We start from the raw sequence: 55,780 nt of genomic DNA on the forward strand, positions 1-55,780 counted from the left end.
GTACCGGTTGCGGTAGCGGACCTCGATCTGCGTCTTGTGGCCGTACAGCAGGGCCTTCTTCGCGCGGGCGGGCAGCCCGGCCCAGGGGATGTCGGTGCGGAAGCCTAGCTCCCCGGCGAGGGCGCCGATCAGCCGCTGGAAGTAGTCCTTGGTGTGGCCGAGCGCCCACGGGGAGACCGCGCCCTCGTCCAGGGACTTGTCCTCGTCCGGGACGATCAGCTCCGGGTCGACCTCCATGCGGGTGCCGATGCCGGTGCACTCGGGGCAGGCACCGAAGGGCGAGTTGAAGGAGAAGGAGCGCGGCTCCAGCTCCTCGAAGGAGAGGTCGTCGTAGGGGCAGTAGAGGTGCTCGGAATACATCCGCTCACGCTCCGGGTCGTCCTCGGCGAGGTCGACGAAGTCCAGGATCACCATGCCGCCGGAGAGGCCGAGGGCCGTCTCGACGGAGTCGGTCAGCCGGCGCTTGGCGCTGTCCTTGACCGTGAGGCGGTCGATGACCACCTCGATGGTGTGCTTCTCCTGCTTCTTCAGCGTGGGCGGCTCGGAGAGCTGGATGGTCTCCCCGTCCACCCGCGCCCGGCTGTAGCCCTTGGTCTGCAGGTCGGAGAAGAGGTCGACGAACTCGCCCTTGCGCTCGCGCACGAGCGGCGAGAGCACCTGGAAGCGGCTGCCCTCGGGCAGCGCCAGCACCTTGTCGACGATGGCCTGCGGCGACTGGCGGGAGATGGGCCGGCGGCATTCGGGGCAGTGCGGCTTGCCGATGCGGGCGAAGAGCAGGCGGAGGTAGTCGTAGACCTCGGTAATGGTGCCGACGGTCGAGCGCGGGTTGCGCGAGGTGGACTTCTGGTCGATGGAGACGGCCGGCGAGAGGCCCTCGATGAAGTCGACGTCGGGCTTGTCCATCTGCCCGAGGAACTGGCGGGCGTACGACGAGAGCGACTCGACGTAGCGGCGCTGGCCCTCGGCGAAGATCGTGTCGAAGGCCAGGGAGGACTTGCCCGACCCGGAGAGTCCGGTGAAGACGATGAGCGAGTCGCGGGGCAGGTCGAGCGAGACGTTCTTGAGGTTGTGCTCGCGAGCGCCACGAACGATGAGACGGTCGGTCACGCCGGTCCGCACCTTTCTTGAGAGAGCGGGGCACTGCCCCGGCTGTCCAGGGTATGGGGGGCGCCGCAGCGGTGGAGTGGGGTCTTGACTTCGAGCGTATAGCACGCACATTCGATTTACGGCACTCCGGAGACCTCTTCACCCGATCGTGTGCCTGAGGGAGCCGGGCCACTAGGCTCGACACCATGACTGATCATGTGCACGACCTGCGATCTGTACGTGAAGCCACGGACCGGCTGCTGACCGCGGCCGCGAAACTGGACAACGCCGCCCTGTCCGAGGAGTCACACCTCCCGGGCTGGACCCGTGGCCACATCCTGGCCCACCTCGCACGCAACGCCGACGCCCTCGTCAACGTCTTCGAGGCGCGCCCCATGTACGAGAGCGCCGACGCGCGCGACGCCGACATCGCGCGCGACGCCGGCCGGCCCCTCGAAGAACACCTCGCGGACCTCCGTGATTCCGGGGACCGCTTCCTCGCGACCACGGAGCCCGAGCAGGACTGGTCCCGCACCGTCGAGCTGCGCAACGGCGTCACGGACCTCGCCGCGAACGTGCCGTTCCGCCGCTGGGTCGAGGTGGACCTGCACCACGTCGACCTGAACATCGGCTACGAGCTCTCCGACCTCCCCGCGGACTTCACCGACCGGGAGATCACCTTCCTCGCCGACCGCTGGTCCGGGCGCCCCGACGTACCGCCGACCGCACTGGCCGCGCCGGACGGGCGGACCTGGCGCACCGGCTCCGCGGGGGACCCCGTCGTGACCGTGACCGGCACCCCCGCCGGCCTGCTCGCCTGGCTCGCCGGCCGCGGCGACAAGGGCGCCTCCCTGACGACCGCGGGCGGCGACCTGCCCGAGCTCCCGCCCCTGTAGGAAGACACCACTAGGATCACACCATGACGTACACCGGAGAGGTCAAGGTCGGCGGTCCGGCCGACGTGCACGAACTCGCGGACCTGATGATTTCCAAGGTCGCGGTGGGCGGGATGAACAACAACGCCTACCTGCTGCGCTGCCGGGCGACCGACGAGCAGCTGCTCATCGACGCGGCCGCCGAACCGCAGACCCTGCTCAACCTGATCGGGGACGACGGCATCACCGCGGTCGTCACCACCCACCGGCACGGAGACCACTGGGGCGCCCTGCGCGAGGTCGTGGACGCCACCGGCGCGACCACCTACGCCGGCGCCCTGGACGCCGAGGGCATCCCGGTGCCCACGGACGTCCCGGTCGCGGACGGCGACACCGTGCGCGTCGGGCGCGTCGAGCTGACCGCGCGCCACCTGGTCGGCCACACCCCCGGCTCCATCGCCCTCGTCTACGACGACCCGCACGGCCACGCGCACGTCTTCACCGGGGACTGCCTCTTCCCGGGCGGCGTCGGCAACACCCACGACGACCCGGAGGCCTTCAAGAGCCTGTTGGACGGCGTCGAGGAGAAGCTCTTCGCGCAGCTGCCGGACGAGACGTGGGTCTACCCCGGGCACGGCAACGACACCTCGCTGGGGGCGGAGCGCCCGCACCTCGCCGAGTGGCGCGAGCGCGGCTGGTAGGGACGGCAACGCGTCAACTTCGGCGCGACGACCACTCCTTCCGGTCGTTGAGCGTCCGAACCGATGCCCCGCGGGCGGGGAGGCGGTATGTGGTGCCGCATGCATCAGGACCCCTCCCCTCCCGCCGCCCCCTCCCCCACGGCGGCCCCCGGACGCCCCGGACACGCCGAGTCCGCCGACCGCCCCGGTCCCGCCGGGCCGGCCCGTCCCGGCATGCTCCGCCTGGCGTCGGCGGCCCTGGCCGGGACCGCCATCGAGTTCTACGACTTCTTCGTCTACGGAACCGCCGCCGCCCTCGTGCTGGGCCCCCTCTTCTTCCCCTCCTTCTCCCCGCTCGCGGGGACCCTCGCCGCCTTCGGCACCTTCGGTGTCGGCTTCCTGGCCCGCCCGCTGGGCTCGGTCCTGTTCGGGCACGTCGGCGACCGCTACGGGCGGCGCCCGGTGCTGCTGGCCTCCCTGCTGCTGACCGGGGTCGCCACCGTCGCGGTGGGCTGCGTACCGACGTACGGCACCATCGGCGCGGCGGCGCCGGTCCTGCTGCTCCTCCTGCGCTTCCTCCAGGGCCTCGGGCTGGGCGGCGAGTGGGGCGGGGCCGTGCTGCTGACCGCCGAGCACGCCCCCGAGGGACGGCGCGGGCTGTGGGCGAGCTTCCCCCAGATCGGCCCGGCCGTGGGATTCCTGCTGGCCAACGGCATGATGCTGGGCCTGTCCGCCTCGCTGAGCGACTCCGCGTTCACCTCGTGGGGATGGCGGGTGCCCTTCTGGGCGGCGGGGCTGCTGGCCCTGGCCGGGCTGTGGCTGCGCCGGTCGGTGGAGGAGACCCCGCAGTTCCGCGCGCTCGCCGAGAGCGGGAGCCGGGCCGACGCCCCGCTGGCCGAGGTCCTGCGGGGCCACTGGCGGCTGCTCCTGCTGACCGGCGGGGCACTGGCCGTGGGGTACGCGGTCTTCTACGCGGTGACCACCTGGTCCCTCGCGTACGCCACCGAGCGGCTGTCGGTGAGCCGTACGGTGATGCTGGCCTGCATCATGGCCGCGGTCGCCTTCAAGGGCGTGGTGACCCCGTTGATCGCGATGCTGGGCGACCGCTACGGGCGCAGACCCCTGTGCCTGGCGGGGTGCACGCTCTGCGTGGTGTGGATGTTCCCGCTGGTGGCGCTGCTGCGCACGGCCGACCCGCTGCTGATGACCCTGGGCTTCGCCGGGGCGCTGCTGGGCATGGTCACGATGTTCTCGGTGGTGGGCGCGTACCTGCCGGAGCTGTACGCGCCGCGGATCCGCTGCACGGGCGCGGCCGTCGGATACAACCTGGGCGGCGTCCTGGGCGGGGCGCTGACCCCGGTGGTGGCGACGGCGCTGGCGGACGGTTCCGGTCCGCCGTGGGGCGTCGCGGCGTACCTCACCGGGGTGGCCCTGGTCAGCCTGGCCTGCTTCGCCCTGCTGCCGGAGACCGGTCCGCGGGCCCTGCGCGAGCGGGCGGAGGCCGCCGGCGGGGCGGACCGCGAAAAGGAGACGGGGGCGGCCGAAGCGGCCGCCCCCGTCTAGACCGTCAGGACGGTCAGGCGTCGACGCTCTCGGTGCCGGCGGCGGCCTCGGCCGCCGCCTTCTTCTTCGAGGCGATGAGGCTGGTGATCGTGGTGATGATCAGGACACCGCAGATGACGCTGAGGGAGAACGGGATGGAGATCTCCGGGACGTGCACCCCGGACTCGTGCAGGGCGTGCAGCACCAGCTTGACGCCGATGAAGCCGAGGATGATCGACAGGCCGTAGCTGAGGTGGACCAGCTTCTCCAGCAGACCGCCGATGAGGAAGTACAGCTGGCGCAGACCCATCAGGGCGAAGGCGTTGGCCGTGAAGACGATGTACGGGTCCTGGGTCAGGCCGAAGATCGCGGGGATCGAGTCCAGGGCGAACAGCACGTCGGTGGTGCCGATGGCGAGCATGACGATCATCAGCGGCGTCAGCACGCGCTTGCCGTTGCTCATGATGAAGAGCTTGGTGCCGTGGTACTTGTCGGCGACGCCGAACTTCTTCTCGACGGACTTGAGGAGGCGGTTCTCCTCGAACTCCTCGTCGTCCTCGTCCTTGCGGGCCTCCTGGATGAGCTTCCAGGCGGTGTAGATCAGGAACGCGCCGAAGATGTAGAAGACCCAGGAGAAGCTGGCGATGATCGCGGCTCCGGCGGCGATGAAGATCGCGCGCAGGACCAGGGCGATCAGCACGCCGATGAGGAGCACGCGCTGCTGCAGGTGCGACGGGACCGCGAACTTCGCCATGATCAGGACGAAGACGAAGAGGTTGTCGACACTGAGCGACTTCTCGGTGATGAAGCCCGCGAAGAACTCCTGCGAGGCCTGCGGGGTCCCGAAGAGCCACAGGCCGATGCCGAAGAGCACGGCGAGGACGATCCAGACGACCGTCCAGGTGCCTGCTTCCTTGATCGACACGTCGTGCGGCTTGCGGCCGATGAAGAAATCGGCGCCGATGAGGAGGGAGAGACCGAGGATGGTCGCGACCCACAGGGCCCAGGAAACTTCCATGGTGAAACATGCCTCCGGCGGATGGCTCAGCACTTCGTCAGCGTCATCGCTGCCGGAGGTCTCTTCCACCCGGGCGGCCTGGAGGCCGTGGGCCGACGCCCCGGGACACCGGGTTGATGCAACCGCAGTGGTCCGTATTGACGGGTACGCCGTAGCAGGAAAGCAGGAATACTCCCCTCCGCGCTGACGAGCATACCCGCGACCGACCGAAAAGGTAAAGGGATCACCAAGGAATGGTCACGGACGGGTAGTACGGCGGGCCTCCGCCACCCGGCCGAGCACCCGCTCCAGCACCTCGCTGCCCCGCGGCGGGAGGTTCGGCTCGAAGGTCCAGGCGTGCTGCACCCACGGGTCGACGAGATGGTTGTCCGGCACCGGCGACAGCCGCATCAGGGAGCGCCACAGCGGATCCAGCAGCGGCCCGTACGCCGAGGCCTCGTCGCGGTCCGCGACCATCAGCAGGTGCACGCCGACCGCCGCGCCCTCGTCCGCGAGGTAGCGCAGCCGCGTGACGGCCCGGTCGTCGAAGCCGTGCGGGAAGTCGTGCACGATCAGCAGCTGGCCGGCCCGGTCCACGTCCGGCGGCAGGTCCTCGGGCGCTCCGGCCCGCAGCGCCATCTGTACGAGGTCCACCCGCCGGGTCAGCGCCTCCAGCGTGCGGGTCACCCCGGCGGCCCCCGCCGCGGGCGGCGCGGCCAGCACGCCCGCCCGTACGAGCGGCTCCAGCGCGGCGGCACCGGCCCCGGCCGCGTCGATCACGTGCACGGAGAGCCGGTCGGCCGGGTGCACGGCGAGCAGCCGCACCGCGTACGCGACGGCCATGTCCAGGGCCGCCCGGCGCAGCCGGTCGGTGTCCATGGCCATCGCCGCCTCGGAACCGGTGCGCCCGTTGTCGATCCACAGCCCGCGCTCCAGCGGGACCCGCACCAGCATCGGGATGCGCAGGTCGGGCCGCTCGGGCAGGTGCAGGTCGCCCAGCCGCAGGGCCAGCGGCGCCTCCTCGGGCGTCCCGTGGCCGTGCCAGACGGGGTTGTCCCAGCCGGCGTACGCGGCCGGCAGCGCGGGCTCTACCACCTCAGCCTCGGCGACGAGCTGCGCGAGATCGCGGTCGAGGGCGGCACGGGCCTGGGAGACCAGCTCCTCGCGGCGGGCCCGGGCGGTGTCCTGGGCGGCGTTGCCGGAGCCGCCGAGGCGGTGGCGCGGATCCGCCAGGGCCCCGTCGAGCTCGCGGTCCATCCGCTGGTCGGCGAAGTCCACGGCGCCGCGGTACGCGGCGACGGTACGGGCGAGGTCCTCGAACATCCCCCAGACCTGGTTGTAGAGACGCTCCTCCATGGACCAGCCGCTGGCGTCCCCCGCCACGGGCCGGGGCGGCTGCCCGGGCTGCGCGGCCGCGGGCCGCGGGGCGGGCTCGGGCGGCTCGCTGCTCGTACGGCGCCGCCGCGGGTGGGCGTAGCTGATGGTGGGCGGGGACCCCGGGCCGTCGGCGGCGGGCGCCGGGCCGGTGCTCCCCGCGAGGGGGACACCGGGGACGGGCACCGGGCCGGGCTCCGCGGGCGGGACGGGGGGCTGCGCGGACGGCTGCGCGGCGCGCAGCTCGCCGACGACCCCGGTCGCGGCGGCGAGCGTGACGTCGGCATCGACGGCGGGCGGGCCCGTGCGCAGCGCGGCGGCGGCCAGCGCCGCGGCGTCCGGCGCGGGCAGTCCGCCGTCGGCGAGGAGGGCGCCGAGCCCGTCGGCGTAGCCCTGGCCCACGGCACGGACCTTCCAGGCACCCTGGCGGCGGTAGAGCTCCAGGGCGACGACGGCGGTCTCGGCCTCCAGGCCGGTCAGGGTGTACCCGGCGAGCTCGGTGCCGGCCGGGTCGGCCACGGCCACGTACGAGGCGGGCACCGCTCCGAAGCGCACCGGGCCGCCCTGCGGCAGCACGAGCAGCACGCCGACCCGGTGGACCTCCGGCGCGACGGCGTCGAGATCGACGGCGAAGGTGTGCCGGTCGGCGACCTCCCCAGGCGCCTCCACCCCGGGGAGGGACCTGGCGCCGGGGTGGGCCAGCGCGTCACGGCCGGTGAGACGGCCCCCCTCGTCGCAGAGCGAGGCCAGGGCGAGTACGGGCGTGCCCGCCGAGACCCTGATCTCCACCCGGCTCTGGGACACGGGGTGGTTCTGCCCCCGGACCAGTTCGGCCGTCATCGTGCAGCCCCTCCCCGTGCCTTCTTCTCTTGTCCGGTACTGCTACAGGTGCGGCAGGATCGCCGGCATCAGGTCCTGGAAGGTGCGGCCGTTGGCCGGGTTCCCCAGGGCCGTCATCTGCCAGCCGGAGCCGACGCGGGACACCTTCGCCATGATCTGCGCGGTGTACTGGCCGCCGCCGTCGAGGGTGTAGCGGGCCAGTTCCTGGCCGTTGGTCTCGTCGACGATCCGGCAGAAGGCGTTCTGCACCTCCTGGAAGGTCTGGCCGGTGAAGGAGTTCACCGTGAAGACGATCTGGTCGATGTGCACCGGGACGCGCTGGAGGTCGACGAGGATCGCCTCGTCGTCCCCGCCCTGGCCCACGCCGCCGACGAGGTTGTCGCCGGTGTGGCGCACGGAGCCGTCGTCGCTCTGCAGGTGGCGGAAGAAGACCACGTCGACGGGCTGCTTGTCGGCGAAGAGCACCGCCGAGGCGTCGAGGTCGATCTCCCGCGTCCGCGAGCCGAACAGTCCGCGGCGCTTGGCCGCCTGCCAGCCGAGGCCCATCCGAACCGCGGTCAGCGTGCCTCCGTCCGCCTTCTGCAGACTGATGGCCTGACCCTTGGTCATGTTGACCGTCACGCGCGTCCCCTCTCCATTGCCCGCCCCATTGCCTGGTGCGCAGCGTGTACCTGCGGCTGTGACCCAACCCTACTGACAGGCCCCTCCTCAGGCGAGGCCCGCTTCCTTCATCTGCCGGAGCTCCTTCTTCAGCTCCCCGACCTCGTCCCGGATCCGGGCCGCGACCTCGAACTGCAGTTCCGCGGCGGCCGCGCGCATCCGCTCGGTCATCTGCTCGATGAGCGAGGCCAGTTCGGCCGCGGGCCGGTCGGTGAGCGCCTCGGGGGCCTTGGCGCCCCTGCCCGCCCCGGCCGCCTTGCCGGCCTTCCCGGCCTTCCCGGCACCCTTGGCGCCCGCCGCGGCCCCGGCGGCGCGGCCGCCGAGGTCCGGGACCGGCGCCACGGCCGCCCTGCCGTCCTTCGCCTGCCGGTAGCCCGTGCCGAGGAGCTGCTCGGTGTCCAGCTCCTCCCGGGCGATGGTCGCGACGATGTCGTTGATCTTCTTGCGCAGCGGCTGGGGGTCGATGCCGTTCGCCGTGTTGTAGGCGATCTGCTTCTCGCGGCGCCGGTTGGTCTCCTCGATGGCCTTCTCCATGCCCGGCGTGATCTTGTCCGCGTACATGTGGACCTGGCCGGACACGTTGCGCGCGGCACGGCCGATGGTCTGGATCAGGGAGGTGCCGGAGCGCAGGAAGCCCTCCTTGTCGGCGTCGAGGATGGCCACCAGCGACACCTCGGGGAGGTCGAGGCCCTCGCGCAGCAGGTTGATGCCGACCAGGACGTCGTACTCGCCGGCCCGCAGCTCGCGCAGCAGCTCGATGCGGCGCAGGGTGTCCACATCGCTGTGCAGGTAGCGGACCTGGATGCCGAGCTCCAGGAAGTAGTCCGTGAGGTCCTCGGCCATCTTCTTGGTGAGGGTGGTGACCAGGACGCGCTCGTCCTTCTCCACGCGCAGCCGGATCTCGTGCACCAGGTCGTCGATCTGCCCCTCGGTGGGCTTGACCACGACCTCCGGGTCGACGAGGCCGGTGGGGCGGATGATCTGCTCGACGAAGCCGTCACCGCGCGAGAGCTCGTACTTGCCGGGGGTCGCCGACAGGTAGACGGTCTGGCCGATGCGCTCCTGGAACTCCTCCCACTTCAGCGGGCGGTTGTCCAGCGCGGACGGCAGCCGGAAGCCGTGGTCGACCAGGGTCCGCTTGCGGGAGGCGTCCCCCTCGTACATGGCGCCGATCTGCGGCACGGTGACGTGCGACTCGTCGATGACCAGGAGGAAGTCCTCCGGGAAGTAGTCGATGAGGGTGTTGGGCGCGGAGCCCCGCTCACGGTCGTCCATGTGCAGGGAGTAGTTCTCGATGCCGGAGCAGGAGCCGATCTGGCGCATCATCTCCAGGTCGTAGGTGGTGCGCATGCGCAGGCGCTGCGCCTCCAGCATCTTGCCCTGCTTCTCCAGCTCCGCCAGGCGCTCGGTCAGCTCGGCCTCGATGCCGGTGATCGCCTTCTCCATGCGCTCCGGACCGGCGACGTAGTGGCTGGCGGGGAAGACGTAGAGCTCCCGGTCCTCGCTGATGACCTCGCCGGTCAGCGGGTGGAGGGTGGAGAGCGCCTCGATCTCGTCGCCGAACATCTCGATGCGGACGGCCAGCTCCTCGTAGACCGGGAAGATCTCGATGGTGTCGCCGCGGACCCGGAAGGTGCCCCGGGTGAAGGCCACGTCGTTGCGCGTGTACTGGATGTCGACGAAGCGGCGCAGCAGCTGGTCCCGGTCGATCTCCTCGCCCACCTTGAGGGGGACCATCCGGTCGACGTACTCCTGCGGGGTGCCCAGGCCGTAGATGCAGGACACGGAGGCGACGACGATCACGTCGCGCCGGGTCAGCAGGGAGTTGGTCGCGGAGTGCCGCAGCCGCTCCACCTCCTCGTTGATCGAGGAGTCCTTCTCGATGTAGGTGTCCGACTGCGGGACGTACGCCTCGGGCTGGTAGTAGTCGTAGTACGAGACGAAGTACTCGACGGCGTTGTTCGGCAGGAGCTCGCGGAACTCGTTCGCCAGCTGTGCGGCCAGCGTCTTGTTCGGTGCCATCACCAGGGTGGGGCGCTGGAGCTTCTCGATCATCCAGGCCGTGGTCGCCGACTTGCCCGTGCCGGTCGCACCCAGCAGGACGACGTCCTTCTCACCTGCACGGATGCGCTTCTCCAGCTCGGCGATGGCCGCCGGCTGGTCGCCGTTGGGCTGGTAGGGGCTGACGACCTCGAAAGGCGCCACCGTGCGTTCGATCTTCGATACGGGCCGCATGACTCCACCGTACGACCCCGCACTGACACTCACGCGCCCCGCCGGGGCCGGGCGCGCTCCGGCGGACGGCCGACCGGCGCCCGGTGTCATTCGTTCTGGTCCGTTTGTCGCAGTTCGGTGGCGGCCCCGTGATCTTCAACCCCATGATCGCGTTGAAGTGCATCGCCACAACGTCTGCCGCTCCGCACCCGTCTGACGCAGGAACAGGGCTCACGACCCGAGGAGAACGCACATGCACGTCCGACCCGCCGCCGCGGCCGCCGCGGCATTCCTGGGCCTCGTCCTCACCCTGCTGGGCGGGACCGCCTCGCAGGCCGCCGCCGGCCCCGGCACCGGACCCGGCCCGGCGGCCCTCGGCGGCCCCGTCGTGTACGCCCACCGCGGGGCCTCGGCGTACGCCCCCGAGAACACCCTCGAAGCGGTCGACCTGGCGATGCGGCTGGGCTTCGAGTGGGTCGAGAACGACGTGCAGCGCACCAGGGACGGCGAGCTGGTCGTGATCCACGACGACACCCTGGCCCGGACCACCGACGTCGAGGAGCTCTTCCCCGACCGCAGGCCCTGGCGTGTCAAGGACTTCACGGCCGCCGAGATCGCCCGGCTGGACGCGGGCAGCTGGTTCGGCGAGGAGTACGCGGGGGCGGGCGTGCCGACCCTGCGGCAGTACCTCGACCGGGTGCGGCGCAACCAGCAGCGCCTGCTGCTGGAGATCAAGAAGCCGGAGCTGTACCCGGGCATCGAGGAGCAGACCCTGCGGGTGCTGGACGAGGCGGGCTGGCTCGACCGCCGGCGCGTCAGCGGGCGCCTGGTGGTGCAGAGCTTCAGCGCGGACAGCGTGCGGACCGTGCACGCGCTGCGTCCGGACCTGGTGACCGCCTTCCTCGGCACCCCGAAGGTGGCGGACCTGTCGGCGTACGCGGAGTTCACCGACCGGATCAACCCGTGGCACACCACGATCTCGGCGGAGTGGGTCGCGGCCGTGCACGGCCTGCTCGGGGCGCACGGCAGGCCCATGGAGGTGGACACCTGGATCGTCGACGACGCGGCGACCGCGCGGAAGGTGCAGGAGATGGGCGTGGACGGGATCATCACCAACGCTCCGGACGTGGTCCGCGAGGCGGTCGGCGGGTTCTGAGCGCACGGCCCGGGAAGTGCCTGGCGGCAGCCGTCGTCCGGGACGGTCCGGGACCGGCGTTGTCGGTCCGCGGCCGTACCGTGGGGGCGTGGACACCACCGAGCGGCCCCGCGGGCCGCACCTCGAATGGACCGTCGTCGCCAGCGACATCGGCCCCCTCCTCCTGGCCGCGACCCCGGAGGGGCTGGTCCGGATCGAGTTCCATGCCGGGCCGGACCGGGCCGAGGCGATGATCGGGGCGCTCGTCTCCCGGCTCGGCGCCGACGCCCGGCGGCCCGCGCCGGGCGAGGAGGTGCTGCTCGCCGAGGCGGTACGGCAGCTCGGCGCCTACTTCGCCGGATCGCTGCGGCGCTTCGACCTGCCGCTGGACTGGCGCCTCAGCTCGGGGTTCAACCGGCAGGTGCTCCAGGAGCTGGACCGTTCCGTGCCCTACGGATCGGTCGTCGGCTACGGGGAGCTCGCCGCCCGGGTCGGCCAGCCCGGCGCCGCCCAGGCCGTGGGCAACGCCATGGGGTCCAATCCGCTGCCGCTGGTGGTGGCCTGCCACCGGGTCGTGGAGAACGACGGGGGCATCGGCGGATTCGGCGGCGGGGTGGAGACCAAGCGGCAGCTGCTGGCGCTGGAGGGCGTGCTCCCGCAGCCGCTGTTCTGACCGCGGCCGTCCGACCCCGGGGCGGGTGCGTTCCTCCCGGCGCCGGGCCTGTTCCACCCGCCGGTAAGGGGTGGCACACTGCGGCGGTGACTACTGCTGCCGCCGCACCCGGCTCCATACCCACCCGCGCGCCCCGCGCCGCACTGCGCTGTCCGCGGGGCGCGGCATGACCGCCGCGCCCGGCACGGACCGCCCGGCTCCCCCGCTCGCCCTCCCCGACGTCGAACGGCTCCAGCGGCGCACCACCCGGGTGCTCATCGCCGGCCAGGTCCTCGGCGGCCTCGGCGTGCCCATCAGCATCGCCCTGGCCCCCGTACTGGCCACCGAGGTCAGCGGCACCGAGGCCCTGTCCGGCTTCGCCTCCACCGCCGCCGTGATCGGCACGGCCGTGGTCTCGCTGCCGCTCGCCGCACTGATGACCGCGCGCGGCAGGCGGCCCGGGCTGGTCCTCGCCTACGCGATCGGCGCCGCCGGCGCCGCCCTGGTCGTCCTGGCCGCCGCGATCGGGAACTTCCCGCTGCTGATGCTCGGCATGGCCGCCTTCGGCGCCGCCTCCTCGGCCAACCTCCAGGCCCGCTTCGCGGCCGCCGACCTCGCCGCGCCGGACCGCCGGGCCCGGGCCATCTCCGTCGTCGTGTGGGCCTCCACCCTCGGCGCCGTGCTCGGGCCCAACCTCTCCGCGCCCGCCAGCCGGAGCTTCGCCGGGACCGCCGTGCCCGAGACCGCCGGCCCCTTCGTGTGGGCCGGCGTGGTCTTCGTGCTCACCGGCGCCCTGATCGCCGTGTTCCTGCGCCCGGACCCGCTGCTGACGGCCCGCGCGCTGGCCTCGCCCGAGGAGCGGTCCGGCGAGGGCCGCTCGATCCGCGCCGGGATCGCCGCCGTACGTGCCTCGCCGCGGGCCCGGCTCGCCCTGGTCACCGTGGCCGTGTCGCACACCGTCATGGTCTCGATCATGGTGATGACCCCGATGGACCTGGACCACCACGGCGCCGGACTGGAGCTGATCGGGCTCGTGATCAGCGGTCACATCGCGGGCATGTTCGCGTTCTCGCCGGTGATGGGGTGGCTGGCGGACCGTATCGGCCGGTTCTCCGTCATCGGCCTGGCCGCCGGGCTGCTGTCCGTCGCCGCCCTGCTCGCGGGAACGGCCGGGACCAGCCACGGCCGGAGCGCGCTGGGCCTCTTCCTGCTGGGCCTCGGCTGGTCGGCCGGCATGGTGTCCGGCTCGGCCCTGCTGACCGACTCGGTGCCGCAGCCCGCGCGCGCCGCCGTCCAGGGGCTGAGCGACCTCACGATGAACACGGCCGCGGGTGTGGGCGGGGCCGCGGCCGGCCTGGTCATGTCCCAGGCCGGCTACGGCTGGCTCAACGCCGTCGGGGCGTCGCTGCTGCTGCCGATGGCGGCCCTCGCCCTGTTCACCGCGCGCCGCCACCCCGCGCCGCCGGCGGGGAAGGACTCCGTCAGCAGCTGATCTGGTAGGCCTTGCGGAGGGTCTCGTGGACGGTCCAGGTCGTCCGGTCGCCCTCGCGCAGCACGCAGGCCGACCCGGGGCCCAGCTCCAGGGTCGCGCCGCCCTCGACCTCGACGGTGGCGCGGCCGCTGACCACCACGAACAGTTCGTCCGCCTCGACGTCGGTGACCACGCCCGGGGTGATCTGCCAGATGCCGCGGACCTGCGTGCCGTCGGCCGACTCCCACAGGACCCGGCCCGTGACGACCGGTGCGCCGGAGACGATCTGTGCGGGGTCGAGGTCCTCGGGCTCCAGCTCCACGTCCGCCACGGTGACGGCGAAGGAGGCGGGGGCGGAGGGGGCGGAGTGATCACTGGTGCTCATGGCGCGCCAGCCTAGTGCGACCCGTCCGGCCGGCGCGGTGACCACAGCGTCCAGGAACGGACCGGCCCACGAGTCATCCTGTCCAGTCGGCCGGACCCGGCCGCCTGGCCGTGAGGACGGGCTGGTGGAAGCCGGTGTCGGCCGGCGCGTGCCAGACGGTGTCGCACAGGCCCGCCTCCCGGGCGAACGCCGCGGTCGCCTCCTGCGGGAGCGCCCAGTAGGTGGCGCGGGAGGTCCGGGGCGTCCAGGTGTCCCCGGCCGGCAGGAGCTGGAAGAGCTCCAGGTCGTAGCGCTCCCCGTCGGGGTGCCAGTGCCACAGCTGGAAGGTGATCGTCCGCTGCCCGTCGGGGCCGGTGCGGACGTGCGGGGCCTCGCTCAGCGGCCGGGCGCGGAGCAGATCCGCGTAGGGGCGGGTGGAGAGCAGGAGCAGTCCACCGGGGCGCAGGACCCGCCGGGTTTCGGCCAGGGCGGCGAGCACGTCCCGGGCGGTGAGCAGGTGGGGCAGCGCGTTGTCGGCGCAGACCACGGCGTCGAAGGAGGCGTCCGCGAAGGGCAGGGCCCGCATGTCGGCGGCGCCGACCGGGAGATCGAGTCCGCGGCGGGCGGCCTCCCGGGCGGCGCGGGCCACGGAGCGGGGGCTGAGGTCGGTCCCGGTGACCCTGTGGCCCCGTGCGGCGAGGCCGAGGGCCTGGGTGCCGATGCCGCAGGCGGTGTCGAGGACGGTGTGCGGTCCCGGGCCCGACGCGGCGGTGAGCAGGGCGTCGAGGATCCGGCCCTGCCGGGCCACGGACGCGTCCCAGTCCGCGTAGACGAGGTCGTAGCGGTCGGCGAGCCCGTCGTAGAAGCCGCGCGTGTCCACGGGGGAACGCTACTCGGACAGCTTGTGACGGGTGGGGCGGGAGTGCGTTTGGGGGCGCCGGTCGCGTGCCATGGATGGGGACATGTCACAGCACAGAGCAACGGCATCCGCGCCCGGCGTACCGGTCCTGTCGGAAGAGGTGCGCGAGGCGCTCGCGCAGGGCAGGCCCGTGGTGGCCCTGGAGTCGACGATCATCGCGCACGGCCTGCCCCGCCCCCGCAACCTGGAGGTGGGCCTCGAACTGGAGGAACTGGTCCGCGCGGAGGGCGCGGTCCCGGCGACGGTCGCGGTGGTGGACGGCGTGGCCCGTGCCGGCCTGGACAAGACCCAGCTGGAGCGGATCGCGGCCGGTGACGGCGTGCGCAAGCTCGGCCACCGGGACCTGGCACCCGCACTCGCCACGGGCGCCACCGGGGCGACGACGGTGTCCGCGACGGCCTTCCTCGCGGCCCGGGCGGGCCTGCGGGTCTTCGCGACGGGCGGGCTGGGCGGCGTGCACCGCGAATGGGCGCAGACGCAGGACGAGTCGGCGGACCTCTCCCTGCTGGCGCGGACCCGGATCACGGTGGTGTGCGCGGGCGTGAAGTCCATCCTGGACGTGCCGGCGACGCTCCAGCGGCTGGAGACCCTGGGGGTGGGCGTGCTCGGGTACGGCACGGACCGGTTCCCCGGCTTCTACCTCGCCGATTCCGGCGAGCCGGTGGACTGGACCGTGCACCGGCCGGAGGAGGTGGCCGCGGTGATGGCCGCCCAGGACGCGCTGGGCGGACCGGAGTCGGCGCTGCTGGTGGCCAATCCGGTGGCGGCCGCGGACCAGCTGGACCCGGAGCTGCACGACCGGGTCCTGGCCGAGGCGCTCGCCGCCGCGCGCGACCAGGGGGTCACCGGCCAGGCGGTGACCCCGTTCCTGCTGGGCTTCCTGGTACGGGCCACGGGCGGCGCCTCGCTGGAGGCCAACCTGGCGGCGGTGCGCGGGAACGTGCGGCTCGGGGCCCGGATCGCGGGGGCCCGGGCGGCCCGGGCATGACGGCAGCGGGAGCCCTGCTCGTCGTCGGGGACGTGGTGACGGACGTCGTGGCGATGCACCCGGAGCCGATAGTCCCGGCGACCGACACCACGGCCCGCATCCGCACCCTGCCGGGCGGCGCCGGCGCCAACGCCGCCTGCTGGGCCGCCCGTACCGGCAGCGCGGAGGTGCGCCTGCTCGCCCGCGTGGGCACCGAGTCGGCGCGCTGGCACGAACGGGCCCTGGTGGACGCGGGGGTGCGGCCGCGGCTGGTGATCGACCCGGAGGAGCCCACCGGAACGGTCGTGGCGCTGGTCGACGGGGACGCGGAGCGCACCTTCCTCACGGACAGCGGGGCCTCCCTGCGGCTGTCCCCCGCCGACTGGGCTCCGTCCCTGCTGGACGGCGCGGCCCATCTCCACCTGTCCGGCTACCTGTACTTCGCCGACCGCAGCCGGGAGCTGGCCGTGGTCGCGCTGCGCGAGGCACGGGCGCGGGGGGTGCCGGTCAGCGTGGACCCGGCCTCGGCGGGCTTCCTGGCCGGGCTCGGACCGGAGCGGTTCATGGAGGCGGCGGCCGGGGCGCAGGTCCTGCTGCCGAACGCGGACGAGGCCCGGCTGCTGGCCGGGCTGCGGCAGTCCTCGGGGGTGGCCCGGGCGGCGGTGGCACTGAGCCGCAGGGTGCCGCTGGTGGTGGTGACCCTGGGCGGGGAGGGGGCGCTGATCGCCGAGGGCGGCCGGATCACGGCGGAGGTCGCGGCCCACCCGGTGGAGGCGGTGGACTCCACGGGCGCGGGCGACGCCTTCGCGGGAGGGTTCCTGGCGGCCCGTCTGGAGGGCGCGGGCCCGGCGGAGGCGGCCCGTCGCGGCTGCCGCGCGGCGGCGGAGGCGGTCACCCGCCCGGGGGCCCGCCCGTAGTGGCTTCGCCCGCGGTGGGGACGAGGCCGGTGGTGACCAGGGTTTCGACGGCGACGCTCTCCCGGCCGAGGGGCCGCCCGAAGCGGGCCTCCCGCCCGAGGCGCCGCCCGAAGCGGGTCTGCCGCCCGAGCGGCCGCCCGAAGCGGGTCTGCCGCCGACCGCGGTCGGCCCGGCCGGCGGGTGCTCACGGGCCGGGCCCGCCGGGCGGGGTCAGCGGCCGGGCAGGCCCGTCCACGCCGGGTGCCGCGGATCGTCGGCCCGCACCACCACGTCCGCGACCGCCGCGGGGTCCGTCGCGGCCTCGTAGCGGGCGAACGCGGCCACCGTCCACCGCTCGGGCTCCGCCGTCCGCCGGGTGAGCGCCCCGGCCGACAGCCGCACGTGGACGCTCAGGTCGAAGGGGTACCACTGCCCGAGCAGCAGCGGGCCGTGCACCACGACCACGCCGCCGGGCGGCAGTTCCACGTACGGGCTCCGCGTGGCGCGGTCGGTCTCCGGGTTCCAGAGGTCGGGCAGCACCCGCCCGGAACCCCCGGGGTCCGTCGGCCCGAACACCTCCCGCCAGAGCGCGGCCGTGTCGTACCAGCCGTCCAGGTAGGCGTCCACGTCCCGGCGGCCGTACTCGAAGCGCAGGGAGGCGGGCCGCAGGAACCCGGCGGTGGGCACCACCAGCACCGGGCGTCCGCGGGAGCGCAGCTCCTCGGCGAGCCGTCCCGCGAGGAGGCCGGTGTCGGCGGCGGGCGCTCCGTCGATGCCCACCCGCAGCCGGCGCGCGGGCTCCGGCGCCGGTCCGGAGTCGGGGCCGGGGCCTGGATCGGGGCCGGGGCCGGGGCCTGGATCGGGGCCGGGGCCGGGGTCGTCCAGGTGACCGGCGAGCCGCTCGGCCATCCGCTGCCATGTGATCGCTTCCCAGTGCACGGGCCCATTGTCAGTGCCCGGCCGTAGCTTCTTCCCAAGGGATCACCGGCGGAAAAGGGCTCCGGTGGGCCGGTGTTCGGGAGGGGTCTGTCATGGCTCGGGAGACGACGTACCTGGAGCTGTCGCAGGAGGGCGGCGGTGCGCACAAGTTCTACGAGGTGACCGTGGACGGCACGTTCGTCTCCGTGCGGTACGGCCGGATCGGCGCGCCGGGCCAGCTGCAGAGCTCCTCCTTCCCCACGGTGGACAAGGCGCGGGCGGCGGCCGCGAAGAAGATCGGCGAGAAGGTGCGCAAGGGCTACGCCCCGGCGGTGCAGGGGCAGCGCGCGGCCCGCGCGGTGACCCGCCGCCAGGTGTCGTCGGCGCCGTCGACGGCGCGTGCGGTGGCTCCGGTGCTGTGGCGCTTCCGGACCGGCTCGGCCGCCTTCGGCATCCACATCGACGAGGACCGCTGCTGGGTCGGCAACCAGGCCGGCGACGTGTACACGCTGAGCCACGGCGGTGACGTGCTCGCCCGCTACTCGCTGCCCGACGGGGTCAAGTGCCTGGTCGCGGACGACTTCTGGATCTACGCGGGCTGCGACGACGGCACGGTGTACGACCTGTCGTCGAAGGTCCCGTTCGGCGCGTACACCATCGCGCAGGATGTGGACATCTTCTGGCTCGACATCCACGAGGGCGTGCTGCACGTCTCCGACGCCAACGGCGGCCTGACCGTCATCGACCACGAGGACGAGCACCAGTGGTCGCGGAAGTCCGCCGGGCAGCACGCGTGGATGGTCCGGGCGGACGAGCGGGCCGTCTTCCACGGGCACGGCGGCGGTGTGACGGCCTACGCCGCCGACGGGACGGGCCAGTTGTGGCACGCGACGACCCCCGGCGGGGTGCTGTTCGGCTGGCAGGAGGAGCACGCGGTGTACGCGGGCACGGTCCGCAACCGGGTGCAGCGCCTGTCGAAGGCGACGGGGGCGACGGAGGCCTCCTACGTGTGCGACGCGTCCGTCTACTCGTGCGCGACCTCGCCCGACGGGCGGCACGTCTTCGCCGGTGACTCCTCCTCGTCGGTCTACTGCTTCGACGCGGACGGGCAGCGGCTGTGGAAGCTGGGCACCGGGGGCGGGTCGGCGCTGTCGATGCAGTATCTGGACGGCCGGCTGTACCTGGTCACCACGGACGGTTCGCTGGTCTGCGTGGACGCGAGCGAGCAGGCGATCGCCGCGGCCCAGCAGGGCACGGTCCCGGCGGCGCGGGACGTGAAGTCGGCGGCGGCCCTGCCCGTGTTCACCCCGGCGGCGTCGGCCTCGGCGGTGGCGACGGTCACGGTGGCGGCGGCTCCTGCGGACGGCGTGGTGGTGGAGTGCGTCCAGCAGGGCGGCCGGATGCGCGTGCAGGTGGTGTCGGGCGGCTTCGAGCCGTGGAACGTGCAGTTTCCGCGCGGGATCCGGGAGGCCGGCGCCCGGTACGTGGTCGACGGGCTGCATGCCGCCTCGGGGGGCTTCTACCGGGTCCGCGGCGAGATCCGCCGGCTGGTCTGACGTCCCGTCGGGTGCGGTTCACCGGGTGTGCTGCCCGCAGACCGCCCGGGTGGCCCCGGCCGGCGCGGGCGTGGGTATGGAGAAGGGCGTTCCCTCGGGCTGCCGGGGGGTGACGTGGAGGACGACCGGCTCGGTGCCGAGGTTGTGGCCGAGGTGGATGTGCCCGCTGCCGGCGGGCTCCACGAAGGTGGTGCCCGTGTGGTGGACCACGACGGACAGGTCGTGGAGGACCCGGGTGAGGGTTCCCGACAGGACCACCGCGTCCAGCCGTACCCGGTGGTAGTGCCAGCCGGTGCAGCCGCCCGGCGGGATGACGATGGTCCGGTCCGGTGGAAGCGTCGCCACGCACGCCCCCACAGCCTCCTGCTCGGCCTGCGGCCGTGCCGTCAGCGCCTGTGCCCCGCCCATGTTCCCCTCCTCGGCGGACCGGCCCGTGGAAGGCGGTCCCGCGCCACACCGTAAGAGGACACCGGTCCCTCCCGGAAGAGCCGACCGGACCTCAACCCGGCTTGTTCACCAGGTGATATGAGGATCGCACGGCGGTATCACACCTGTATGAGCCTGGTCGTGTTCGAGTCACCGAAGCAGATCCACTGCGCCGACTGCCGGCAGGGGCCGCTGCGGCATCTCGTGCGGGAAGCGGGGGTGCCGCGCTGTCTGGACTGCGCGGACCTCGGCCATCTCGTCTATCTCCCGCGCGGGGACGCCGCGCTGACCCGCCGTTCCCGCGAGGCCAGTTCGCTGTCGGCGGTCGTCGTCCGCCTCCACCGGCGGCGCCGCCGCTACGAGCGCCTCGGACTCCTGGTCGAGGAGGCGGCCCTGGCCCGGGCCGAACGCGCCTGCCTCGCGGACGCCGAGGCGCGGGCCCGCCGCAGGGAACGCGACCGGCGCCGGCGGGAGGCCGAGGACACCCGCTTCACCGCCGCGTTCGCCGCAGAGATCGTGCGGCTGTTCCCGGGCTGTCCGGCGGACCGGGCCGTGGCGATCGCCCTGCACGCCTCGCTGCGGGGCAGCGGCCGGGTGGGCCGTACCGCGGCCGGCCGGGCTCTGGACGAGACGGCGGTCTCGGTCGCGGTACGGGCGGCCGTGCGGCACACCGACACCGAGTACGACGCGCTGCTGATGGCGGGAGTCCCCCGCTTCGCGGCGCGCGCCCGGCTGGCCGCCCGGATCGACGCCGTCCTGGACGGCTGGCGTACGGAGTCACCGGCGGCGCACGGCGCGGAGGTCAGACCGTCGGGCTGACGCGGAAGCGGCGGTAGAGGAGGACACCGCCGAGCAGCAGGACCCCGGCGCCGGGGACCAGGTAGGCGGCGCCGTCGGCGCCCGTGTGGGCGAGGGCCTCGTGCTTCGGGGCCTCGGGCGGGGTGACCCGGGTGACCGGGGCGGGCGGGACCACCGGCGTGACCGGGGTGACCGGCTTCTCGACCACCGGGGGCTGCACGGGTTCGTTGGGCGTGGGCTGCTCGCCGTTGACGGACGTGTTGCCGAGCGAGGGGTTCCCGATGCCGACCACGTTGACGGAGTTCCCGCTGATGTTGACCGGGAGGTCGACCGGCAGCTGGAGGCCGTTGCCGGAGATCACTCCGGGAGAGCCCTGCGTGCTCCCCTGCGCCGTCGCGCCGGAGTGGTTGCCCGCCGCCTGCGAGGACGCCGAGGACCCGGTGGACGAAGAGGAGGACGAGGACGAGGAGGACGAGGACCCGGCCTGCGCGCCGCCCTGCGACACGTTGGCGCAGCGATTGCCCGCGGCCGGGTTCAGTAGGCCGACCACGTTCACGGTGTTGCCGCAGGCGTTCACCGGCACGTTCACCGGAAGCTGGATCAGGTTCCCGGAGCCCACCCCCGGCGAGCCCGCGGCGCGGCCGCTCGCGTCCGCATCGGCGTGCGCGAATCCGCCGACGCCCGCGACCGCCAGCCCGCCTCCCGCTACCACCGCCGCGATGACGCCGTTCCGACGAGTGTGACGCATCAGTTTCCCTGCTTTCCGGAGGAGTTCGCGGGATTCGTCCCGCGCGGGAACAACGACCGGAGACCCGTACGGGTTATAGCGCCGGTAGGCATTTCACTCAATCGTGTACTGGGTACTGGCTACTTCATGACTGATCGCCCGCTGCTGCTCCTCGATGTGGACGGCCCGCTCAACCCGTTCCGGTCGCCCTTCGCGGGACTGCGGGGATACCGGAGCCACCGGATGCGGCCGGAAGTGTGGCTCTCCTACCGCGATCCGGATTCCCGCAAGGCCCGGCGCGGCGTACGGGTCCGGCTCCATCCGTCCCACGGCGCACGGCTGTTGGGGCTGCCCTTCGAGCTCGCGTGGGCCACCGCCTGGACGCACCAGGCCAACACGATGATCTCCCCGCACATCGGCCTGCCCGGCGACCTGACCGTGGTCGAATGGCCCGAACTGTTCGCCAGGGACCCGGAAGGGCTGTCGTGGAAGACCCGCCACCTCAGCAACTGGGCGGGCGGACGCCCGTTCGCCTGGGTCGACGACATGATCACCGCCCGTGACCGTGCCTGGGTCGCGGCGCACCACCCGGCTCCGGCCCTGCTGCTGCGGGTCCACCCGCGGCACGGGCTCCGGGACCGCGACTTCGCCGAACTGACCCGCTGGGCGGAGGGCCTCAGCCCAGCAGCGCGCTGACCGGGTCGGCGGACGGGCGGCCCCTGGGCCACCAGTCCTCCTCGTCCGGGCGGGACTCGTAGGCGTACCAGAGGGCGTCACGGCCGAGGCGCAGCTGACGGGTGCGGGACGTCAGGCGGTTGCGGTCCGGGCGGAAGGAGCCCTGCGACGCGGCCAGGAGGGCCGGGCGGGCCCGGTCGAAGGGCCCGGCCGGGGGGTCCCAGGGGTCCTCCAGCGCGGCGAGGGCGGGCAGGCCCCCCTGCCGCCAGGCCGCCGCCGCCCGGGCGAGGTCGGTGGTGGTACGGCCGGTCGCGCGGGCCAGGTCCCGGTAGAGGGCGCGGGCCGGGCCGGTCAGGCCGGCCGTGGGATGGGCCGAGGCCAGCCGTACGGCGTCCTGCCACGGGGACAGGCCGGCCAGCGGGTCCTCGCCGGTGGTGAGCAGGGTGAGGGCCCGGGCGGCCGCGTCGGAGGCGAGCTGGTCCAGGGCGAGCGGGTCGGGCGCCGCCGGGTCGGCCGGGTACGCGGGCGGCAGGCCCGGCACGGCGGGCACGGCCGGCGGTACGGGGAGCAGGGGCGGGCCGGTGCGGGCGAACGCCTCGCGGGCCGGGACCCCGGGGAAGCCGGACGCCGACTCGGGCCGTTCGCGTGCGGCGTGGGCGGCGTTGCGGCGGGTGAGCTCGTCGAGGAGCTCGCGTTCGCCGCGGCCGCGCAGGAGCAGCAGGACGAAGGGGTCCTCGTCGAGCAGGCGGGCCGCGCGGTAGCAGAGGGCCGCCGCGTGCTTGCACGGCGGGCGGGCGACGTCCGGGCAGGAGCAGCGCGGGACGAGCTCGCCCGGGCCGGGCAGGACGCTGTCCGCGAGGGACTGCGGAACCTCCCGCTCCAGCAGGGCGCCGAGAGCCGCGGGGTCGGCGGCGACCGACTCCAGCAGTGCGCTCCACTCCGGGTCGGCGAAGGCCGGCAGGGCCAGCTCGGTGCGGTAGGGGCGGGCCCGGCTGCCCCGGACGTACGCGACGATCCGGCCGGGGGTGACGGTCACCGCGTCCACGTGGCCGGCCTCGGCGTACGCGCGGCCGCGGGCCAGCCGGGCGGCGTCCTGCGCGCCCTCCTCCAGCGCTGCCACCCAGGCCTCGCCCCACCAGCTGACCGCCTCGGCCCCGGCGGGCACGGTCTCGAAGGTGCGGCGGCGGTCCTCCCGTGCGGTGATCATGCGGGCCTCCGCAGGGAGACGAGGTCGGCCAGCTCGCGGTCGGTCAGCTCGGTCAGCGCCGACTCCCCGGAGCCCAGGACGGCGTCGGCCAGGGCGCGCTTGGCCTCCAGCATCTCGGCGATCCGGTCCTCCACGGTGCCCTCGGCGATGATCCGGTGGACCTGCACGGGCTGCGTCTGGCCGATCCGGTAGGCCCGGTCGGTGGCCTGCTCCTCCACGGCCGGGTTCCACCAGCGGTCGAAGTGGACGACATGCCCGGCGCGGGTGAGGTTCAGCCCCGTGCCCGCCGCCTTCAGCGACAGCAGGAACACCGGGACCTCGCCCGCCTGGAAGCGGTCGACGAGGACCTCGCGCTGCGGCACCGGGGTCCCGCCGTGCAGGAGCTGCGCGGTGATCCCCCGCTCCGCGAGGTGCCGTTCGATGAGCCGGGCCATCGTCACGTACTGGGTGAAGACGAGGACGGATCCGTCCTCGGCCAGGATGGTGTCGAGCAGCTCGTCCAGCAGGGCGAGCTTGCCGGAGCGGTGCGGGATCCGCGGCCGCTCCTCCTTCAGGTACTGCGCCGGGTGGTTGCAGATCTGCTTGAGCGAGGCCAGCAGCTTCATGATCATGCCGCGCCGTTCCATGCCCTCGCTCGCCCCGATCACGGCCATCGCCTCGTCCACCGCGGCCTGGTAGAGCGAGGCCTGCTCCCGGGTGAGGGACACGGGGTGGTCGGTCTCCGTCTTGGGCGGCAGCTCGGGCGCGATGCCCGGGTCGGACTTCCTGCGCCGCAGGAGGAACGGCCGCACCAGCGCGGACAGCCGGGCGACCGCTGCCTCGTTCCCGCCGTCCTCCTCCTGCTGGTGCTCCACCGGGCGGGCGTGACGGGCCCGGAAGGTGGTCAGCGGGCCCAGCAGGCCCGGCGTGGTCCAGTCGAGCAGCGCCCACAGCTCGGAGAGGTTGTTCTCCACGGGGGTGCCGGTGAGCGCCACCCGGGCCGGCGCGGGCACGGTGCGCAGCGCCCTGGCCGTGGCCGAGTGCGGATTCTTGACGTGCTGCGCCTCGTCGGCGACGACCATGCCCCAGCTCTGTGCGGCGAGCAGGGCGGCGCTGGCCCGCATCGTGCCGTAGGTCGTCAGGACGAACCCGCCCTCGCAGGAGGTCAGGTCCTCCGTGCTGCGGGCCCCGCCGTGGAACCTGCGCACGGGCGTGCCGGGGGCGAACTTCTCGATCTCCCGCTGCCAGTTGCCCAGGAGGGAGGCCGGGCACACGACCAGGGTCGGCTCGCGGCGGTCCCGGTGCAGGTGCAGGGCGATCAGCGTCACGGTCTTGCCCAGGCCCATGTCGTCGGCGAGGCAGCCGCCGAGGCCGAGGGAGGTCATCAGGTCGAGCCAGGCGAGGCCGCGCGCCTGGTAGTCGCGCAGGGTGGCCTTGAGGGCGGCGGGCTGCGGCAGCGGGACCAGCTCGGCGGTGAGCCGTTCCCGGAGGGCGGCCAGTGCCCCCACGGGCACCGCCTCGACCTGTTCCCCGCCGACCTCCGCGGTCCCCGACAGGGCCGCGGCCAGCGCGTCCACCGGGTCCAGCAGGCCCAGTTCGCGCTTGCGCGCCTTGCGCACCAGCTCCGGGTCGACCCGCACCCACTGGTCCCGGAGCCGGACGACCGGCCGGTGGGCCTGCGCCAGGGCGTCCATCTCCCCCGGGGTGAGCCGGTCGCCGCCGAGGGCCAGCTCCCAGGAGAAGGCGAAGAGGTGTTCCGCGTCGAAGAAGGCGGTCCCGTCGGTCGCGGATCCGGGCGCGGTGGAGCGTACGACGGCGGTCGCGGACAGCGTACGGGCGAGGTCGCGCGGCCAGTGGACGGCGACCCCGGCGGCCGCCAGACGGCTCGCCGCCACCCCGAGCAGGTCCTCCAGCTCCGGGTCGGACAGGGCGAGCGCGTCGGGGACGGGCTGGTCCAGCAGGCGCAGCAGCGGCGGCCAGACCCGGCCCGCGCGGCGCAGCGCGAGCACGGCGTCGATGCGCGCCCGGGGGCCGAACCCGGCACCCGCCGTGCCCGCCCACAGCTGTGCGGCGTCGGTGACGAGGGTGGGGTCGGCGAGGCTGTGCACCTGGACGACGGCGGCTCCGGCCCGGCGGGTCTCCTCACCCTCGGCCTCGTCGAAGAGGCGGAAGGAGGACAGGTCGAGCCGGAGGGAGAGGCCGACGCCGGCGTCGGCCCCGGCCGCGACCTGGGCGGCCCACTCCCCCATCTCCGGGATCCGCTGCGGGTCCCGCGCGGCGAACGGCTTCCCGGCGGCCACCGGCGCGGCCGGGGTGCGCGGCAGGCTGTCGGCGACGGCGTCGAGGAACGCCCGGACCAGCGCTTCCGGTTCGGCCACGTGGAGCGGACGGCGGCCGGGCAGGGGCGTGGCGTACCCCTCGGGGGGCAGGGCGGCGGCGACCGCCCGGAGGTGGGCGACGTCGTCCGCGTCGAGCGGGCCGGCCCGCCAGGCGTCCACCGACTCGGGGGTGAGCCCGGGCAGCAGGCGGCCGCGGGCGGCCAGGGTGAGCGCCTGCGCGGCGGCGGCGCCCCAGGCCCGGGTGGCGGGATGGGCCGTACGGCCGCGGGCCGCCCGGACGAGCAGGGGCAGCGCGGCGGTGACGGAGAAGGAGACCGCGGGCACGGTCCGGCTGCGGACCCCCGCACCGTGCGGGCGCACCACGGTCAGCGGGCCCGGTGCGCCCGCGTCGGGCAGCGGGTCCCCGTCGGGCGCCCAGAACGCGACCCGTCCCTCGCGCGGGACGGCGGCGGGCAGGAACACCGCGGCGTGGCGCAGCAGCGCGTGGCCGGGCTGCGGCTGCGGCGACTGGTCCGTCATGGTGTTCCCCTCCCTCCTCGGTCCTCTGCTCGGGGCGGCTCAGGGTCCGCGCCACGAGTCTAGGCGGGTCCACTGACAGCACCGCTGAGCTGCGGTTTCACCGGCTCCAGCGGCCCTGCTCCAGTGCGTAGCCGTAGACCGGACGACCCGCGGCGGCGCTCGTGCGCAGCGGCCGGCCGGCGTCGTCGATGCGCAGGGTGCCGGAGCCGGACGGCGCGCTCCACCGCAGCTCCAGGAACCAGTCGCAGTCGCAGCCCGTGGTGGCGGCGTCCACCCTCAGCACGACCGGATCGGCCGCCGAGACGCGCAGCGGGAAGGCGGGGGCCGGCAGCCGGTTCCCCGCGTCGTTCCCGGGAACGGGGCGGGCCAGCGGACGGGGCGCGTCCAGGTTCACGGCGAAGGCGGCGGGGGTGAGACCGCCGCCGCAGCCCTGGGACATCTGGAAGACGTTCCAGGCGGGCGGGGTCCGGCGGGCGGTCACGCGCACCTCCAGGTCCTCCAGCACCACGGCGCCCTCCCCGGTGCCGTGCAGGGTGACCTCCACGGTCTGCGAGCCGGCGTGCACGGCCCGCTGCGCCGCCGCCCAGGCGGGCGCGTCCGCCTCCACGGGCGGCGCGGGCACCGAGCCGGGAGCGCGCTCGGACAGGTAGGCGTGGTCGCATCCGGCGGCCCACACGTGGGACCGGACCGCAGCCTTCAGCGGCGTCCGCACGGCCGGGCCGGGGGCGGCCGTGCCGGACGCCGTCCCGGACGCCGCGCCCGAGGACGGGCCGGACCCCGCGGAGGGCCCGCCGTCCGGGCCCGACGGCGTCGCCGCCGCGCCCTGCGGGGCCGTCGGCGCCGCTCCGGTGCCGGACGGAACGCCCGGAGTCGCGGGGCCGGAGGCCGCCGCGGCGGGGCCGGGCGCGTTCGGACCCGCTCCGGTGCCCGGCCCGCCCGCTCCGGGCCCGGCGACCGCCAGCAGGGCCGCGGCCACCGCCCCCGCGGCCACCGCGGCGGCCGCGGCCACGACCGCCCGCCGCCGGTACCGGCCCCTGCCGGCGGGCCCGGCCGTCCCCTCCCCGGACACCGCCACCACCGGCTCCGGCTCCGGCTCCGGCTCCGGCTCCGGCTCCGGCTCCGGCTCCGGGGCACGATCGGGCCCCGCTCCACCCGCCGGCGCGGGCTCCGGTCCGGGATCCGCACCCGCCTCCCGCTCCCGGTCGGCGGCGGCCGGGCGGTCCGGGCGGAGCGGCGTGGTGCCCGCGCGGCGGCGGGCGTCCGCGAGCAGCCAGACCCGGTGCAGGTCGACCGCCTCCGCGGCCGAGGCACCGCAGGCCCGCGCGAAGCGGTCCACCACCGCGAACTCCGCCGGCAGCGCTTCCCCGTTGCAGTACCGGTGCAAGGTCGACGTACTCGTGTGCAGCCTGCGCGCGAGAGCCCCGTAGCTCAGCCCGCCGCGTTCCTTCAGCTCCCGCATCAGCCGTGCGAAATCCCCGGCCTCACTCACGGTGTCCCCCGTCTTCCGTCCCACGTCCCCGTTCCATGCAGAGATGTTCCCCCAGGTGGCAGCCCGTACGGGCGTTCCAGTGTCCCGATTTCGCGCCAACCCGTGGCGCTGCGGCACCTCCGGGGAACAGGCTCGTCAGGCACAGCGCAGCACGACACCGCACGGCACGACGCCGCACAGCGCGGCAGACGACCACGTCCGCACGTCCACGGGGAGAACCGACATGTTCCGACGCACCCGCACCGCAGCCACCCTCACCGCCGCCCTCACCGCGGCGGCAGGGGTCCTCGTCCTGACCGCCTCGGGCCCGGCCACGGCCGCCACCGCGCCCGGCTTCCTGAACGGCGCCGACCTCCCGCCCCACGCCTCCTCGCCCTGGTACGCCGGCGCGGTCACCAAGGGCCTGCCCGAGACCGCGCCGTTCTGCCTGGACGGCGTGCTTCCGGCGGCGGGCAGCTGGCACCGCAGCTTCGGCACGGACGTCGACACCGGCGCCGTGCAGGTCTCCGTGCGGGCCTCCTCGACCGCCGCGGCCGTGAAGCTCGCCGGCGCCCTGGAGCGCAAGGTCGCTGCCTGCGCCGCCGACTGGCTGCGCGCGACCCCGGGGGGCACGGCCTCCTGGCAGGACTACGGGACGCTCCCCGTCGAGGAGGGCGCGCACCTCTACGGGGTGCACACCTCGATCCCCGAGTCGGAGCCCGGGGTGCACCTCTTCGGGATCGGCCGCGACGGCGCCACCGTGACCGTCGTGCAGTGGGGACAGATGGGCGACCTGTCCGGGGCCCCGGTCGCCGGCTTCAAGAAGACCACCACCAAGGCCGTGAACAAGCTCAACCCGTAGCGGCCGGCGCACCGGTCCCCGCACACCGGAGTGGGACCATGGACGGGAGAGGAGCGATGTCCATGCGTTCCGGAAACGAGCCCGTGACGGCGCGCAGCCCACTGCGGCTGCGGCTGTGGCTGGGCGTGTGGGGACTGGTCTGGTCCGTCGGCGGCACGGTCGCCTTCTCGCTGGCCGGCCGCACCGGTTGGGCGGCCGCCTGCGGGGCGCTGGCCGTCGTCGTGTGCGTGGACCTCTTCATGATCCTGCGCCACATCCGGCAGGGCCCGCACTACCAGCCGGGCCGGGACGTCCCGCCGTACGAGCCGCCCGCCCCCCACTGAGGCCGGGGACGACCGGGCGGGTCAGGCCTGCTCGTCGAAGCGGGCCGCCGCCAGGTACTCCGGCTGCGGGTCGAGGGCGGCGGCCAGCCGGAAGTGCTTGCGCGCCTGTTCGGGGCGGCCCGCGCGCTCGTGGGTGCGGGCCAGCGCGAAGTGCGCGAAGGCGTTGTCCGGCTCGCGCTCCAGCACCAGCTCGAACTCCAGCTCCGCCGGGCGCAGTTGGGCGGCCGCGAAGAAGGCCCGGGCGCGCAGCAGCCGCGCCGCCGTGTTCTCCGGGTGCGCGGCCACGACCGAGTCGAGCAGCCTGACCGCGCCGCGCGGGTCGCGGGCGGCGAGCAGCTGCTCGGCGGCCCGGAAGTCTATGACGTGGGTTTCCGGACTGGGCGGTGTGGGACGCGTGGATTCGGGCACGTCGGGATCCTTTCCTCTACGGGCTCCTGCAACGCGCCACCCCCCGCCGCTATTCCATGCACACGTCACACGGCACACACGGCGCGCACGTCACACGGCGCGCACGTCACTCGCCGCCGCCGTCGTGGGCCGCCCGTGCCGTGAGCTCCTCCCAGACCTTGCGCACCTGCGGTTCCAGGGCTTCCAGCGGGCCGTCGTTGTCGATCACGAGGGTGGCCACCGCGAGCCGCTGCTCCCGGGTGGCCTGCGCGGCCATCCGGGCCCGCGCCTCCTCCTCGGCCATGCCCCGCCGGGCGGTCAGCCGTTCCAGCTGCGTGGCGGGCGCCGCGTCCACGACGACCACCAGGTCGTAGAGGGGGGCCAGGCCGTTCTCCGTGAGCAGCGGTACGTCGTGCACCACGATCGCGTCGGGTCCCGCGGCGGCCTCCAGCTCGGCCGACCGCGCCCCGACCAGGGGATGGACGATCGCGTTGAGGGTCCGCAGCCGCTCGGGGTCGGCGAAGACGATCGCCCCCAGTTTCGGCCGGTCGAGCGTGCCCCCGGGGGTCAGCACGGACTCCCCGAAGGCCTCCACCACGGCCGCGAGGCCCGGTGTGCCGGGCTCCACCACCTCGCGCGCGATCCGATCGGCGTCGACGACGATCGCCCCGTACCCCGCCAGCAGCCGCGAGACCTCGCTCTTGCCGGCTCCGATTCCGCCCGTCAGGCCCACTTTCAGCATGCCCGGCAGCTTAGGCGCACACCGCCGGGCGGGCGGCCCCGGGGCCGGATCGGGTCCGGGGCCCGGGGCCGGAGGGGCTCAGCCCTCGCCCTCGCGCTCCGCGAGGAACCGCTCGAACTCGCGGCCGATCTCGTCCGCGGAGGGGATCTCGGCGGGCTCGGCGATCATGTTGCCGCGGGTCTCGGCCCCGGCCGCGGCGTCGTACTGGTGCTCCAGCCCCTGCACCAGGGCGACCAGCTCCTCGTCGCCCTCGCGGATCTGCCGGTCGATCTCCGTCTGCGTGCGGTGCGCCTCGGTGCGCAGCGCGTGCGCCACGGCCGGCAGGACCAGCCCGGTGGCCGCCGTGATGGCCTCCAGCACGGTCAGCGCGGCGTCCGGGTACGGGGAGCGGGCGACGTAGTGCGGTACGTGTGCGGCGACGCCGAGGACGTCGTGCCCGGCCTGGGACAGGCGGAACTCCACCAGGGACTCCGCGCTGCCGGGGACCTGCGCCTCGTCGAAGGGGCTGCGGTGGCCCGGCATCAGGTCGGTGCGGTTGCCGTGCGGGGTGATGCCGACGGGCCGGGTGTGCGGGACGCCCATCGGGATGCCATGGAAGTTGACCGAGAGCCGCACCCCGAGCCGCTCGACGATCTGGCGGACGGCGACGGCGAAGCGCTCCCACTCCACGTCCGGCTCGGGGCCGGACAGCAGCAGGAACGGCGCTCCGGTGGCGTCCTGGACCAGCCGGACCTCCAGCTGCGGGGCCTCGAACTCCGTCCAGTGGTCGCGCTGGAAGGTCAGCAGCGGGCGCCGCGCCCGGTAGTCCACCAGCCGGTCCGCGTCGAAGCGGGCGACCACCTGGTGGGGCAGCGTGTCGAGGAGCCGCTCGACGATCTGCTCGCCGGCCTCGCCCGCGTCTATGTAGCCCTCGAAGTGGTACAGCATGACCAGTCCGGCCGAGTCCTGGGCGACGGCCAGGTCGGCCACCGCCAGACCCTTGGCGTCCCATTCGTACAAACCCTGTGGATCGAGCACTGCCACCACTCCTCCTCGCCTCGTTCTCAGCCAAGAACGCCCAAGGGAGCGCCGCCATTCCCCTGTTGGCGGCTTTCACAGGAACGCAATGGATCAGTTCCGGGACGGGCCGGGGGAACGCGGTGAGGCCCGCCCCCCGAAGGGGACGGGCCTCACCGTTCAACTCGACGCGGCTCTGCTCACACCGGAGTGCGGCGCGGCGCTGCGATCAGCTCTGGCCGCCGGCCAGCTTCTCGCGGAGCGCGGCCAGGGCCTCGTCCGACGCCAGGGCGCCGGAGGTCTCGTCCGACTCCGAGGAGTACGAACCACCCGAGATGCCCGCACCGGCGTTGCCACCGGCGGCCGGGGCGGCAGCGCCCTCGGCAGCGGCGGCCTCGTCGGCCTCGCGGCTCTTGATGACCTGAGCCTGGTGCTGCTCGAAGCGGGCCTGCGCCTCGGCGTACTGGGTCTCCCAGGCCTCGCGCTGCTTCTCGTAGCCCTCGAGCCAGTCGTTGGTCTCGGGGTCGAAGCCCTCGGGGTAGATGTAGTTGCCCTGGTCGTCGTAGGACGCGGCCATGCCGTACAGGGTCGGGTCGAACTCGACCGACGCCGGGTCGGCACCGAAGGACTCGTTGGCCTGCTTGAGGGACAGCGAGATCCGGCGACGCTCGAGGTCGATGTCGATGACCTTGACGAAGATCTCGTCGTTGACCTGGACGACCTGCTCCGGGATCTCCACGTGGCGCTCGGCCAGCTCGGAGATGTGGACCAGACCCTCGATGCCCTCGTCCACGCGGACGAACGCACCGAACGGAACCAGCTTGGTGACCTTACCCGGGACGACCTGGCCGATCTGGTGGGTACGGGCGAACTGCTGCCACGGGTCCTCCTGCGTCGCCTTCAGCGACAGGGAGACACGCTCGCGGTCCATGTCCACGTCGAGGACCTCGACGGTGACTTCCTGACCGACCTCGACGACCTCGGACGGGTGGTCGATGTGCTTCCAGGACAGCTCGGAGACGTGGACGAGACCGTCGACGCCGCCCAGGTCCACGAACGCACCGAAGTTGACGATCGAGGAGACGACGCCGGAGCGGACCTGACCCTTCTGCAGGGTGGTGAGGAACGTCTGGCGGACCTCGGACTGGGTCTGCTCCAGCCAGGCGCGGCGGGACAGGACCACGTTGTTGCGGTTCTTGTCCAGCTCGATGATCTTGGCCTCGAGCTCCTTGCCCACGTAGGGCTGGAGGTCGCGGACACGACGCATCTCGACGAGGGAGGCCGGCAGGAAGCCACGGAGGCCGATGTCGAGGATGAGACCACCCTTGACGACCTCGATGACGGTACCGGTGACGATGCCGTCTTCTTCCTTGATCTTCTCGATCGTGCCCCAGGCACGCTCGTACTGAGCGCGCTTCTTGGACAGGATCAGACGGCCTTCCTTGTCCTCCTTCTGGAGAACCAGGGCCTCGATCTCGTCGCCGACCTTGACGACCTCGTTCGGGTCGACGTCGTGCTTGATCGAGAGCTCACGGCTCGGGATCACGCCTTCGGTCTTGTAACCGATGTCGAGCAGGACCTCGTCCCGGTCGACCTTCACGATGACGCCGTCGACGATGTCGCCGTCGTTGAAGTACTTGATCGTCTCGTCGATCGCGGCGAGGAAGGCTTCCTCGTTACCGATGTCGTTGACCGCTACCTGCGGAGTGGTCGAGGTGGTCTCGGTGCTGCTCGTCATGTGGGAAAGGGCTCCGGTTACGGACAGAAAGTCGTAGGTACTGCTACGCCGGGAGCCCATATCGGCATCTGCCGAAGCCGGACAGCCAAGGAGACCCACACTCCGCGAAAGCGGCGGGGCCTCGAAAACCGAGGGGACATCAACAAATGCAAGCGCAGCCTGCTAGGTCTGAGGAGCACAGGCTCGCAGCGCAACTTGTAGCATACGGGGGCAGCCGGACAGGGTCAATGCGCGAAGGCCCACACCCCGGGCGGATCACCGCACAACCGGCACAATTCGTGGACAGCGACGCCCTGATGGCGTCCGGTACCACTTCCCAAGACATCCGCAGACTACGACGACGGGCCCCATGAACCAAGAGGACTACGCCCCCGAAGAGGCCCACGAGGCGGATCCGGGCCCGGAAGAGGACGCCGAGGCCACCCGGCGTGACGCGGGCGAAGCGGAGAGCAGCCGCGCGAGCCGCGGCTGGTGGGACCGCAACGCCGACGAGTACCAGAGCGAGCACGGCGCCTTCCTCGGCGACGACCGCTTCGTATGGGGCCCCGAGGGCCTGGACGAGGCGGACGCCGCGCTCCTCGGCCCCGCCGCCTCCCTCCAGGGCAAGGACGTCCTGGAGATCGGCGCCGGCGCCGCGCAGTGCTCGCGCTGGCTGGCCGCCCGGGGCGCGCGCCCGGTCGCCCTCGACCTCTCCCACCGCCAGCTCCAGCACGCCCTGCGCATCGGCGGCGGCGACCTGCCGCTGGTCGAGGCCGACGCGGGCCGGCTCCCCTTCCGGGACGCCTCCTTCGACCTGGCCTGCTCCGCCTACGGCGCCGTCCCCTTCGTCGCCGACCCCGTCAACGTCATGCGCGAGGTGCACCGCGTGCTGCGCCCCGGCGGCCGCTGGGTCTTCTCGGTGACCCACCCCGTCCGGTGGGCGTTCCCCGACGAGCCCGGCCCCGAGGGCCTCACCGTCGCCGCCTCCTATTTCGACCGGACCCCGTACGTGGAGCAGGACGAGCAGGGCCGCGCGGTGTACGTCGAGCACCACCGCACCCTGGGCGACCGGGTCCGGGACGTGGTCACGGGCGGCTTCCGCCTGGTCGACCTGGTCGAGCCGGAGTGGCCGGCGTGGAACGGGCAGGAGTGGGGCGGCTGGTCCCCGCTGCGCGGCAACCTGATCCCGGGCACGGCGATCTTCGTCTGCGAGCGCGACTGACCGTGGCCCCCGTCCCGCGCAGCGCCGCCCTCGACGCCCTCCCCGTACGGGAGGCCGTGCCCGCCCTCGTCTCCGCGCTCGACGCGCACGGCACCGCCGTGCTGTGCGCCCCGCCGGGCACCGGCAAGACCACCCTGGTACCGCTGGTCCTCGCGGGGCTGGTCGGGGGCGGTGCGCCCCGCCGGGTGGTGGTGGCCGAACCGCGGCGGATCGCGGCCCGCGCCGCGGCGCGCCGGATGGCCTGGCTGCTGGGCGAGGGCGTGGGCGGTTCGGTGGGCTTCACGGTCCGCGGCGAGCGGTTCGTGGGACCGGACACCGTCGTGGAGGTGGTGACCACCGGCGTGCTGCTCCAGCGGCTCCAGCGCGACCAGGAGCTGGCCGGGGTGGACGTGGTGGTCCTGGACGAGTGCCACGAGCGGCACCTGGACGCCGACACCGTCGCCGCGTTCCTGCTGGACGTGCGCGCGGCCCTGCGGCCGGAGCTGCGGCTGGTGGCGGCCTCGGCGACCACCGACGCGGCGGGCTGGGCCCGGCTGCTGGGGGACGCCCCGGTGGTCGAGGCGGCCGGGGTGGCGCACCCGGTGGAGACGGTCTGGGCGCCGCCGGCCCGGCCGGTGCGGCCGCCGCACGGGATGCGGGTGGATCCGGCACAGCTCGCGCACGTGGCCTCGGTGGTGCGCCGGGCGCTGGCGGAGCGTTCCGGGGACGTGCTGTGCTTCCTGCCCGGCGTGGGCGAGATCGCCCGGGTCGCCGGACAGCTGGCCGGGGTGGACGCGGAGGTGCTCCAGGTCCACGGCCGGGCCCCGGCGGCCGTCCAGGACGCGGCGCTGACTCCCGCCGGCCACCGCCGGGTGATCCTGTCGACCGCGGTCGCGGAGTCGAGCCTGACGGTGCCGGGCGTACGGGTGGTCGTGGACTCGGGCCTTGCCCGCGAGCCGCGGGTGGACCACGCCCGCGGCCTGGGCGCGCTGGCGACCGTACGGGCGTCCCGTGCGGCCGGGCGGCAGCGCGCGGGCCGCGCCGGGCGCGAGGCCCCCGGGGTGGTGTACCGCTGCTGGACGGAGGCGGAGGACGGCCGCCTGCCCGCGTTCCCCGCGCCGGAGATCCGGATCGCGGACCTGGCGCAGTTCGCCCTGCAAGCCGCCTGCTGGGGGGATCCGGACGCCTCCGGCCTGGCCCTGCTGGACCGGCCGCCGGCCGGGGCGATGGCCGCGGCGCGCGAGGTCCTCGGCGCGGTCGGCGCGGTGGACGGCGCGGGCCGGGCGACGCCCCGGGGGACGCGGATGGCCGGGCTCGGGCTGCACCCGCGGCTGGCGCGGGCCCTGCTGGACGGTGCGGCGGCGCTCGGCGCCCGCCGGGCGGCGGAGCTGGTGGCGCTGCTGAGCGAGGAGCCGCCGCGCGAGTACGGGGACGACCTGGCGGCGGCGTGGCGGCGGGCCCGCACGGCCGGCGACGGCTACCAGGCCCGCTGGCGTACGGAGTCCCGCCGCCTGGAACGCGCGGCGGGGGCGGGCGCCGGCGCCGCGGCCGGTACGGGTGCGGGCGGCGGGGAGCCCGGTGCGGCGGGCCCGGGTGGCGGCGGGGCCGGGAGCGACGACGGGGTCAGGAGTGACGACGGGGCCGCCGGGCTGGTCGCGGCGCTGGCGTTCCCCGAGCGGGTGGCCCGGGCCCGGGGCGAGGGCGCCTTCCTGATGGCCTCCGGCACCGGGGCCGAGCTGGGCGAGGGCTCCGGGCTGCGGCGGGCGCCCTGGCTGGCCGTGGCCGTCGCCGACCGGAGCCCGCACGCGGCGTCGGCGCGGATCCGGCTGGGCGCCGTCGTGGACGAGGACACCGCCCGCGCGGCCGCGGGGCACCTTTTCTCCGCGGGTGAGGAGGTCCGTTGGGAGGCCGGGGACCTCGTCGCCCGCGCCGTCGAACGCCTCGGCGCGATCGAGCTCGCGGCGCGCCCGCTGCGCGAGCCCGAGTCGGCGCTCGTCCGGGCGGCCCTGCTCGACGGGCTGCGCTCCGAGGGGCTCGGGCTGCTGCGCTGGTCGGCGGACGCGCGGACGCTGCGGGCCCGGCTGGGATTCCTGCACCGGACGCTCGGCGGCGCCTGGCCCGACGTGGCGGACGACGCGGCTCTGGTGGAGCGGGCCGACGACTGGCTGGAGCCCGAGCTGTCCCGGGCCCGCCGCCGCGCGGACCTCGGCCGGATCGACGCCGGGCAGGCCCTGAACCGGCTGCTGCCGTGGTCCACCGGCGAGGCGGCCCGGCTCGACGAGCTGGCGCCCGAGCGGATCGAGGTGCCGAGCGGTTCGAGGATCCGCGTGGACTACACGGACGGGCAGCCGGTGCTGGCGGTCAAGCTCCAGGAGCTGTTCGGGCTGGCCGAGACGCCCCGGGTGGCGGGGGTCCCCGTCCTCGTCCACCTGTTGTCCCCGGCGGGGCGCCCGGCGGCCGTCACCGCCGACCTGGCCTCCTTCTGGCAGGGCGGCTACCGCGCCGTCCGGGCCGAGCTGCGCGGCCGCTACCCCAAGCACCCCTGGCCCGAGGATCCGGCCACCGCCCTGCCCACGCGGCACACCAACGCCCGCCTGCAGCGCGGCGGCTGACGCCCTCGGGGCGACGGTCTAGGACCCGTCCGGCCGCCCTGCCCGGCCGCGGCGGCCTCGGGCCTCCAGCCAGAGTGCCAGCGCGAGGAGCAGGAGCCCGCCGGTGCCCAGGCCCGCGGGGGCGTAGGTGTGCAGGGCGAGGACCTTCGCCCGGTTCGCCTTGACCAGGGCGACCGTGTGCTCGGAGTAGTCCTCGCGCATCGTCACGTGCCCGGCGAAGGCGGTGAGCCTGCCGTCGGGCCCGCCGGCCGCGATGCCGCCGCGCATCTCCTGCTGGATGTCCTGCTCGGCGTTGACGGGCGCGCCGGTCACCGGGTCGACCCAGAACCGCGCCGTGGTCGTGTACCAGAGGGTGGTGCCGGTGGCCGCCTCGATGGTCGCCGGGTCGATGCCCTCGATCGGCATCTTCTTCGGCATGGGCACCTTGGTCCAGGGGACGGTCTGCTCGAAGTAGTAGACGTCCATGCCCTTGAAGCGGCGGGGTCCGACGTAGTGGATGGGCGAGGAGGTGCGGGTCTGCGCGTCGAAGTAGAGGTAGTCGCGCGGCTCGGTGAAGAAGGGCCACTTGAACTCGATGCCCTGGCGCTCGACCGGGTCCCCGTCGACCATCTCGCCGGTGGCGTGCACCGGTTCCTGGGTGTGCGCGTCGAAGATGTAGCGCTCGGGGATCTGGGAGACCATCTTGCCGTCCGGACCGATGATGTGGGACAGGGTGTCCCAGACCACGACGTCCTTGCCGGCGCTCGCCTCGATCTCCTTCGACGCCTCCACGTTGCCCTTGAGGGTCTGGACGATGGTGACCTTGTCGACCTTCTTGGGCTGCATGCCGCCGGTGTAGTCGAGGAGGGTCGCGTCCCGGGCCTCCAGGACCACTTCCTGGTACTGGTTCGCCGGGATCTTCGCCAGGCGCGGGTACGCGTACCAGCGCAGCAGCGGCGCGAGGGCCGCGCAGAACACGGCGAGGGCCAGCAGGACGAGGCTCGCTCTGCGACGCACGGCGGGCCCTCCTCTACTGTCCGGGCGCGGGGGGCGCGGTGGTGAGCAGGGGCTTGGGCGAGGTCTCGCCCTCGGGCACCCCGAACGCCGTGACGGCGAACACGAGGGCCAGCGCGGCCACGAGGCCGATCGCGGCGGCGGCGAATGCGCGCATGCCGGGGCTCCGGAATCTGATGAGGCGTCAGGGGAGGGGCACCGTAGCAACGGACGGGCGAGATGAGAACCGTCCGGGCGGTGGCCCGGGGCGGGACCCGGAACGCCGAGGAGCCGTCCGCCCCGGCGAGGGGGCGGACGGCTCCTGGGTCACGGCCGGCCGGTGCGGCCGGGGCCCGTCAGGGGGCCGCCGGTGACGTCGAGGGCCGCGGCGTCGATGACGCTGCCGGTGCCGGTGCCGGCGCGGTGGCGGCCGGCGTGGGGGCGGGCTGCGACGACGGGGTGACGGCCGGACTGGGCGTGGCCTTGGGCGTGGACGTGGGGGTCGGCGTGGGGGTGGGGGTCGGCGTGGGGGTGGGGGTGGGGGTGGGGGTCGGCTTCGGTGTGGGGGTGGGGGTGGGGGTGGGGGTCGGCTTCGGTGTGGGGGTGGGGGTGGGGGTCGGCTTCGGCGTGGGGGTGGGAGTGGGGGTCGGCTTCGGCGTCGGGTCGGGCGTCGGCGTGGGAGTCGGGGTGGGAGTCGGGGTGGGCGTCGGGGTGGGTGTGGGGCTCGGCGTGGGAGTCGGTGTCGGTTTCGGCGTCGCGGGGGTGTCCGGGCCGGCGCCCGCACCGTCCGGGACCTCGTGCGCGCCCTTGAGGTAGTACGCGAACCACGACCGGACCGTCCGCAGGTACTCCGTGGAGCGGTTGTAGGAGAGCACGGCCCGGTCCAGGTCCGCCTCCACCCTCAGGTCGCGGTTGCCCGCGCACAGGTAGCGGCCGGCCGCGAGGGCCGCGTCGTGGATGTTGTTCGGGTTGCGGCGCCCGTCGCCGTCCGCGTCCTGGCCCCAGGCCGCCCAGGTGGAGGGGATGAACTGCATCGGCCCGACCGCCCGGTCGTACCGCGCGTCGCCGTCGTAGGCGCCGCCGTCGGTGTCGCGGATGTTCGCGAAGCCGTTGCCGTCGAGCACCGGGCCCAGGATCGGCCGCAGGGAGGTCCCGGCGGCGTCCACCTGCCCGCCGCGCGCCTGCCCGGACTCCACCTTGCCGATCGCCGCCAGGAGTTGCCAGCGCAGACCGCAGCCGGGGTCGGTGCGCCCCACCGTCTGCTCGGCCCGCCGGTACGCCGCGAGCACGCTCGCCGGTATCCCCTGCGCCGCCCCGCCCACGGCGACCACCGTCGCCGGCGCTCCCCCCTGCGGCGCGGCGGGCGCCGCGGCCTCCGGCGGTGCCGCCGCCGGGGCCTCCGGACCGGCCGGCGGCGGGAGTTCGGTGAAGTAGGCGGTGTCGCCGCCGCTCGGGTCCGCCGGAGGGGGCGGCTGCTCCCCGGCCGCCCCGGCCGCCGCTGCCGGCGCCTGACCGGCGGCCGACGGGCCGCGCGAACCGGTCAGCGCGGCGACCGTGAGAGCACAGACCAGGGCGGCTGTCGCACCCCGGTACAGCCTGCGTCCGCCTGTGATGGACGACATGAGCCGGACCCCTCCCCCTCGACGTCCGCGTGACCCTACGTCAACTGCCCCGAGAGGACACGGGTGGTGCGCGGGAATTCACCACATCCCCACGTCCGTGTACAGGTCACGCATACTGTCGGGACCCTTCGGCCGCATTGGCCCGAAGTAGGCAACGACCACGGGAACGTCCAGGAGAGGTGCCATGCCCTTCACTCTCAGCCACGCGGCCGCCGTACTGCCGGCCCTGCGCCGGACGGGACGTGCGCGGGGCCCGCTCGTGGCGTCCGCTCTCGTCCTGGGGTCCTTCGCCCCCGACACCTTCTACTTCACGGACGCCGTCGTGGAAGGCGTCATGGCCTACGGGGCCTTCACGCATTCGCTGCCCGGGGTGCTCACCCTGGACGCCGTGCTCACCGCCGTGCTCGTCGGCTGCTGGCTGCTGCTGCGGGAACCGCTGACCGCCCTCCTGCCGCGCCCCGCGCAGGGCAGGGTGCACGCCTTCGTACGCGGTGAGGAGTGGCGGGCGCACCGCCGGCTGCCGGCGCTCGCCGCCTGGTTCTACGTCTCCGCCGTCATCGGCTCGCTCACGCACGTGGTGTGGGACAGCTTCACGCACCTGGACCGGTGGGGGACGAACGCGATGCCGTGGCTCGGCGAGCCGGTCGCCTTCGGCTTCCCGGCCTACACCTTCCTGCAGTACGGCAGTTCGGCGGTCGCGGCCTGCGTCCTGCTCTGGTTCACGGTGACCGGGCTGCGCCGCACCCCCGCCGCCGCCGTCCCGGCGGGCGTCCCCGTGCTCGGCCGCCGGGAGGTCGCCGCCGCGCTCACCCTGATCGCGCTGTGCGTGGCCACTGGGGTCACCGTCCGCGTGATCCGCTTCTTCACCTTCTTCGACCGGATCCGCACCCCCCTCGACATCATCCCGACCGTCTGTTTCGGGGCGGGCGGCGGACTGGCCGTGGGCCTGCTGCTGTACGGGGCGCTCGTACGGCTGCGCCACCGCGGCGGCTCCGGCCGGCGTCCGGCCGACGAGGAGACGCGGACGCCCGTCCCCACCGCCTGAGCGGGGACGGGCGTCGGCCGCCGTGCGTCACGGCGGTCAGTGCGCGGCGGACTCCCAGTCCGCGCCGACACCGACGGACACGTCGAGCGGGGCGCGCAGCTCGACCGCGGCACCCATCTCGCGGCGCACCAGCTCCTCGACCTGCGCGCGCTCGCCGGGGGCGATCTCCAGCACGATTTCGTCGTGGACCTGGAGCAGCATCCGCGAGCGCAGGCCGGCCTCGGTGATCGCCTTGTCCACCCGCAGCATCGCGACCTTCACGATGTCGGCGGCGGTGCCCTGGATCGGGGCGTTGAGGGCCATCCGCTCGGCGGCCTCGCGGCGCTGGCGGTTGTCGCTGTTGAGGTCGGGCAGGTAGCGGCGGCGGCCGAAGACCGTCGCCGTGTACCCGGTGGCCCGGGCCTCGTCCACGACGCGCTGGAGGTAGTCGCGGACCCCGCCGAAGCGCTCGAAGAAGGTCTCCATCAGGCCGCGCGCCTCGGCGGGCTCGATGTTCAGCTGCTGGGAGAGACCGAACGCGGACAGCCCGTAGGCCAGCCCGTAGGACATGGCCTTGATCTTGCGGCGCATCTCGGCGTCGACCTGGTCGCGCTCCACGCCGAAGACCTGTGAGGCGACGGTGGTGTGCAGGTCCTCGCCGGAGGCGAACGCCTCGATCAGGCCCTCGTCCTCGGAGAGGTGGGCCATCACGCGCAGCTCGATCTGGCTGTAGTCGGCCGTCATCAGCGACTCGAAGCCCTCGCCGACGACGAAGCCGCGGCGGATGGCCCGGCCCTCGTCGGTGCGCACGGGCACGTTCTGGAGGTTCGGGTCGGTGGAGGACAGCCGGCCGGTCGCGGCGACGGTCTGGCTGAAGCTGGTGTGCACCCGGCCGTCGGCGGCGATGGTCTTCACCAGGCCCTCGACGGTGACGCGCAGCTTGGCCTGCTCCCGGTGCCGGAGCATGATCACCGGGAGTTCGTGGTCGGTCTGCGTGGCCAGCCAGGCCAGCGCGTCGGCGTCCGTGGTGTAACCGGTCTTGGTCTTCTTGGTCTTCGGCAGGTCCAGCTCGCCGAAGAAGACCTCCTGGAGCTGCTTGGGCGAGCCGAGGTTGAACTCGTGGCCGACCGCCGCGTGCGCCTCCTTGACCGCCTGCTGCACGGCCCCGGCGAACTGCAGCTCCATGGCCTCCAGGTGGTCGCGGTCGGCGGCGATGCCGGCGCGCTCCATCCGGGCGAGCAGCTCGGAGGTCGGCAGCTCCATGTCGTGGAGCAGCTCCGCGGCGCCCACCTCGGTGAGCTTGCCGGAGAAGGCGTCGCCGAGGTCCAGGACGGCGCGGGCCTGCGCCATCAGCGCCTCCGCCTCGGCCGTCTCGTCGGCGCCGAAGGCCAGCTGCCCGTCGGCGGCGGCCGGGGCCAGCTCACGGTGCAGGTACTCGGTGGACAGGGCGTCCAGCGCGAAGGAACGCCGGCCCGGCTTGACCAGGTAGGCGGCGAGCGCGGTGTCCATGGTGACGCCGGCGAGGCTCCAGCCGTGCTCGGGGAAGACCCGCATCAGGCCCTTGGCGTTGTGCACGGTCTTGGGGCGGGCCGCGTCGGCGGCCCAGGCCGCGAAGGCCTGCTCGTCGCTCTCGTCCAGCTCGGCCGGGCTGAACCAGGCGGCGGCTCCCCCGGCGGCGGCCAGCGCGACCTCGGCGACGTTGCCCTGGCCCAGGGCCCAGCTGTCGACGGTCGCGATGCCCAGCGGCCCGCCCGCGTGGCTCTCCAGCCACGGCGCGAGCTCGCCCGTGCCCAGCACGGACGCGTCGAGCTCCACGCCGGCGGCGGGCGCCGGGGCGGCCTCCTGCTCGGCGGCGCCCGGGTCCACGGCCAGCAGCCGCTCGCGCAGCGACGGGTTGCGGATCTCCAGCACGTCCAGCACACCCGTCACCGCGGACCGGTCGTACGGCAGCCGGCCCAGGTCGGCGGCGCCCTTGGGCAGCTCCACGTCCTTGACCATCTCGGTCAGGACCCGGTTGAGCTTGACGGCCTCCAGGTGGTCGCGGAAGTTCTGCCCGGCCTTGCCCTTGACCTCCTCGGCGCGCTCCACGAGCTCCGCGAACGACCCGAACTGGGTGATCCACTTGGCGGCGGTCTTCTCACCGACGCCCGGGATGCCCGGCAGGTTGTCCGACGGGTCGCCGCGCAGCGCCGCGAAGTCCGGGTACTGCTGCGGGGTGAGGCCGTACTTCTCCTCGACCTTCTCCGGGGTGAAGCGGGTCAGCTCCGAGACGCCCTTGGTCGGGTACAGCACGGTGGTGTGCTCGGAGACGAGCTGGAAGGAGTCACGGTCGCCGGTGACGATCAGCACCTCGAAGCCCAGCGCCTCCGCCTGGGTCGCCAGCGTGGCGATCACGTCGTCGGCCTCGAAGCCGTCGACCGCGAAGCGCGGGACCTTCATGGCGTCCAGGAGCTCGCCGATCAGCTCGACCTGCCCCTTGAACTCGTCGGGGGTCTTGGAGCGGTTCGCCTTGTACTCGGGGAACTCCGTCGACCGCCACGTCTTGCGGGAGACGTCGAACGCCACCGCGAAGTGCGTGGGCGCCTCGTCGCGCAGCGTGTTCGCCAGCATCGACGCGAAGCCGTAGATGGCATTGGTCGGCTGGCCCGTCGCGGTCGTGAAGTTCTCCGCGGGCAGCGCGAAGAACGCCCGGTACGCCAGGGAGTGCCCGTCCATGAGCATCAGGCGGGGGCGGTCCGCTGCGGTCGTCTGGTCCGTCTTCTTCGATGCTGAATCTGCCACGCCCCCGATCCTAGGCGCCCCCGCCGACAATCCCGGCCCGCCGCCTCCCCCCGCCGCCCCACCCGGCGCACCCGCCCCGGCGGCCGCCCCCGGCGCACCCGCCCGGGCCGCGACGAGCACCCGACCGCCCTCCCCTGTTCCCGTGGTCCGTGCAAGGATCGAAGCACGCGGCCACCCGTGCTGCACACGTACGTACGCTCGAAGGGGAGCGCGATGGCGACCAAGCCGCCCACAGGTGATCCGGTCCAGGACGCACCGCAGGTCACACCGCCCAAGCACGCGGCGGCCGGCCTCCCGGCGATCGGCCACACCCTGCGGATCGCCCAGGAGCAGATGGGCCTGGCCCGCACCGCCCGCACCCTCCTCAAGGTCAACCAGAAGGACGGCTTCGACTGCCCCGGCTGCGCCTGGCCCGAGGGCGACAAGCGGCACACCGCCGAATTCTGCGAGAACGGCGCCAAGGCCGTCGCCGAGGAAGCCACGCTGCGCCGGGTCACCCCCGCGTTCTTCGCCGAACACCCCCTGGCCGACCTCGCCACCCGCTCCGGCTACTGGCTGGGCCAGCAGGGCCGCATCACCCGGCCGATGTACCTGCCCGAGGGCGGCGACCGCTACGAGGCCGTGTCCTGGGAGCGCGCCTTCGCGATCATCGCCGAGGAGCTGACCGCGCTCGGCTCCCCCGACGAGGCCCTCTTCTACACCTCCGGCCGCACCAGCAACGAGGCCGCGTTCCTCTTCCAGCTCTTCGCCCGCGAGTACGGCACGAACAACCTGCCGGACTGCTCCAACATGTGCCACGAGTCCTCCGGCTCGGCCCTGACCGAGACCATCGGCATAGGCAAGGGCAGCGTCTCCCTCGAAGACCTCCACCAGGCCGACCTGATCATCGTGGCCGGGCAGAACCCGGGCACCAACCACCCGCGCATGCTCTCCGCCCTGGAGAAGGCCAAGACGGCCGGCGCGAAGATCATCTCGGTGAACCCGCTGCCCGAAGCCGGCATGGAGCGCTTCAAGAACCCGCAGACCCCCCTCGGCATGCTGCGCGGCACCGCCCTCAACGACCTCTTCCTGCAGATCCGCATCGGCGGCGACCAGGCCCTCTTCCGCCTCCTCAACAAGCTCGTCATCGAGACCGAGGGCGCCGTAGACCAGGACTTCGTGCGCGAGCACACCCACGGCTACGAGGACCTCGCCGCCGCCGCGAAGGAGGCCGACTGGGAGGAGACGCTCACCGCCACCGGCCTCACCCGGCCCGAGATCGAACGCGCCCTCGCCATGATCCTCGCCTCGCGGCGCACCATCGTCTGCTGGGCCATGGGCCTCACCCAGCACAAGCACGCCGTCGCCACCATCCGCGAGGTCGTCAACCTCCTCCTGCTGCGCGGGAACATCGGCCGCCCCGGCGCCGGCGTCTGCCCCGTCCGCGGCCACTCCAACGTGCAGGGCGACCGCACCATGGGGATCTTCGAACGCCCCGCGCCCGCCTTCCTCGACGCCCTCGACCGGGAATTCGGCATCACCTCGCCGCGCGAGCACGGCTACGACGTGGTCCGCTCCATCGAGGCCATGCGCGACGGCACCGCCAAGGTCCTCTTCGCCATGGGCGGCAACTTCGTCGGCGCCACCCCCGACACCGAGGTCACCGAGGCCGCGATCCGCCGCACCCGCCTCACCGTCCACGTGTCCACCAAACTCAACCGCTCCCACGCCGTCACCGGCAGGCGCGCCCTGATCCTGCCCACGCTCGGCCGCACCGACAAGGACGTACAGGCCTCCGGCAGGCAGTTCGTCACCGTCGAGGACTCCATGGGCATGGTCCACGCCTCCCGCGGCAACCTCGCCCCCGCCTCCCCGCACCTGCTCTCCGAACCGGCGATCGTGGCCCGCCTGGCCCGCGCCGTCCTCGGCGCCGCCTCCGCCACCCCCTGGGAGGAGTTCGAGCGCGACTACTCCACCGTCCGCGACCGGATCTCCCGCGTGGTCCCCGGCTTCGAGGACTTCAACGCCCGCGCCGCCCGCCCGGAGGGCTTCCGCCTCCCCCACGCCCCCCGCGACGAACGCCGCTTCCCCACCAAGACCGGCAAGGCCAACTTCACCGCCGCGCCCGTCGAGTACCCGCGGGTCCCCCCGGGCCGCCTGCTTCTGCAGACCCTGCGCAGCCACGACCAGTACAACACCACCATCTACGGCCTCGACGACCGCTACCGCGGCATCACCGGCGGCCGCCGCGTCGTCCTGGTCAACCCCGAGGACGCCGCCGAACTCGGCCTGGCCGACGGCTCGTACACCGACCTGGTGGGCGAGTGGAAGGACGGCGTGGAACGCCGCGCCCCCGGCTTCCGCGTCGTGCACTACCCGACCGCCCGCGGCTGCGCGGCCGCGTACTACCCGGAGACCAACGTCCTGGTCCCGCTCGACTCCACCGCCGACACCAGCAATACCCCGGCCAGCAAGTCCGTCGTCGTGCGCTTCGAACCGGCCTGATAGAACGACCTTCAGGAATTGCAGGTTAACGAGCGTTGACGGACGGAGCCCGACCATGACCGAGCAGCACGCAGTGAAGTTCCCGCAGGAGGTCCTCGACGAGTACGCGGCCCTGGGCATCGACCTGCCCGCGCTGTTCTCGGCCGGCGACCTCGGCGAGCGCATGGACATCCGCATCCTGGAGGCCTCGGCCGACCGCGTCGTCGGCACCATGCCCGTCAAGGGCAACACCCAGCCGTACGGACTGCTGCACGGCGGGGCCTCCGCCGTACTGGCCGAGACCCTCGGCTCCGTCGGCGCCATGATGCACGGCGGCCTCGGCAAGATCGCCGTCGGCGTGGACCTGAACTGCACCCACCACCGGGGCGCCCGCACCGGCATCGTCACCGGCGTCGCCACCCCGGTCCACCGCGGCCGCTCGACCACCACCTTCGAGATCGTCATCACCGACGAGCAGGACAAGCGGATCTGCACCGCCCGCCTGACCTGCCTGCTGCGCGACGTCGAGCAGCCCGCCGGCGGCGCCGAGGCCCCCGCGCAGGCCTGACACCGCCGCGGGGCCGGAGCGGGGCGCCGGCGGCCGGCCACGTCACCGCGCCATCACGTCACGGCGTCACCGGCAGGCATTCGTCGAGCAGGTCGACGACGTCGCGCCAGGCCCGTCGCGCATGCCGCGGATGGTGGCCGACCCCGGGGGGCGCGGCGTGGTCGACCGGCGGGTGGTGGAAGGCGTGCAGCGCACCGCCGTACACCGTGAGGCGCCAGTCGACGCCCGCGTCCTGCATCTCGGCGGTGAACGCCTCCCGTTGCGCGGGCGGCATGATCGGGTCCTCCGAACCGACCCCGGCCCACACCGGGCAGCGGATCCGCGCGGCCTCGCCCGGCCGACCCGTGATCAGCCCGTTGACCGTCCCGATCGCACGCAGGTCGGCGCCGTCGCGACCGAGCTCCAGCGCGACGGCGCCCCCGGTGCCGTAGCCGATGGCCGCGACCCGGGCCGGGTCCGTCCGCGGTTCGGCGCGCAGCACGTCGAGCGCCGCACGGCCGACGTCCCGCATCCGGTCGGGATCGGCGAGCAGCGGCATGCACCGGGCCAGCATCTCCCCGGGATCGCCCAGATAGCGCCCGCCGTGCAGATCGAAGGCCAGTGCCACGTACCCCAGCTCCGCGAGGGCCTCGGCCCGGCGGCGTTCGACGGGGCCGAGGCCCATCCCCTCGGGGCCGATCAGGACCGCGGGCCGGCGGCCGGTACCGGCCGGGAGGGCCAGGTGCCCCGTCATCGTCAGGCCGTCGGCCGGATACTCCACCGCGCGCGTCGTCACCGTCGTCACCGTCGTCATGCGAGGGACCGTAGTGACCGTCGCGGGCGGCCGGACGGGTGTTCACCGCCGGCGGACAGCGGTCCGCGGCCGCCCCCGGGCCTCCCGCGCCGGCGTTCCCCCGGCGCCCAACCGCCCGGAATCCGCCAGTCCGCGCGCAGGGCGGTGCCCCGTGTTGTGTCACCGATGGTCACCGCCTACCGTCGCCTGCATGGGGACCCTGCCACGCACGGCCCGGTACGCCGCCCGCATCCTCCTGGCGGCGCTCGCCCTGGCCGGCTGCTCGACCTCCGCGCCACCCCCCGCGGCGGACTCCGCCGGCACTCCTTCGCCCGTCCCCTCCACCCCGGTGCAGATCTGCACGAGCCTGGTGTCCTACTGGGCGAGGGAGACCCTCCTGGGCACCCCGTGGTCGGGTCTGGACTGGGAGCAGAAGGGCCTTTCCAACGCCCAGTACGCGATCCACGAGGAAGTCGTCGCCGCAGCTCGGGGCGAGGATCTAACTGCCGGACGGGAGAAGGCACTTGAGCTGATCGACCGGCTCACCGCACAGCGGTGCACCGAACAGGGGGGCGCGACCGCCAGTTCGGAGAACTGGCGTCCGCCGACGTGACACGGGTCACCGCATTCCCGGAAGCGGTGTCCGTCTTCCGGTCAGCATCCCCGCCGGGGGCGAACCGCAGGTCGGAGGCACCGCCCCCGCCAGAACAAGATCCACACCGCCCTGGACGGCAGGCCTTGACAATCACTCTGCGTAATGGTCAACCCGGCCCGAATCCGCCTTTTCCTTTGAGAATGGCCACCCCCGGGATTCTTTCGGACACGCGCAGCCACATTCGGCTCAATTTGATCTAAGACAGGTGCATGAACCCCCCAAGCCCCTTAGTGGAACTGCTATTTCTCACGATGCGGACACGGTCAGGGGTGGAAAAGCGCCCGTTTTGTCCACACTCCCCCCGCACATTCTTGGCCTTGGCATAACAAGAGCGTCACATCCTCCTTTCCCTGCTCCCCGTGCTCGCCACCTCGGCCCTAGAGTCACGGCCAGTCACCGCGCCGCAGGGCGCGAATCAGCACGGCCGTGGACCTCTCCAGTGCGGCCCGGCGACCCAACGGCACCTCGACAGAGCGCGCCGCGCCAGGGAAAGGAAGAATCGTGCGACACCGTTCTTTGCTCATCCTCACCACCGTGATCACCACGGGAGCACTGACCCTCACCGCTTGCGGATCGCGCGACGGAGGCTCCAAGGACAACAGCGGCGGCAAGAAGACCGTCGTCGTCATCGGCGTCGACGCCCCGCTCACCGGATCCCTCTCCGCTCTCGGTCAGGGCATCAAGAACTCCGTCGACCTCGCGGCCAAGACGGCCAACAAGAACAACGAGGTCCCGGGCATCGAGTTCAAGGTCGAGGCCCTCGACGACCAGGCCGTCCCGGCCTCCGGCCAGGCCAACGCCACCAAGCTCGTCGGCAACAAGGACGTCCTCGGCGTCGTCGGCCCCCTGAACTCGGGCGTCGCCCAGCAGATGCAGGGCGTCTTCGCCTCCGCCAAGCTGGCGCAGGTCTCCCCCGCCAACACCAACCCCGCGCTCAGCCAGGGCGACAACTGGGGCAAGGGCGAGTTCAAGCGCCCCTTCGACACCTACTTCCGCACCGCCGCCACCGACGTGGTCCAGGGCAAGTTCGCCGCCCAGTACCTCTTCAAGGACGCCGGCAAGAAGAAGGTCTTCGTCGTCGACGACAAGCAGACCTACGGCGCCGGCCTCGCCGCCATCTTCTCCGAAGAGTTCAAGAAGCTCGGCGGCGAGATCGTCGGCACCGACCACGTCACCGTGAAGGAGACCGACTTCTCCTCCACCGCCGACAAGGTCAAGTCCTCCGGCGCCGACTCCGTCTACTTCGGCGGCCAGTACCCCGAGGGCGGCCTGCTCGCCGACCAGATCAAGAAGACCGGCGCCAACGTCCCGCTCATGGGCGGCGACGGCATCCAGGACCCCGCCTTCATCAGCGCCTCCGGTGAGGCCAACGAGGGCGACCTCTCCACCTCCATCGGCTACCCGGTCGAGAAGCTGGACACCGCCAAGAAGTTCATCGAGGACTACAAGGCCGAGGGCTACAAGGACCCGTACGCCGCCTACGGTGGCTACTCCTACGACGCCGGCTGGGCCGTCATCCAGGCCGTCAAGGCCGTCGCCGCCGCCAACAGCGGCAAGCTCCCCGACGACGCCCGCGCCAAGGTCGTCGAGGCCCTCGGCAAGGTCTCCTTCGAGGGCGTGACCGGCAAGGTCGCCTTCGACCAGTACGGCGACACCACCAACAAGCAGCTCACGGTCTACAAGGTCGAGGGTGGCAAGTGGGTCGACGTCAAGAGCGACACCTTCAACCAGTAAGCCCGTAGCACCCAGCACCATCCGTAACACCCGCAACACCTGAACCATCGCCGCGCGAGGGCGCAAACAGTGCCCTCGCGCGGAGTCTTATCCGACACGCTCATCGGAGGCCCTGCGGTGCACGAACTGCCGCAACAGCTGGCCAACGGCCTGGCCCTCGGTGCTCTCTATGGCCTCATCGCCATCGGGTACACCATGGTCTACGGCATCGTCCAGCTCATCAACTTCGCCCACGGCGAGATCTTCATGATCGGCGGCTTCGGCGCGCTCACCGCCTACGCCATCCTCCCGACCGGCACCACCCTGCTGATCGCGATACCCGTCATGATCGTCGGCGGCGCCATCTGCTCCGTCGCCGTGGCATGCGCAGCCGAACGCTTCGCCTACCGCCCCCTGCGCAGCGCCCCCAGGCTCGCACCCCTCATCACCGCAATCGGCCTCTCGATCGCGCTCCAGCAGCTCGTCTGGCAGTTCTACCCGGACGCCAAGAAGGCAGTCAGCTTCCCCGAGTTCACGGGCCCGGCCTTCAAGATCAGCGACAGCCTCGCCATCCAGCGCGCGGACCTCTTCGTCCTCATCCTCGCCCCCCTCTGCATGCTCGCCCTCGGCGTCTTCGTCCAGAAGAGCCGCAGCGGACGCGCCATGCAGGCCACCGCGCAGGACCCCGACACCGCCAAGCTGATGGGCATCAACACCGACCGCATCATCGTCATGGCCTTCGCCATCGGTGCCGCGTTCGCCGCCGTCGCAGCCGTCGCCTACGGCGTCGACAAGGGCCAGATCAACTTCGAGATGGGCTTCATCCTCGGCCTCAAGGCCTTCACCGCAGCCGTCCTCGGCGGCATCGGCAACATCTACGGAGCCATGGTCGGCGGCGTGGTCCTCGGACTCGCCGAAGCCCTCTCGATCGCCTACATCGAAGAGATCCCCGGCATGCAGCAGCTCGGCGGCGGAGCCTGGTCCAACGTCTGGGCCTTCGTACTCCTCATCGTCGTCCTCCTCGTGCGGCCCCAAGGCCTGCTCGGCCAGCGCGTCACGGATCGGGCGTGAGAACCATGACCACCAACACCACCCCGCAGACGCAGACGCCCACCCAGACCGCGCAGACGACGCCCGCCCCCACCGCGCTCCTCTACGCGATCATCGGCGGCAGCCTCCTCACCATCGTCAGCGCCTTCCTCGCCTGGACGTGGACCGCCGACTTCCCCGGCGACCTCACCTTCTACGGCAGCCCCGCCGACCTCCAGTACGTCACCCTGGCCGGCGCCGCCCTCACCCTCGTCCACGCGCTCGCCGCACTGGGCGTCAAGGGCTTCACCTGGCTCACCCCCGCCGGCTCCCGCAAGGCCGTCTGGTTCCTCGCCCTCGGCAACGCGGCCGCCACCTGGTTCACGGTCATCGCGATCACCGTCGTCCTCGGCGGCATCGTCAACCTCGAACCCGGCGCCTACGTCGCCCTCGTCGGCTCCCTCGTCCCGGCCCTCGCCGCGTACAAGCTCCCCGACGACAGCCGCAAGTTCACCCCGGCCAAGAGCACGCTGCCCAACTGGGCCGAAATCCTCATCATCACCGGCGTCTTCGCCCTCGGCCTCTTCGTCGTCACCTTCGGCATCGACACCGACGACAAGGAACCGCAGCTCTTCGTCGCCTACCTGATCACCGTCGGCCTCGCGGCCCTCGCACTCAACAAGTCGGGCCTCCTCGCCCGCTTCTCGGTGCTCACCGCGAAGAACCGCCAGGTCACCCTCCTCGGCACCGCGGCCGCCGCGATCGCCTTCCCGTTCATCCAGCAGAGCGGCGACACCTACACGCTGATCGCGGTCAACATCCTGATCTTCGCGACCGTCGCCCTCGGCCTGAACATCGTCGTCGGCCTCGCCGGCCTCCTCGACCTCGGATACGTCGCCTTCCTCGGCGTCGGCGCCTACGCCGCCGCCCTGGTCTCCGGCAGCACCGCCTCCGCCTTCGGCATCCACCTCCCCTTCTGGGCGGCGGTCATCGTCGGCGCCATCGTCTCCCTCGTCTTCGGCGTGGTCATCGGTGCACCGACCCTCCGCCTGCGCGGCGACTACCTCGCCATCGTCACCCTCGGCTTCGGAGAAATCTTCCGCATCGCCATGGGCAACCTCGACGGCACCTCCGGCCCCGACATCACCAACGGCCCGAACGGCATCCCGAACATCCCCCACCTCGAGATCTTCGGGTGGAACTTCGGCGAGTCCCACATCGTCGCCGGCATCGAACTCGGCGCCTACGCCAACTACTACTTCCTGATGCTGCTGGTGATGGCCCTGGTCGTCCTGGTCTTCGCCCGCGCCGGCAACAGCCGCATCGGACGCGCCTGGGTCGCCATCCGCGAGGACGAGACCGCCGCCGAAGCCATGGGCATCAACGGCTTCAAGGTCAAGCTCATCGCCTTCGCCCTCGGCGCCACCCTCGCCGGCCTCGCCGGCACCGTCCAGGCACACGTCAACACCACGGTCGTCCCCGAGAACTACGTCTTCGCCGGGCCCGTCCCGCCGAACTCCGCGTTCCTCCTCGCCGCCGTCATCCTCGGCGGCATGGGCACCATCCGCGGCCCCATCCTCGGCGCCGCACTCCTCTTCCTGATCCCGGCGAAGCTGGCCTTCCTCCAGGACTACCAGCTCCTCGCCTTCGGCATCGCCCTCATCCTGCTCATGCGCTTCCGCCCTGAAGGCCTCATCGCCAACAAGCGCGCGCAGCTCGAGTTCCACGACGACACCGCTGACCAGGCCCCCAAGGACCTGGCCACCGCCAAGGCGGGGGCGTGAACGACATGACGACCACCACGGACACCACCACCACGACCACCACGAAGACCACGGTCCTCGAAGCCAAGGGCGTCACCATGCGCTTCGGCGGCCTCACCGCCGTCAAGGGCGTCGACCTCCAGGTCAACGCGGGCGAGATCGTCGGACTCATCGGCCCCAACGGCGCCGGCAAGACCACCTTCTTCAACTGCCTCACCGGCCTGTACGTCCCCACCGAGGGCTCCGTCAGCTACAAGGGCAAGATCCTCCCGCCCAAGCCCCACCGGGTCACCGAGGCCGGCATCGCCCGCACCTTCCAGAACATCCGGCTCTTCCACAACATGACCGTGCTGGAGAACGTCCTCGTCGGACGCCACACCCGCACCAAGGAAGGCCTCTGGTCCGCCCTGCTGCGCGGCCCCGGCTTCAAGAAGGCCGAAGCCGCCAGCGAGGCACGCGCCATGGAACTCCTCGAGTTCATCGGCCTGGAGCACAAGGCCGACCACCTCGCGAAGAACCTCCCCTACGGCGAACAGCGCAAGCTGGAGATCGCCCGCGCCCTCGCCAGCGACCCCGGCCTCATCCTCCTGGACGAGCCCACCGCCGGCATGAACCCGCAGGAGACCCGCGCCGCCGAAGAGCTCATCTTCGCGATCCGGGACATGGGCATCGCCGTACTCGTCATCGAGCACGACATGCGCTTCATCTTCAACCTGTGCGACCGCGTCGCCTGTCTCGTCCAGGGCGAGAAGCTCATCGAAGGCACCGCCTCCGAAGTCCAGGGCGACGAGCGCGTCATCGCGGCCTACCTCGGCACCCCCTTCGAGGGCGAGCCGGGCGCGGCCGAGATCGCCGAGGTCGAGGCCGCCGAGGCCCACGCCGAGGCCGAGGCGAAGCCGGCCGCCGAGCCGGAGCCCGCAGCCCCGGCCGAGGCCGAGGCCGAGGCGACCCCCGAGGCGGAAGCCGCGGACGACGAGGCCCCCGCGGCCGAGCCGGACGACGCCCCCGCCGCGGACACGGACGCCGACGCCGACGCGAACAGCACCACCGGCACCACCAGCACGGAAGGAGAGGCCAAGTGACCGCACTGCTCAAGGTCGAGGACCTCAAGGTCGCCTACGGCAAGATCGAAGCCGTCAAGGGAATCTCCTTCGAGGTCAACCAGGGCGAGATCGTCTGCCTCGTCGGCACCAACGGCGCCGGCAAGACCACCACCCTGCGCACCCTCTCCGGGCTCCTGAAGCCCACCGCGGGCAGCGTCACCTTCGACGGCCAGCCCCTGGTCGGCGTCCCCGCCCACAAGATCGTCGCCCTGAAGCTGGCGCACTCCCCCGAGGGCCGCCACATCTTCCCCCGGCTGACGATCGAGGAGAACCTCCAGCTCGGCGCGTTCCTCCGCACCGACAAGGACGGCATCGAGAAGGACATCCAGCGCGCCTACGACCTCTTCCCCATCCTGGGCGAGCGTCGCAAGCAGGCCGCCGGCACCCTCTCGGGCGGTGAGCAGCAGATGCTCGCCATGGGCCGCGCGCTCATGTGCCAGCCCAAGCTCCTCATGCTGGACGAGCCCTCCATGGGTCTCTCCCCGCTGATGATGCAGAAGATCATGTCGACCATCTCCGAGCTCAAGGCCTCGGGCATGACGATCCTGCTCGTCGAGCAGAACGCCCAGGCGGCGCTCTCCCTCGCCGACCAGGCGCACGTCATGGAGATCGGCAAGATCGTCCTCTCGGGCACCGGCCAGGACCTCCTCCACAACGAGGACGTCCGCAAGGCCTACCTCGGCGAGGACTGACACCACGCGTGAGGCCCGCCTCCCCTCGGGGGGAGGCGGGCCTCACGCATGTCCCGGAGCGGCGGAGCGCCCGGAGCGGGAACTACTTCCCGCTCTCCTTCTGCTTCGCCTCGGCGTCCTCGATGACCACCTCGGCGACCTGCTGCATCGACATCCGGCGGTCCATGGAGGACTTCTGGATCCAGCGGAACGCGGCCGGCTCGGTCAGCCCGTACTGCGTCTGCAGGATGCTCTTCGCCCGGTCGACCAGCTTGCGTGTCTCCAGCCGCTGGGAGAGGTCGGCGACCTCCTTCTCCAGCGCACGCAGCTCAGCGAAGCGGGACACGGCCATCTCGATGGCCGGCACCACGTCGCTCTTGCTGAACGGCTTCACGAGGTACGCCATGGCGCCGGCGTCACGCGCCCGCTCGACGAGGTCGCGCTGCGAGAACGCCGTCAGCATCAGGACCGGGGCGATGGACTCCTGCGCGATCTTCTCGGCGGCGGAGATCCCGTCCAGAACGGGCATCTTCACGTCGAGGATGACCAGGTCGGGGCGGTGCTCACGGGCCAGCTCCACGGCCGTCTGCCCGTCGCCGGCCTCGCCGACCACGGTGTAGCCCTCCTCCTCGAGCATCTCTTTCAGGTCGAGACGGATGAGCGCCTCGTCCTCGGCGATGACGACCCGGGTCGTCAGCGGCGGAACGTGCGACTGGTCGGCGTCGGGCGTGGGCGTCGACTCGTGCTCGGCGGTCACGGGGGGCTCCTTTGGCGGGGCTCTGCTGCTCAGGATGAGCCTACCTAGCTGCAGTACGTGATGGTCACCCGGTACACTCCGACCAGCGACCTAGCCGGGTTGGCGGAATGGCAGACGCTGATGTCTCAAACACATCTGTCCGAAAGGACGTGCGGGTTCGAATCCCGCACCCGGTACTTGTCCGAAAAGCGGACGTTCACCTTCGCGTGAACGTCCGCTTTTCGCTACTCACAGCCACGCATGCACACGCACAGTTGCTGCATGAAGTTGCATAGCGTTGAGATACGACGAACGGCCCTTTCGCTGCTGCGCGGTGGCGCGAGAAACTCCGACGTCTCACGTCAGCTCGGTGTCCCCGTGGGCACCGTGAGCTACTGGAAGCACATGGACAGGGCCAAGCGGGGCGAGTGCCCCGGGACGCACGATCCGGCTTGCCCACGGTGCGACGGGAGGGCACTGGACGAGCAGGCCTACTCATACCTGCTCGGCCTCTACCTCGGCGACGGCCACATAAGCCACTACTCGGGGCACCGGGTCCCCAACCTCATGATCACCTGCGACGATCGCTGGCCCGGCCTCATGGAATGCGCCGAACAGGCCGTGCGGCGCACCTTCCCGCAAAACCAAGTCTGCCGCGTGCGCAAAATCGGCTGCCACAACATCAAGGTGTACTCGAAGCACCTGGAATGCCTGTTCCCGCAGCACGGGCCCGGGAAGAAGCACGAGCGGCGGATCGTCCTCGAGAACTGGCAGCAGGAGATCGTCGACACCCACCCGTGGGCGTTCGTCCGTGGGCTGATCCACTCCGACGGGTGCCGGGTCACCAACTGGACCGTCCGCAACGGCAAGCGCTACGAGTACCCGCGGTACTTCTTCACCAACAAGTCCGACGACATCCGCAGGCTCTGCACCGACACGCTCACCGCGCTCGGCGTCGAGTGGACGGTCCTGGCCCGTGGCAGCGACCCCTTGAACGTCTCCATCGCCCGAAAGGACTCCGTCGCCCTCATGGACGCCCACATCGGGCCGAAGTACTAGGCGCTGTCCGGCAGATCATGCTTCAGGGGCTGTGGGCCGGAGGTCGTAGAGGTAGGAGCGGTCGTTCTTGAAGCTGCGCCACACGGTGGCCGGGGGTTCGGGTTCGTCACCGGGGCTGTCGAGGGGATGCGCGGTGACGAGCCCGTCAGCGATTTCGCAGTGCCAGCCGTCGGTCGGCGACCAGACGCACGACACGTTTCCGTCCGTTCGGCGATAGGCGGGGCGGCCGTTGCGCTCGCCGTCGCGCTCGAAGTGGTGGCGGAGCCCATCGAGGTGGCGCACGAAGGTGAAGGATGCGAGTGCTGTCATACCTTCGGCACTGTAGGGGACGGCGCCGCCGGCGGCTGAGGGTTCTGGGCGTGGCCAACAGGATCCCGTAGGCCGTGATCTACTGCTGGGCACAGTGCCGATCAACGAGAGGCCGGGGTCATGACCACCCACTGCTGCGAGGCGATGAGCCGCTGTCTGAGCGTGCGCTGCGAGCAGCACGACGACCCCTTCGCGTGCCCGGACGCGCTGATCGGTTTCAGTGCCAAGTTCCAGGAGTACGGGCTGATCATCCACGACGGCGGTACGTCCAGCAGGATCATCGGTTTTTGCCCCTGGTGCGGTCGGCGCCTCCCGGCATCGCGGCGGGACCGATGGTTCGACGAGCTGGAACGCCGTGGGATCGATCCGTGGGAGGACGAGGTGCCCGCTGAGTTCGAGGACGGCCGCTGGCTGGC

At 73.0% G+C, this 55,780-nt stretch carries 50 protein-coding genes and 1 tRNA gene (2 of these 51 running past the window's edge); 27 read left to right on the top strand and 24 right to left on the bottom strand.

What is annotated here, in order from left to right:
• A protein-coding gene (uvrA, locus tag ACPU2J_RS08775) for an excinuclease ABC subunit UvrA (RefSeq protein WP_420081154.1) crosses the window boundary here: on the bottom strand, nucleotides 1-1,107 show its beginning. Its footprint begins 1,875 nt before the window's first position; the window shows 1,107 of its 2,982 coding nt (coding positions 1-1,107); the start codon lies at nucleotides 1,105-1,107; its stop codon lies off the left edge, out of view.
• Nucleotides 1,108-1,292: 185 nt separating this feature from the next.
• Here uvrA and ACPU2J_RS08780 point away from each other — a divergent pair, with 185 nt between their 5' ends.
• From ACPU2J_RS08780 to ACPU2J_RS08790, 3 genes are all read left to right on the top strand, one after another.
• Nucleotides 1,293-1,982 (top strand): maleylpyruvate isomerase family mycothiol-dependent enzyme, encoded by a 690-nt coding sequence (locus tag ACPU2J_RS08780; RefSeq protein WP_389076387.1) that lies wholly within the window; start codon nucleotides 1,293-1,295, stop codon nucleotides 1,980-1,982.
• Nucleotides 1,983-2,005: 23 nt separating this feature from the next.
• The gene (locus tag ACPU2J_RS08785; protein ID WP_365493827.1) at nucleotides 2,006-2,662 is read left to right on the top strand and encodes an MBL fold metallo-hydrolase; all 657 of its coding nucleotides are present in this window, start codon (nucleotides 2,006-2,008) and stop codon (nucleotides 2,660-2,662) included.
• A 213-nt stretch (nucleotides 2,663-2,875) separates the two neighbouring features.
• A complete protein-coding gene (locus ACPU2J_RS08790) occupies nucleotides 2,876-4,204 on the top strand; it encodes an MFS transporter (protein ID WP_420082469.1) in 1,329 nt (442 codons plus the stop codon).
• Between the two features lie 13 nt (nucleotides 4,205-4,217).
• Here ACPU2J_RS08790 and ACPU2J_RS08795 read toward each other — a convergent pair whose 3' ends face one another.
• The 4 genes from ACPU2J_RS08795 to uvrB all read right to left on the bottom strand — a co-directional run bounded on the left by ACPU2J_RS08795 (nucleotide 4,218) and on the right by uvrB (nucleotide 10,289).
• Entirely contained in the window at nucleotides 4,218-5,201 is a 984-nt protein-coding gene (locus tag ACPU2J_RS08795) for a TerC/Alx family metal homeostasis membrane protein (RefSeq protein WP_420081153.1), read from the bottom strand.
• A 237-nt stretch (nucleotides 5,202-5,438) separates the two neighbouring features.
• Nucleotides 5,439-7,394, bottom strand: a complete 1,956-nt coding sequence (locus ACPU2J_RS08800) for a TerD family protein (protein ID WP_423833037.1) — start codon at nucleotides 7,392-7,394, stop codon at nucleotides 5,439-5,441.
• A gap of 42 nt (nucleotides 7,395-7,436) precedes the next feature.
• Nucleotides 7,437-8,015 (bottom strand): TerD family protein, encoded by a 579-nt coding sequence (locus ACPU2J_RS08805; RefSeq protein ID WP_329103171.1) that lies wholly within the window; start codon nucleotides 8,013-8,015, stop codon nucleotides 7,437-7,439.
• An 87-nt stretch (nucleotides 8,016-8,102) separates the two neighbouring features.
• Nucleotides 8,103-10,289, bottom strand: coding sequence for an excinuclease ABC subunit UvrB (gene uvrB, locus ACPU2J_RS08810; protein ID WP_423833038.1), 2,187 nt, complete (start codon nucleotides 10,287-10,289; stop codon nucleotides 8,103-8,105).
• 232 nt (nucleotides 10,290-10,521) lie between these two features.
• Here uvrB and ACPU2J_RS08815 point away from each other — a divergent pair, with 232 nt between their 5' ends.
• The 3 genes from ACPU2J_RS08815 (at nucleotide 10,522) to ACPU2J_RS08825 (ending at nucleotide 13,547) form a co-directional block, all read left to right on the top strand.
• Nucleotides 10,522-11,424 (top strand): glycerophosphodiester phosphodiesterase, encoded by a 903-nt coding sequence (locus ACPU2J_RS08815; protein WP_420081150.1) that lies wholly within the window; start codon nucleotides 10,522-10,524, stop codon nucleotides 11,422-11,424.
• Nucleotides 11,425-11,512: 88 nt separating this feature from the next.
• Nucleotides 11,513-12,076, top strand: coding sequence for a methylated-DNA--[protein]-cysteine S-methyltransferase (locus tag ACPU2J_RS08820; protein ID WP_361591886.1), 564 nt, complete (start codon nucleotides 11,513-11,515; stop codon nucleotides 12,074-12,076).
• Nucleotides 12,077-12,242: 166 nt separating this feature from the next.
• The gene (locus ACPU2J_RS08825; protein WP_420081149.1) at nucleotides 12,243-13,547 is read left to right on the top strand and encodes an MFS transporter; all 1,305 of its coding nucleotides are present in this window, start codon (nucleotides 12,243-12,245) and stop codon (nucleotides 13,545-13,547) included.
• On the opposite strand, the gene ACPU2J_RS08830 is transcribed toward ACPU2J_RS08825, so the two are convergent.
• Nucleotides 13,537-13,911, bottom strand: coding sequence for a cupin domain-containing protein (locus tag ACPU2J_RS08830; RefSeq protein ID WP_399818357.1), 375 nt, complete (start codon nucleotides 13,909-13,911; stop codon nucleotides 13,537-13,539). The genes ACPU2J_RS08825 and ACPU2J_RS08830 overlap by 11 nt on opposite strands.
• Before the next feature lie 73 nt (nucleotides 13,912-13,984).
• Nucleotides 13,985-14,770, bottom strand: coding sequence for a methyltransferase domain-containing protein (locus ACPU2J_RS08835; RefSeq protein WP_423833039.1), 786 nt, complete (start codon nucleotides 14,768-14,770; stop codon nucleotides 13,985-13,987).
• Between the two features lie 82 nt (nucleotides 14,771-14,852).
• Here ACPU2J_RS08835 and ACPU2J_RS08840 point away from each other — a divergent pair, with 82 nt between their 5' ends.
• Together ACPU2J_RS08840 and ACPU2J_RS08845 are read left to right on the top strand one after the other, a co-directional pair.
• On the top strand, nucleotides 14,853-15,797 hold the full coding sequence (locus ACPU2J_RS08840) for a pseudouridine-5'-phosphate glycosidase (protein WP_423833040.1): 945 nt from the start codon (nucleotides 14,853-14,855) through the stop codon (nucleotides 15,795-15,797).
• Nucleotides 15,794-16,693, top strand: a complete 900-nt coding sequence (locus ACPU2J_RS08845; RefSeq protein WP_420081146.1) for a carbohydrate kinase family protein — start codon at nucleotides 15,794-15,796, stop codon at nucleotides 16,691-16,693. The genes ACPU2J_RS08840 and ACPU2J_RS08845 overlap by 4 nt, the downstream gene beginning before the upstream one ends.
• A gap of 210 nt (nucleotides 16,694-16,903) precedes the next feature.
• On the opposite strand, the gene ACPU2J_RS08850 is transcribed toward ACPU2J_RS08845, so the two are convergent.
• A complete protein-coding gene (locus ACPU2J_RS08850) occupies nucleotides 16,904-17,611 on the bottom strand; it encodes a uridine kinase (RefSeq protein ID WP_423833041.1) in 708 nt (235 codons plus the stop codon).
• 92 nt (nucleotides 17,612-17,703) lie between these two features.
• On the opposite strand from ACPU2J_RS08850, the gene ACPU2J_RS08855 reads away from it, so the two are divergent.
• The gene (locus tag ACPU2J_RS08855) at nucleotides 17,704-19,146 is read left to right on the top strand and encodes a WGR domain-containing protein (protein WP_361591898.1); all 1,443 of its coding nucleotides are present in this window, start codon (nucleotides 17,704-17,706) and stop codon (nucleotides 19,144-19,146) included.
• An 18-nt stretch (nucleotides 19,147-19,164) separates the two neighbouring features.
• On the opposite strand, the gene ACPU2J_RS08860 is transcribed toward ACPU2J_RS08855, so the two are convergent.
• Nucleotides 19,165-19,554 carry a cupin domain-containing protein gene (locus ACPU2J_RS08860; protein WP_361591900.1) on the bottom strand — a complete coding sequence of 130 codons (390 nt, stop codon included), beginning with the start codon at nucleotides 19,552-19,554 and terminating at the stop codon, nucleotides 19,165-19,167.
• A 147-nt stretch (nucleotides 19,555-19,701) separates the two neighbouring features.
• Here ACPU2J_RS08860 and ACPU2J_RS08865 point away from each other — a divergent pair, with 147 nt between their 5' ends.
• On the top strand, nucleotides 19,702-20,391 hold the full coding sequence (locus tag ACPU2J_RS08865) for a DUF2293 domain-containing protein (RefSeq protein ID WP_365138716.1): 690 nt from the start codon (nucleotides 19,702-19,704) through the stop codon (nucleotides 20,389-20,391).
• Here the strand turns inward: ACPU2J_RS08865 and ACPU2J_RS08870 are convergent.
• The gene (locus ACPU2J_RS08870; RefSeq protein ID WP_423833042.1) at nucleotides 20,375-21,118 is read right to left on the bottom strand and encodes a chaplin; all 744 of its coding nucleotides are present in this window, start codon (nucleotides 21,116-21,118) and stop codon (nucleotides 20,375-20,377) included. The two genes, ACPU2J_RS08865 and ACPU2J_RS08870, sit on opposite strands and share 17 nt — an antisense overlap.
• Nucleotides 21,119-21,244: 126 nt before the next feature.
• Here ACPU2J_RS08870 and ACPU2J_RS08875 point away from each other — a divergent pair, with 126 nt between their 5' ends.
• A complete protein-coding gene (locus tag ACPU2J_RS08875) occupies nucleotides 21,245-21,793 on the top strand; it encodes a hypothetical protein (RefSeq protein ID WP_420081142.1) in 549 nt (182 codons plus the stop codon).
• Here ACPU2J_RS08875 and ACPU2J_RS08880 read toward each other — a convergent pair.
• From ACPU2J_RS08880 to ACPU2J_RS08890, 3 genes are all read right to left on the bottom strand, one after another.
• Nucleotides 21,774-22,979, bottom strand: a complete 1,206-nt coding sequence (locus ACPU2J_RS08880; protein ID WP_423833043.1) for an SWIM zinc finger family protein — start codon at nucleotides 22,977-22,979, stop codon at nucleotides 21,774-21,776. The two genes, ACPU2J_RS08875 and ACPU2J_RS08880, sit on opposite strands and share 20 nt — an antisense overlap.
• The gene (locus ACPU2J_RS08885) at nucleotides 22,976-25,816 is read right to left on the bottom strand and encodes a DEAD/DEAH box helicase (RefSeq protein ID WP_420081140.1); all 2,841 of its coding nucleotides are present in this window, start codon (nucleotides 25,814-25,816) and stop codon (nucleotides 22,976-22,978) included. The genes ACPU2J_RS08880 and ACPU2J_RS08885 overlap by 4 nt, the downstream gene beginning before the upstream one ends.
• Nucleotides 25,817-25,913: 97 nt before the next feature.
• Complete coding sequence (locus tag ACPU2J_RS08890) at nucleotides 25,914-27,329, bottom strand: helix-turn-helix domain-containing protein (protein ID WP_420081139.1); 1,416 nt, start codon at nucleotides 27,327-27,329, stop codon at nucleotides 25,914-25,916.
• A gap of 199 nt (nucleotides 27,330-27,528) precedes the next feature.
• Between ACPU2J_RS08890 and ACPU2J_RS08895 the strand changes: the two genes are divergently transcribed.
• Nucleotides 27,529-28,146: a hypothetical protein gene (locus ACPU2J_RS08895; protein ID WP_423833044.1), complete on the top strand. Its 618-nt coding sequence runs from the start codon at nucleotides 27,529-27,531 to the stop codon at nucleotides 28,144-28,146.
• 62 nt (nucleotides 28,147-28,208) lie between these two features.
• The gene (locus ACPU2J_RS08900; RefSeq protein WP_361591916.1) at nucleotides 28,209-28,469 is read left to right on the top strand and encodes a DUF6343 family protein; all 261 of its coding nucleotides are present in this window, start codon (nucleotides 28,209-28,211) and stop codon (nucleotides 28,467-28,469) included.
• 21 nt (nucleotides 28,470-28,490) lie between these two features.
• Here ACPU2J_RS08900 and ACPU2J_RS08905 read toward each other — a convergent pair whose 3' ends face one another.
• The 4 genes from ACPU2J_RS08905 to rpsA form a co-directional block, all read right to left on the bottom strand.
• Entirely contained in the window at nucleotides 28,491-28,877 is a 387-nt protein-coding gene (locus ACPU2J_RS08905; RefSeq protein ID WP_361591918.1) for a tetratricopeptide repeat protein, read from the bottom strand.
• Between the two features lie 106 nt (nucleotides 28,878-28,983).
• On the bottom strand, nucleotides 28,984-29,598 hold the full coding sequence (coaE, locus tag ACPU2J_RS08910) for a dephospho-CoA kinase (protein WP_389076350.1): 615 nt from the start codon (nucleotides 29,596-29,598) through the stop codon (nucleotides 28,984-28,986).
• 78 nt (nucleotides 29,599-29,676) lie between these two features.
• Complete coding sequence (locus ACPU2J_RS08915; protein ID WP_361591922.1) at nucleotides 29,677-30,615, bottom strand: PAC2 family protein; 939 nt, start codon at nucleotides 30,613-30,615, stop codon at nucleotides 29,677-29,679.
• 208 nt (nucleotides 30,616-30,823) lie between these two features.
• A complete protein-coding gene (rpsA, locus tag ACPU2J_RS08920) occupies nucleotides 30,824-32,332 on the bottom strand; it encodes a 30S ribosomal protein S1 (protein WP_030666059.1) in 1,509 nt (502 codons plus the stop codon).
• Nucleotides 32,333-32,681: 349 nt separating this feature from the next.
• Here rpsA and ACPU2J_RS08925 point away from each other — a divergent pair, with 349 nt between their 5' ends.
• Together ACPU2J_RS08925 and hrpB are read left to right on the top strand one after the other, a co-directional pair.
• On the top strand, nucleotides 32,682-33,533 hold the full coding sequence (locus ACPU2J_RS08925; RefSeq protein WP_423833045.1) for a class I SAM-dependent methyltransferase: 852 nt from the start codon (nucleotides 32,682-32,684) through the stop codon (nucleotides 33,531-33,533).
• A 2-nt stretch (nucleotides 33,534-33,535) separates the two neighbouring features.
• Complete coding sequence (gene hrpB, locus ACPU2J_RS08930; RefSeq protein ID WP_420081136.1) at nucleotides 33,536-36,124, top strand: ATP-dependent helicase HrpB; 2,589 nt, start codon at nucleotides 33,536-33,538, stop codon at nucleotides 36,122-36,124.
• 18 nt (nucleotides 36,125-36,142) lie between these two features.
• Here the strand turns inward: hrpB and ACPU2J_RS08935 are convergent, their stop codons facing one another.
• From ACPU2J_RS08935 to ACPU2J_RS08945, 3 genes are all read right to left on the bottom strand, one after another.
• Entirely contained in the window at nucleotides 36,143-37,120 is a 978-nt protein-coding gene (locus ACPU2J_RS08935; RefSeq protein ID WP_423833046.1) for a DUF3068 domain-containing protein, read from the bottom strand.
• A gap of 13 nt (nucleotides 37,121-37,133) precedes the next feature.
• The gene (locus ACPU2J_RS08940) at nucleotides 37,134-37,274 is read right to left on the bottom strand and encodes an SPW_0924 family protein (RefSeq protein WP_361591930.1); all 141 of its coding nucleotides are present in this window, start codon (nucleotides 37,272-37,274) and stop codon (nucleotides 37,134-37,136) included.
• A 178-nt stretch (nucleotides 37,275-37,452) separates the two neighbouring features.
• A complete protein-coding gene (locus ACPU2J_RS08945) occupies nucleotides 37,453-38,718 on the bottom strand; it encodes a lytic transglycosylase domain-containing protein (protein ID WP_423833047.1) in 1,266 nt (421 codons plus the stop codon).
• Nucleotides 38,719-38,902: 184 nt separating this feature from the next.
• Between ACPU2J_RS08945 and ACPU2J_RS08950 the strand changes: the two genes are divergently transcribed.
• The gene (locus tag ACPU2J_RS08950; RefSeq protein ID WP_423833048.1) at nucleotides 38,903-39,763 is read left to right on the top strand and encodes a DUF4184 family protein; all 861 of its coding nucleotides are present in this window, start codon (nucleotides 38,903-38,905) and stop codon (nucleotides 39,761-39,763) included.
• Between the two features lie 36 nt (nucleotides 39,764-39,799).
• Here ACPU2J_RS08950 and polA read toward each other — a convergent pair whose 3' ends face one another.
• Nucleotides 39,800-42,523: a DNA polymerase I gene (polA, locus tag ACPU2J_RS08955; protein ID WP_420081132.1), complete on the bottom strand. Its 2,724-nt coding sequence runs from the start codon at nucleotides 42,521-42,523 to the stop codon at nucleotides 39,800-39,802.
• Nucleotides 42,524-42,736: 213 nt separating this feature from the next.
• Here polA and ACPU2J_RS08960 point away from each other — a divergent pair, with 213 nt between their 5' ends.
• Both ACPU2J_RS08960 and ACPU2J_RS08965 read left to right on the top strand, forming a co-directional pair.
• On the top strand, nucleotides 42,737-45,007 hold the full coding sequence (locus ACPU2J_RS08960) for an FdhF/YdeP family oxidoreductase (RefSeq protein WP_423833049.1): 2,271 nt from the start codon (nucleotides 42,737-42,739) through the stop codon (nucleotides 45,005-45,007).
• A gap of 55 nt (nucleotides 45,008-45,062) precedes the next feature.
• The gene (locus ACPU2J_RS08965; RefSeq protein ID WP_361591940.1) at nucleotides 45,063-45,554 is read left to right on the top strand and encodes a PaaI family thioesterase; all 492 of its coding nucleotides are present in this window, start codon (nucleotides 45,063-45,065) and stop codon (nucleotides 45,552-45,554) included.
• 58 nt (nucleotides 45,555-45,612) lie between these two features.
• Here ACPU2J_RS08965 and ACPU2J_RS08970 read toward each other — a convergent pair whose 3' ends face one another.
• Entirely contained in the window at nucleotides 45,613-46,338 is a 726-nt protein-coding gene (locus ACPU2J_RS08970; protein ID WP_423834939.1) for a dienelactone hydrolase family protein, read from the bottom strand.
• A 199-nt stretch (nucleotides 46,339-46,537) separates the two neighbouring features.
• Here ACPU2J_RS08970 and ACPU2J_RS08975 point away from each other — a divergent pair, with 199 nt between their 5' ends.
• The 6 genes from ACPU2J_RS08975 (at nucleotide 46,538) to ACPU2J_RS09000 (ending at nucleotide 53,281) form a co-directional block, all read left to right on the top strand.
• Entirely contained in the window at nucleotides 46,538-46,939 is a 402-nt protein-coding gene (locus ACPU2J_RS08975) for a hypothetical protein (RefSeq protein WP_420081129.1), read from the top strand.
• A 543-nt stretch (nucleotides 46,940-47,482) separates the two neighbouring features.
• Entirely contained in the window at nucleotides 47,483-48,715 is a 1,233-nt protein-coding gene (locus ACPU2J_RS08980; protein ID WP_399818399.1) for a branched-chain amino acid ABC transporter substrate-binding protein, read from the top strand.
• A gap of 117 nt (nucleotides 48,716-48,832) precedes the next feature.
• A complete protein-coding gene (locus tag ACPU2J_RS08985; RefSeq protein ID WP_365493886.1) occupies nucleotides 48,833-49,765 on the top strand; it encodes a branched-chain amino acid ABC transporter permease in 933 nt (310 codons plus the stop codon).
• 5 nt (nucleotides 49,766-49,770) lie between these two features.
• Nucleotides 49,771-51,507 (top strand): branched-chain amino acid ABC transporter permease, encoded by a 1,737-nt coding sequence (locus ACPU2J_RS08990; protein ID WP_420082468.1) that lies wholly within the window; start codon nucleotides 49,771-49,773, stop codon nucleotides 51,505-51,507.
• Between the two features lie 5 nt (nucleotides 51,508-51,512).
• Complete coding sequence (locus tag ACPU2J_RS08995; protein ID WP_423834940.1) at nucleotides 51,513-52,568, top strand: ABC transporter ATP-binding protein; 1,056 nt, start codon at nucleotides 51,513-51,515, stop codon at nucleotides 52,566-52,568.
• Entirely contained in the window at nucleotides 52,565-53,281 is a 717-nt protein-coding gene (locus tag ACPU2J_RS09000; protein ID WP_389076322.1) for an ABC transporter ATP-binding protein, read from the top strand. Before ACPU2J_RS08995 ends, ACPU2J_RS09000 begins: the two co-directional genes overlap by 4 nt.
• A gap of 82 nt (nucleotides 53,282-53,363) precedes the next feature.
• Here the strand turns inward: ACPU2J_RS09000 and ACPU2J_RS09005 are convergent, their stop codons facing one another.
• Nucleotides 53,364-54,017, bottom strand: a complete 654-nt coding sequence (locus tag ACPU2J_RS09005) for an ANTAR domain-containing response regulator (RefSeq protein ID WP_423833050.1) — start codon at nucleotides 54,015-54,017, stop codon at nucleotides 53,364-53,366.
• A 93-nt stretch (nucleotides 54,018-54,110) separates the two neighbouring features.
• On the opposite strand from ACPU2J_RS09005, the gene ACPU2J_RS09010 reads away from it, so the two are divergent.
• A tRNA-Leu gene (locus tag ACPU2J_RS09010) sits at nucleotides 54,111-54,193 on the top strand.
• A gap of 85 nt (nucleotides 54,194-54,278) precedes the next feature.
• The gene (locus ACPU2J_RS09015) at nucleotides 54,279-55,055 is read left to right on the top strand and encodes a helix-turn-helix domain-containing protein (RefSeq protein ID WP_423833051.1); all 777 of its coding nucleotides are present in this window, start codon (nucleotides 54,279-54,281) and stop codon (nucleotides 55,053-55,055) included.
• 15 nt (nucleotides 55,056-55,070) lie between these two features.
• On the opposite strand, the gene ACPU2J_RS09020 is transcribed toward ACPU2J_RS09015, so the two are convergent.
• Nucleotides 55,071-55,364: a hypothetical protein gene (locus ACPU2J_RS09020; RefSeq protein ID WP_420081127.1), complete on the bottom strand. Its 294-nt coding sequence runs from the start codon at nucleotides 55,362-55,364 to the stop codon at nucleotides 55,071-55,073.
• A 120-nt stretch (nucleotides 55,365-55,484) separates the two neighbouring features.
• On the opposite strand from ACPU2J_RS09020, the gene ACPU2J_RS09025 reads away from it, so the two are divergent.
• Nucleotides 55,485-55,780, top strand: the 5' portion of a protein-coding gene (locus tag ACPU2J_RS09025) for a DUF6980 family protein (protein ID WP_420081126.1). The gene runs 19 nt beyond the window's last position; 296 of the gene's 315 nt are visible here — the first part of the coding sequence; the start codon lies at nucleotides 55,485-55,487; its stop codon lies beyond the right edge, outside the window.

Origin of the sequence: Streptomyces manipurensis (assembly GCF_049570255.1) — a bacterium.
Classification (GTDB): domain Bacteria; phylum Actinomycetota; class Actinomycetes; order Streptomycetales; family Streptomycetaceae; genus Streptomyces; species Streptomyces manipurensis.

Bases quoted from the DNA above. Each gene is read 5' to 3' on its own strand.
- ACPU2J_RS08780 (WP_389076387.1), top strand. From the start codon at position 1,293: ATGACTGATCATGTGCACGACCTGCGATCTGTACGTGAAGCCACGGAC.
- ACPU2J_RS08785 (WP_365493827.1), top strand. From the start codon at position 2,006: ATGACGTACACCGGAGAGGTCAAGGTCGGCGGTCCGGCCGACGTGCAC.
- ACPU2J_RS08790 (WP_420082469.1), top strand. From the start codon at position 2,876: ATGCTCCGCCTGGCGTCGGCGGCCCTGGCCGGGACCGCCATCGAGTTC.
- ACPU2J_RS08795 (WP_420081153.1), bottom strand. From the start codon at position 5,201: ATGGAAGTTTCCTGGGCCCTGTGGGTCGCGACCATCCTCGGTCTCTCC.
- ACPU2J_RS08800 (WP_423833037.1), bottom strand. From the start codon at position 7,394: ATGACGGCCGAACTGGTCCGGGGGCAGAACCACCCCGTGTCCCAGAGC.
- uvrB (WP_423833038.1), bottom strand. From the start codon at position 10,289: ATGCGGCCCGTATCGAAGATCGAACGCACGGTGGCGCCTTTCGAGGTC.
- ACPU2J_RS08815 (WP_420081150.1), top strand. From the start codon at position 10,522: ATGCACGTCCGACCCGCCGCCGCGGCCGCCGCGGCATTCCTGGGCCTC.
- ACPU2J_RS08825 (WP_420081149.1), top strand. From the start codon at position 12,243: ATGACCGCCGCGCCCGGCACGGACCGCCCGGCTCCCCCGCTCGCCCTC.
- ACPU2J_RS08830 (WP_399818357.1), bottom strand. From the start codon at position 13,911: ATGAGCACCAGTGATCACTCCGCCCCCTCCGCCCCCGCCTCCTTCGCC.
- ACPU2J_RS08840 (WP_423833040.1), top strand. From the start codon at position 14,853: ATGTCACAGCACAGAGCAACGGCATCCGCGCCCGGCGTACCGGTCCTG.
- ACPU2J_RS08845 (WP_420081146.1), top strand. From the start codon at position 15,794: ATGACGGCAGCGGGAGCCCTGCTCGTCGTCGGGGACGTGGTGACGGAC.
- ACPU2J_RS08855 (WP_361591898.1), top strand. From the start codon at position 17,704: ATGGCTCGGGAGACGACGTACCTGGAGCTGTCGCAGGAGGGCGGCGGT.
- ACPU2J_RS08860 (WP_361591900.1), bottom strand. From the start codon at position 19,554: ATGGGCGGGGCACAGGCGCTGACGGCACGGCCGCAGGCCGAGCAGGAG.
- ACPU2J_RS08865 (WP_365138716.1), top strand. From the start codon at position 19,702: ATGAGCCTGGTCGTGTTCGAGTCACCGAAGCAGATCCACTGCGCCGAC.
- ACPU2J_RS08870 (WP_423833042.1), bottom strand. From the start codon at position 21,118: ATGCGTCACACTCGTCGGAACGGCGTCATCGCGGCGGTGGTAGCGGGA.
- ACPU2J_RS08875 (WP_420081142.1), top strand. From the start codon at position 21,245: ATGACTGATCGCCCGCTGCTGCTCCTCGATGTGGACGGCCCGCTCAAC.
- ACPU2J_RS08880 (WP_423833043.1), bottom strand. From the start codon at position 22,979: ATGATCACCGCACGGGAGGACCGCCGCCGCACCTTCGAGACCGTGCCC.
- ACPU2J_RS08885 (WP_420081140.1), bottom strand. From the start codon at position 25,816: ATGACGGACCAGTCGCCGCAGCCGCAGCCCGGCCACGCGCTGCTGCGC.
- ACPU2J_RS08895 (WP_423833044.1), top strand. From the start codon at position 27,529: ATGTTCCGACGCACCCGCACCGCAGCCACCCTCACCGCCGCCCTCACC.
- ACPU2J_RS08900 (WP_361591916.1), top strand. From the start codon at position 28,209: ATGCGTTCCGGAAACGAGCCCGTGACGGCGCGCAGCCCACTGCGGCTG.
- coaE (WP_389076350.1), bottom strand. From the start codon at position 29,598: ATGCTGAAAGTGGGCCTGACGGGCGGAATCGGAGCCGGCAAGAGCGAG.
- rpsA (WP_030666059.1), bottom strand. From the start codon at position 32,332: ATGACGAGCAGCACCGAGACCACCTCGACCACTCCGCAGGTAGCGGTC.
- ACPU2J_RS08925 (WP_423833045.1), top strand. From the start codon at position 32,682: ATGAACCAAGAGGACTACGCCCCCGAAGAGGCCCACGAGGCGGATCCG.
- ACPU2J_RS08940 (WP_361591930.1), bottom strand. From the start codon at position 37,274: ATGCGCGCATTCGCCGCCGCCGCGATCGGCCTCGTGGCCGCGCTGGCC.
- ACPU2J_RS08945 (WP_423833047.1), bottom strand. From the start codon at position 38,718: ATGTCGTCCATCACAGGCGGACGCAGGCTGTACCGGGGTGCGACAGCC.
- ACPU2J_RS08950 (WP_423833048.1), top strand. From the start codon at position 38,903: ATGCCCTTCACTCTCAGCCACGCGGCCGCCGTACTGCCGGCCCTGCGC.
- ACPU2J_RS08960 (WP_423833049.1), top strand. From the start codon at position 42,737: ATGGCGACCAAGCCGCCCACAGGTGATCCGGTCCAGGACGCACCGCAG.
- ACPU2J_RS08965 (WP_361591940.1), top strand. From the start codon at position 45,063: ATGACCGAGCAGCACGCAGTGAAGTTCCCGCAGGAGGTCCTCGACGAG.
- ACPU2J_RS08975 (WP_420081129.1), top strand. From the start codon at position 46,538: ATGGGGACCCTGCCACGCACGGCCCGGTACGCCGCCCGCATCCTCCTG.
- ACPU2J_RS08990 (WP_420082468.1), top strand. From the start codon at position 49,771: ATGACCACCAACACCACCCCGCAGACGCAGACGCCCACCCAGACCGCG.
- ACPU2J_RS08995 (WP_423834940.1), top strand. From the start codon at position 51,513: ATGACGACCACCACGGACACCACCACCACGACCACCACGAAGACCACG.
- ACPU2J_RS09015 (WP_423833051.1), top strand. From the start codon at position 54,279: ATGAAGTTGCATAGCGTTGAGATACGACGAACGGCCCTTTCGCTGCTG.
- ACPU2J_RS09020 (WP_420081127.1), bottom strand. From the start codon at position 55,364: ATGACAGCACTCGCATCCTTCACCTTCGTGCGCCACCTCGATGGGCTC.